The 57,671-nt window shown below is 40.7% G+C and carries 59 protein-coding genes and 1 pseudogene (2 of these 60 cut by a window edge); 11 read left to right on the top strand and 49 right to left on the bottom strand.

Annotated features, from left to right (window positions below):
- The 3 genes in view from P6N53_RS05360 to P6N53_RS05350 are tightly spaced (at most 26 nt apart) and all read right to left on the bottom strand, a layout consistent with a single transcriptional unit that may run on beyond the window.
- A protein-coding gene (locus P6N53_RS05360; RefSeq protein ID WP_304541724.1) for an ABC transporter ATP-binding protein crosses the window boundary here: on the bottom strand, positions 1-1,181 show its 5' portion. The gene continues 688 nt to the left of window position 1, outside the view; only the first 1,181 of its 1,869 coding nucleotides appear in the window; its start codon is at positions 1,179-1,181; its stop codon lies off the left edge, out of view.
- Positions 1,178-2,908, bottom strand: a complete 1,731-nt coding sequence (locus P6N53_RS05355) for an ABC transporter ATP-binding protein (protein WP_304541723.1) — start codon at positions 2,906-2,908, stop codon at positions 1,178-1,180. Before P6N53_RS05355 ends, P6N53_RS05360 begins: the two co-directional genes overlap by 4 nt.
- A 26-nt stretch (positions 2,909-2,934) precedes the next feature.
- Positions 2,935-3,393 carry a MarR family winged helix-turn-helix transcriptional regulator gene (locus P6N53_RS05350; RefSeq protein WP_304541722.1) on the bottom strand — a complete coding sequence of 153 codons (459 nt, stop codon included), beginning with the start codon at positions 3,391-3,393 and terminating at the stop codon, positions 2,935-2,937.
- Between the two features lie 222 nt (positions 3,394-3,615).
- Here P6N53_RS05350 and P6N53_RS05345 point away from each other — a divergent pair, with 222 nt between their 5' ends.
- The 4 genes from P6N53_RS05345 to P6N53_RS05330 all read left to right on the top strand — a co-directional run bounded on the left by P6N53_RS05345 (position 3,616) and on the right by P6N53_RS05330 (position 5,757).
- Positions 3,616-4,050 (top strand): MarR family transcriptional regulator, encoded by a 435-nt coding sequence (locus P6N53_RS05345; RefSeq protein WP_304541721.1) that lies wholly within the window; start codon positions 3,616-3,618, stop codon positions 4,048-4,050.
- A 42-nt stretch (positions 4,051-4,092) separates the two neighbouring features.
- Complete coding sequence (locus tag P6N53_RS05340) at positions 4,093-4,404, top strand: transcriptional regulator (protein ID WP_304541720.1); 312 nt, start codon at positions 4,093-4,095, stop codon at positions 4,402-4,404.
- 194 nt (positions 4,405-4,598) lie between these two features.
- Positions 4,599-5,357 (top strand): DUF2087 domain-containing protein, encoded by a 759-nt coding sequence (locus P6N53_RS05335; protein WP_304541718.1) that lies wholly within the window; start codon positions 4,599-4,601, stop codon positions 5,355-5,357.
- A gap of 37 nt (positions 5,358-5,394) precedes the next feature.
- The gene (locus P6N53_RS05330; RefSeq protein WP_304541717.1) at positions 5,395-5,757 is read left to right on the top strand and encodes a GIY-YIG nuclease family protein; all 363 of its coding nucleotides are present in this window, start codon (positions 5,395-5,397) and stop codon (positions 5,755-5,757) included.
- A gap of 57 nt (positions 5,758-5,814) precedes the next feature.
- On the opposite strand, the gene P6N53_RS05325 is transcribed toward P6N53_RS05330, so the two are convergent.
- Both P6N53_RS05325 and thiM read right to left on the bottom strand, forming a co-directional pair.
- Positions 5,815-7,992 carry a malate synthase G gene (locus P6N53_RS05325; protein ID WP_304541716.1) on the bottom strand — a complete coding sequence of 726 codons (2,178 nt, stop codon included), beginning with the start codon at positions 7,990-7,992 and terminating at the stop codon, positions 5,815-5,817.
- Between the two features lie 28 nt (positions 7,993-8,020).
- Positions 8,021-8,812: a hydroxyethylthiazole kinase gene (thiM, locus tag P6N53_RS05320; RefSeq protein WP_304541714.1), complete on the bottom strand. Its 792-nt coding sequence runs from the start codon at positions 8,810-8,812 to the stop codon at positions 8,021-8,023.
- Positions 8,813-8,982: 170 nt separating this feature from the next.
- Here thiM and P6N53_RS05315 point away from each other — a divergent pair, with 170 nt between their 5' ends.
- The gene (locus tag P6N53_RS05315) at positions 8,983-9,123 is read left to right on the top strand and encodes a DUF4177 domain-containing protein (RefSeq protein ID WP_304541713.1); all 141 of its coding nucleotides are present in this window, start codon (positions 8,983-8,985) and stop codon (positions 9,121-9,123) included.
- 45 nt (positions 9,124-9,168) lie between these two features.
- Here the strand turns inward: P6N53_RS05315 and P6N53_RS05310 are convergent, their stop codons facing one another.
- On the bottom strand, positions 9,169-9,666 hold the full coding sequence (locus tag P6N53_RS05310) for a peroxiredoxin (RefSeq protein ID WP_304541712.1): 498 nt from the start codon (positions 9,664-9,666) through the stop codon (positions 9,169-9,171).
- Between the two features lie 257 nt (positions 9,667-9,923).
- Here P6N53_RS05310 and P6N53_RS05305 point away from each other — a divergent pair, with 257 nt between their 5' ends.
- Complete coding sequence (locus tag P6N53_RS05305) at positions 9,924-11,756, top strand: UbiD family decarboxylase (protein WP_304541711.1); 1,833 nt, start codon at positions 9,924-9,926, stop codon at positions 11,754-11,756.
- 109 nt (positions 11,757-11,865) lie between these two features.
- Positions 11,866-13,263 carry an FMN-binding glutamate synthase family protein gene (locus P6N53_RS05300; RefSeq protein WP_304541710.1) on the top strand — a complete coding sequence of 466 codons (1,398 nt, stop codon included), beginning with the start codon at positions 11,866-11,868 and terminating at the stop codon, positions 13,261-13,263.
- Between the two features lie 28 nt (positions 13,264-13,291).
- On the opposite strand, the gene P6N53_RS05295 is transcribed toward P6N53_RS05300, so the two are convergent.
- The 34 genes from P6N53_RS05295 to P6N53_RS05130 all read right to left on the bottom strand — a co-directional run bounded on the left by P6N53_RS05295 (position 13,292) and on the right by P6N53_RS05130 (position 46,465).
- The gene (locus tag P6N53_RS05295; protein ID WP_304541709.1) at positions 13,292-13,531 is read right to left on the bottom strand and encodes a hypothetical protein; all 240 of its coding nucleotides are present in this window, start codon (positions 13,529-13,531) and stop codon (positions 13,292-13,294) included.
- Complete coding sequence (locus P6N53_RS05290; protein ID WP_304541708.1) at positions 13,528-14,742, bottom strand: Ger(x)C family spore germination protein; 1,215 nt, start codon at positions 14,740-14,742, stop codon at positions 13,528-13,530. The genes P6N53_RS05295 and P6N53_RS05290 overlap by 4 nt, the downstream gene beginning before the upstream one ends.
- On the bottom strand, positions 14,739-16,373 hold the full coding sequence (locus P6N53_RS05285; RefSeq protein ID WP_304541707.1) for a spore germination protein: 1,635 nt from the start codon (positions 16,371-16,373) through the stop codon (positions 14,739-14,741). Before P6N53_RS05285 ends, P6N53_RS05290 begins: the two co-directional genes overlap by 4 nt.
- The gene (locus P6N53_RS05280; protein ID WP_304541738.1) at positions 16,366-17,454 is read right to left on the bottom strand and encodes a GerAB/ArcD/ProY family transporter; all 1,089 of its coding nucleotides are present in this window, start codon (positions 17,452-17,454) and stop codon (positions 16,366-16,368) included. The genes P6N53_RS05285 and P6N53_RS05280 overlap by 8 nt, the downstream gene beginning before the upstream one ends.
- A 19-nt stretch (positions 17,455-17,473) precedes the next feature.
- On the bottom strand, positions 17,474-18,553 hold the full coding sequence (locus tag P6N53_RS05275) for a GerAB/ArcD/ProY family transporter (RefSeq protein WP_304541706.1): 1,080 nt from the start codon (positions 18,551-18,553) through the stop codon (positions 17,474-17,476).
- Positions 18,554-18,651: 98 nt separating this feature from the next.
- Positions 18,652-19,311: an ABC-2 transporter permease gene (locus P6N53_RS05270; protein WP_304541705.1), complete on the bottom strand. Its 660-nt coding sequence runs from the start codon at positions 19,309-19,311 to the stop codon at positions 18,652-18,654.
- A gap of 3 nt (positions 19,312-19,314) precedes the next feature.
- Entirely contained in the window at positions 19,315-20,175 is an 861-nt protein-coding gene (locus tag P6N53_RS05265; protein ID WP_304541703.1) for an ABC transporter ATP-binding protein, read from the bottom strand.
- 3 nt (positions 20,176-20,178) lie between these two features.
- Positions 20,179-20,553: a GntR family transcriptional regulator gene (locus tag P6N53_RS05260; RefSeq protein ID WP_304541702.1), complete on the bottom strand. Its 375-nt coding sequence runs from the start codon at positions 20,551-20,553 to the stop codon at positions 20,179-20,181.
- A gap of 130 nt (positions 20,554-20,683) precedes the next feature.
- Complete coding sequence (locus tag P6N53_RS05255; protein WP_304541701.1) at positions 20,684-21,880, bottom strand: methyl-accepting chemotaxis protein; 1,197 nt, start codon at positions 21,878-21,880, stop codon at positions 20,684-20,686.
- Between the two features lie 76 nt (positions 21,881-21,956).
- A complete protein-coding gene (locus P6N53_RS05250; RefSeq protein WP_304541700.1) occupies positions 21,957-22,352 on the bottom strand; it encodes a response regulator in 396 nt (131 codons plus the stop codon).
- A 129-nt stretch (positions 22,353-22,481) separates the two neighbouring features.
- The gene (locus tag P6N53_RS05245) at positions 22,482-23,063 is read right to left on the bottom strand and encodes a TetR/AcrR family transcriptional regulator (RefSeq protein ID WP_304541699.1); all 582 of its coding nucleotides are present in this window, start codon (positions 23,061-23,063) and stop codon (positions 22,482-22,484) included.
- 16 nt (positions 23,064-23,079) lie between these two features.
- Positions 23,080-23,637 carry an RNA polymerase sigma factor gene (locus tag P6N53_RS05240; RefSeq protein WP_304541697.1) on the bottom strand — a complete coding sequence of 186 codons (558 nt, stop codon included), beginning with the start codon at positions 23,635-23,637 and terminating at the stop codon, positions 23,080-23,082.
- 197 nt (positions 23,638-23,834) lie between these two features.
- Complete coding sequence (locus P6N53_RS05235) at positions 23,835-25,967, bottom strand: YcdB/YcdC domain-containing protein (RefSeq protein ID WP_304541695.1); 2,133 nt, start codon at positions 25,965-25,967, stop codon at positions 23,835-23,837.
- A 254-nt stretch (positions 25,968-26,221) separates the two neighbouring features.
- On the bottom strand, positions 26,222-27,406 hold the full coding sequence (locus P6N53_RS05230; RefSeq protein ID WP_304541694.1) for a tungsten cofactor oxidoreductase radical SAM maturase: 1,185 nt from the start codon (positions 27,404-27,406) through the stop codon (positions 26,222-26,224).
- Positions 27,407-27,615: 209 nt separating this feature from the next.
- Positions 27,616-28,293 carry a manganese catalase family protein gene (locus P6N53_RS05225; RefSeq protein ID WP_304541693.1) on the bottom strand — a complete coding sequence of 226 codons (678 nt, stop codon included), beginning with the start codon at positions 28,291-28,293 and terminating at the stop codon, positions 27,616-27,618.
- Positions 28,294-28,391: 98 nt separating this feature from the next.
- Positions 28,392-29,291 (bottom strand): LysR family transcriptional regulator, encoded by a 900-nt coding sequence (locus P6N53_RS05220; RefSeq protein ID WP_304541692.1) that lies wholly within the window; start codon positions 29,289-29,291, stop codon positions 28,392-28,394.
- A 186-nt stretch (positions 29,292-29,477) separates the two neighbouring features.
- A complete protein-coding gene (locus tag P6N53_RS05215; protein WP_304541691.1) occupies positions 29,478-31,418 on the bottom strand; it encodes a methyl-accepting chemotaxis protein in 1,941 nt (646 codons plus the stop codon).
- Between the two features lie 266 nt (positions 31,419-31,684).
- Positions 31,685-32,578, bottom strand: a complete 894-nt coding sequence (locus P6N53_RS05210; protein ID WP_304541690.1) for a DMT family transporter — start codon at positions 32,576-32,578, stop codon at positions 31,685-31,687.
- Positions 32,579-32,609: 31 nt separating this feature from the next.
- Positions 32,610-32,783: a hypothetical protein gene (locus P6N53_RS05205; protein ID WP_304541689.1), complete on the bottom strand. Its 174-nt coding sequence runs from the start codon at positions 32,781-32,783 to the stop codon at positions 32,610-32,612.
- 201 nt (positions 32,784-32,984) lie between these two features.
- Positions 32,985-34,154, bottom strand: coding sequence for an MFS transporter (locus tag P6N53_RS05200; RefSeq protein WP_304541688.1), 1,170 nt, complete (start codon positions 34,152-34,154; stop codon positions 32,985-32,987).
- Positions 34,155-34,185: 31 nt separating this feature from the next.
- Positions 34,186-34,416, bottom strand: coding sequence for a hypothetical protein (locus P6N53_RS05195; protein ID WP_304541687.1), 231 nt, complete (start codon positions 34,414-34,416; stop codon positions 34,186-34,188).
- A gap of 202 nt (positions 34,417-34,618) precedes the next feature.
- Complete coding sequence (locus tag P6N53_RS05190; protein WP_304541686.1) at positions 34,619-35,047, bottom strand: MarR family winged helix-turn-helix transcriptional regulator; 429 nt, start codon at positions 35,045-35,047, stop codon at positions 34,619-34,621.
- Between the two features lie 94 nt (positions 35,048-35,141).
- The gene (locus P6N53_RS05185) at positions 35,142-35,576 is read right to left on the bottom strand and encodes a hypothetical protein (RefSeq protein WP_304541685.1); all 435 of its coding nucleotides are present in this window, start codon (positions 35,574-35,576) and stop codon (positions 35,142-35,144) included.
- Between the two features lie 109 nt (positions 35,577-35,685).
- A complete protein-coding gene (gene lipA / locus P6N53_RS05180; protein WP_304541684.1) occupies positions 35,686-36,540 on the bottom strand; it encodes a lipoyl synthase in 855 nt (284 codons plus the stop codon).
- Positions 36,533-37,228 (bottom strand): lipoyl(octanoyl) transferase LipB, encoded by a 696-nt coding sequence (gene lipB / locus P6N53_RS05175; RefSeq protein ID WP_304541683.1) that lies wholly within the window; start codon positions 37,226-37,228, stop codon positions 36,533-36,535. Before lipB ends, lipA begins: the two co-directional genes overlap by 8 nt.
- A 36-nt stretch (positions 37,229-37,264) precedes the next feature.
- Positions 37,265-38,641 (bottom strand): dihydrolipoyl dehydrogenase, encoded by a 1,377-nt coding sequence (gene lpdA, locus P6N53_RS05170; protein ID WP_304541682.1) that lies wholly within the window; start codon positions 38,639-38,641, stop codon positions 37,265-37,267.
- A gap of 94 nt (positions 38,642-38,735) precedes the next feature.
- Positions 38,736-39,587 carry a thioredoxin domain-containing protein gene (locus P6N53_RS05165; protein ID WP_304541681.1) on the bottom strand — a complete coding sequence of 284 codons (852 nt, stop codon included), beginning with the start codon at positions 39,585-39,587 and terminating at the stop codon, positions 38,736-38,738.
- 34 nt (positions 39,588-39,621) lie between these two features.
- Entirely contained in the window at positions 39,622-40,020 is a 399-nt protein-coding gene (gcvH, locus tag P6N53_RS05160) for a glycine cleavage system protein GcvH (protein WP_304541680.1), read from the bottom strand.
- Between the two features lie 278 nt (positions 40,021-40,298).
- The gene (locus P6N53_RS05155) at positions 40,299-40,523 is read right to left on the bottom strand and encodes a hypothetical protein (RefSeq protein WP_304541679.1); all 225 of its coding nucleotides are present in this window, start codon (positions 40,521-40,523) and stop codon (positions 40,299-40,301) included.
- Positions 40,524-40,726: 203 nt separating this feature from the next.
- Positions 40,727-41,041, bottom strand: a complete 315-nt coding sequence (locus P6N53_RS05150; RefSeq protein WP_304541678.1) for a thioredoxin family protein — start codon at positions 41,039-41,041, stop codon at positions 40,727-40,729.
- Positions 41,042-41,057: 16 nt separating this feature from the next.
- Complete coding sequence (locus P6N53_RS05145; protein WP_304541677.1) at positions 41,058-41,975, bottom strand: NAD(P)/FAD-dependent oxidoreductase; 918 nt, start codon at positions 41,973-41,975, stop codon at positions 41,058-41,060.
- A 189-nt stretch (positions 41,976-42,164) separates the two neighbouring features.
- Positions 42,165-44,030 carry an aryl-sulfate sulfotransferase gene (locus P6N53_RS05140; RefSeq protein ID WP_304541676.1) on the bottom strand — a complete coding sequence of 622 codons (1,866 nt, stop codon included), beginning with the start codon at positions 44,028-44,030 and terminating at the stop codon, positions 42,165-42,167.
- 31 nt (positions 44,031-44,061) lie between these two features.
- Positions 44,062-45,543 (bottom strand): SLC13 family permease, encoded by a 1,482-nt coding sequence (locus tag P6N53_RS05135; RefSeq protein WP_304541675.1) that lies wholly within the window; start codon positions 45,541-45,543, stop codon positions 44,062-44,064.
- 271 nt (positions 45,544-45,814) lie between these two features.
- On the bottom strand, positions 45,815-46,465 hold the full coding sequence (locus tag P6N53_RS05130) for a Crp/Fnr family transcriptional regulator (protein WP_304541674.1): 651 nt from the start codon (positions 46,463-46,465) through the stop codon (positions 45,815-45,817).
- A gap of 313 nt (positions 46,466-46,778) precedes the next feature.
- On the opposite strand from P6N53_RS05130, the gene arsD reads away from it, so the two are divergent.
- Genes arsD through P6N53_RS05115 form a run of 3 tightly spaced genes read left to right on the top strand, consistent with a single transcriptional unit; the run spans position 46,779 to position 48,870 of the window.
- Complete coding sequence (gene arsD / locus P6N53_RS05125; RefSeq protein WP_304541673.1) at positions 46,779-47,087, top strand: arsenite efflux transporter metallochaperone ArsD; 309 nt, start codon at positions 46,779-46,781, stop codon at positions 47,085-47,087.
- A 12-nt stretch (positions 47,088-47,099) separates the two neighbouring features.
- Complete coding sequence (locus P6N53_RS05120; protein ID WP_304541672.1) at positions 47,100-47,984, top strand: ArsA family ATPase; 885 nt, start codon at positions 47,100-47,102, stop codon at positions 47,982-47,984.
- Positions 47,929-48,870, top strand: coding sequence for an ArsA family ATPase (locus P6N53_RS05115; protein WP_304541671.1), 942 nt, complete (start codon positions 47,929-47,931; stop codon positions 48,868-48,870). Before P6N53_RS05120 ends, P6N53_RS05115 begins: the two co-directional genes overlap by 56 nt.
- Before the next feature lie 138 nt (positions 48,871-49,008).
- Here the strand turns inward: P6N53_RS05115 and P6N53_RS05110 are convergent, their stop codons facing one another.
- The 8 genes and pseudogenes from P6N53_RS05110 to P6N53_RS05075 form a co-directional block, all read right to left on the bottom strand.
- Positions 49,009-49,824 (bottom strand): sugar phosphate isomerase/epimerase family protein, encoded by an 816-nt coding sequence (locus P6N53_RS05110; protein WP_304541670.1) that lies wholly within the window; start codon positions 49,822-49,824, stop codon positions 49,009-49,011.
- Between the two features lie 11 nt (positions 49,825-49,835).
- On the bottom strand, positions 49,836-50,639 hold the full coding sequence (locus P6N53_RS05105; RefSeq protein WP_304541669.1) for a carbohydrate ABC transporter permease: 804 nt from the start codon (positions 50,637-50,639) through the stop codon (positions 49,836-49,838).
- A 10-nt stretch (positions 50,640-50,649) separates the two neighbouring features.
- A complete protein-coding gene (locus P6N53_RS05100; protein WP_304541668.1) occupies positions 50,650-51,543 on the bottom strand; it encodes a carbohydrate ABC transporter permease in 894 nt (297 codons plus the stop codon).
- A gap of 20 nt (positions 51,544-51,563) precedes the next feature.
- Positions 51,564-52,874: an ABC transporter substrate-binding protein gene (locus tag P6N53_RS05095; RefSeq protein WP_304541667.1), complete on the bottom strand. Its 1,311-nt coding sequence runs from the start codon at positions 52,872-52,874 to the stop codon at positions 51,564-51,566.
- A complete protein-coding gene (locus P6N53_RS05090; protein ID WP_304541665.1) occupies positions 52,865-54,004 on the bottom strand; it encodes an ABC transporter ATP-binding protein in 1,140 nt (379 codons plus the stop codon). The genes P6N53_RS05095 and P6N53_RS05090 overlap by 10 nt, the downstream gene beginning before the upstream one ends.
- Before the next feature lie 24 nt (positions 54,005-54,028).
- Entirely contained in the window at positions 54,029-54,595 is a 567-nt protein-coding gene (locus tag P6N53_RS05085; protein WP_304541664.1) for a glycerol-3-phosphate responsive antiterminator, read from the bottom strand.
- A complete protein-coding gene (locus P6N53_RS05080; RefSeq protein ID WP_304541663.1) occupies positions 54,579-55,397 on the bottom strand; it encodes an HAD-IIA family hydrolase in 819 nt (272 codons plus the stop codon). The genes P6N53_RS05085 and P6N53_RS05080 overlap by 17 nt, the downstream gene beginning before the upstream one ends.
- A 652-nt stretch (positions 55,398-56,049) precedes the next feature.
- Positions 56,050-56,352: pseudogene (locus tag P6N53_RS05075) on the bottom strand (DMT family transporter); the annotation flags it as partial.
- Positions 56,353-56,600: 248 nt separating this feature from the next.
- Here P6N53_RS05075 and P6N53_RS05070 point away from each other — a divergent pair.
- Positions 56,601-57,143, top strand: a complete 543-nt coding sequence (locus tag P6N53_RS05070) for a hypothetical protein (RefSeq protein ID WP_304541660.1) — start codon at positions 56,601-56,603, stop codon at positions 57,141-57,143.
- A gap of 77 nt (positions 57,144-57,220) precedes the next feature.
- Here P6N53_RS05070 and P6N53_RS05065 read toward each other — a convergent pair whose 3' ends face one another.
- On the bottom strand, positions 57,221-57,671 hold the 3' portion of the coding sequence (locus P6N53_RS05065; protein WP_304541659.1) for a helix-turn-helix domain-containing protein. 131 nt of this gene lie beyond the right edge of the window; 451 of the gene's 582 nt are visible here — the last part of the coding sequence; the start codon falls outside the window, past its right edge — the gene reads right to left on this strand; it ends in the stop codon at positions 57,221-57,223.

The raw sequence follows: 57,671 nt of genomic DNA, 5'->3' as shown, positions 1-57,671 counted from the left end.
AGGATCTCATCTTCTTTATAACCAAATTTAACCTTCTCAAAGGCAACCTCTCCCTTGGGTGCTTTTATTTGTACCTTGCTTGGCTCATCAATTTCTTCTTGCTCATCAATAATTTCAAAAACACGCTCAGCAGATGCAATGGTGGATTGGATCACGTTGGCAATGTTAGCCACCTGGGTAATTGGCTGGGAAAATTGTCTGGTATATTGAATAAAGGCTTGAACATCTCCAATTTCAATAGCCCTTCTTGTAACCATTACCCCTCCCATGACACAAACTACTACATAGCCGATATTATTAATAAAGTTCATCAAGGGCATGATGATGCCGGATATAAACTGGGCCTTCCAACCTGAGTTATACAGTTTTTCATTAATCTCCTTGAATTGCTGTACAGATTTATCTTCATGCCCAAAGGCCTTAATTACCTGGTGGCCTGTATACATTTCCTCAACGTGGCCATTAAGCTCTCCTAATGCCCCTTGCTGTCCCATAAAATATTTTTGAGAACGGGAGGCAATGAACATGGTGACAATAAAACTCAGGGGTAGCGTAACAATCAAGACAAGGGTAATTACCGGGCTAATAGTTAACATCATCACAGTTATACCCACAAGGGTAACCACAGAGGTAGTAATTTGCACTAAACTCTGCTGTAAGGTTGTGCTGATATTATCTACATCGTTAATAGCCCTGCTCAGGATTTCACCATGTTTTTGGGCGTCAAAGTATTTAAGGGGCAGCCGGGAAAGCTTGCTATTTATTTCCTTACGCAGGTTATAGACAGTTTTCTGGGCAACTCCTGCCATAATATATTGCTGAATATAGCTAAAGAGAGAGCTAAATAGATAAAGGAATACTAAAGTTATTAGTATTTGAGTAATGAAATCAAAGTCAACCCTAGCCCCTGGTATCCCCTGGGCTTTCAGCATAATGCCTTCAAAAAGTTTGGTGGTAGCCTGACCCAGTATTTTGGGGCTAAAAATATTAAAGACGGTACTAAGGACAGCGGCTAAAAAAACAGCTAAAAACTGATATTTATATGGTTTAAGGTACATCGACAGCCTTTTGAGTGTTCCCTTAAAATCCTTTGCCTTTTGGCCGGGTAAGGTTACCTGAGGGCCAAACCCATGTCCCAAAGCCCCTCCACCAAGCCGCTGCTTTCTATCTTTTCTACTCAAGCGATCTCCTCCTCTGAAATCTGCGAGAAGACAATCTCCCTGTATACCTCACAGTTTTCCATCAACTCCTGGTGCTTACCCTTCCCCACAATTCTACCCTGATTTAGTACAATAATTTGATCTGCATCCCTTACATTGCTTACTCTCTGGGCAACAACCAGCACACTGGAATTAATGATCTCTTTTCTTAGAGCGTCCCGCAATCTTGCATCGGTTTTATAATCAAGGGCGGAGAAACTATCGTCAAAGATATAGATTTCTGGTTTTCTCACCAAGGCCCGGGCGATGGATAAACGCTGTTTCTGACCACCAGAAATATTTGTTCCCCCCTGGGAGATCATGGAGTCATAACCATCCTTCATACCATCAATAAATTCTGATGCCTGTGCCACTTGAGCTGCCTGCTTTATTTCTTCATCCAGGGCAGCTTCATTCCCATAACGAATATTGTCCGAGATGGTACCTGTAAACAGCACTGACTTTTGTGGTACAATCCCAATTTTAGCCCGTAAACTTTCCTGGGACATCTCCCTTATATCTACGCCATTAACTTGGATACTGCCGCTGTCAACATCATAGAATCTAGGAATAAGGTTAACCAATGTGGTTTTTCCAGAGCCTGTCCCACCGATAATTGCCGTGATTTCACCTGGTTTGGTGGTGAAGGTAATGTTTGCAAGGGCAGGTTCTTCTGCCCCTGGATAGCTAAAGGCAACATCTTTAAACTCTACATAGCCTTTTGGGGAAGATACCTGTTCAATAACATAAACTGGATCCTTTATGGATGAAGTCAAATCCAGTACCTCATTAATCCTAGCAGCAGATACCGAGGCCCTGGGAATCATCACAAACATCATGGAAACCATCAATAGTGAGAATAAAATCTGCATGGCGTATTGAAGAAAGGCCATTAAAGCGCCCACCTGCATGTTTCCGTTATCTATTCGTATACTACCGAACCAAATAATAGCTATGGTTGAAAAGTTAAGTACCAACATCATCAGCGGCATCATAGATGCCATAATCCTATTTACCCTTATGGCTGTATTTGTAAGCTCCTGGTTTGCTTCATTAAATCTTTTGCTTTCATAATCGGTTCTGTTAAAGGAGCGAATCACCCTAATGCCAATAAGTCCCTCTCGCAAAACTAAATTTAATTTATCAAGTTTAAGCTGCATGGCCTTAAATAAAGGTATCCCCTTGGAGGCAACCACAAATATAGCCACAGCAAGAAAGGGAATAACCACCACCAAAACTAATGAAAGCTGTGCATCCATGGATACAGCCATGATGATTCCGCCAATGCATAACATGGGAGCCATGATCATCAGCCGCAGCATCATACCAAGGACATGTTGGATTTGTGTAATATCATTTGTTGTCCTGGTAATAAGGGATGCTGTCCCCAGCTTATCAAACTCCTGTAAAGAAAAATTTTCAACATGGGTAAAGACTCTGGCACGAAGATTCTGGCCAAAGCCCGCTGATACCCTGGATGAAAAAAAGTTTGCTACTATGGAACAAAATGTACCCAAGGCGGTAACTAATAGCATTAGAGTACCAATTTTGATAATGTATTGTGTATCTCCCTTTACAATCCCTATATCAACAATATCCGACATTAAAGTAGGTAAATATAAATCGGAAAGAGATTGTAAAAAAATAAGAACCAACACAAGGGCAATATGAAATTTATAGGGTTTAAGTAACCTCAGCAGCTTTATCACTTTTTTATCATCTCCATCTAGTGGCCTTAAATGATCCTATTATCCTGCTCTTTAAAGTAGGTAAAAACCTTAGATAATAAATCCGCCAATTGATTGCTTTGCTCTTCTCCTAAATATTCAACTAAACCATTAAAGGAGGTATAAAAAGCATTCTCAGCCCTCTCGGTAATCTTCTCCCCCTGGCTTGTGAGCTTAATCCGCACTGCCCGTCTATCCGTCTGATCAATATTTCTCTCCACCAATCCCTTGGCTTCTAGGCTCTTTATTAATTGAGTAATAGTTGGAGCAGTTACCTTCAGATACTTACTAATGTCTGATACCTTCATTTCCGATGCATGGGATTTACTTCCTTGTTTTATGCAAAATAATACCTTAATCTCACTATACCTGCATCCATCAATGGTATTTTGATGCCAATCTGCTTTTTTGAACTGCATAAATGAGTTAAATAGTTTTTCTCCTGTAGAACCCGCCTTTAAGACCATTGTTCCACCCCAATCTTTTGAGCTAATTTACTATTGTTAGTAATAAAATTAATTAGGTAGCCTAATTATATTCCTGTCCTTTACAATGTTCAATTTTTGTTTTTTTCCACTTTTAACTTTTATTGTTACCCTTACAAAATAGTTAATTATATTAATTATTAATTGACATAAGTATATATCCTTGTTTATAATCACATTAATAAATTTCAAGGAGATAAAAAATTGGTAGATAAGAAAAAAATTGTCATTGAAATTGATAATTTATATGAAAAAATTACAATTGAGAACAATTGCCAGGTCAAAGAATTGTTGCATCATACTATAACTCCTAGCCAGTTTGTATTACTAAAACTAATTAGTACTAATGAGAACTGCAAGGCTGCAGACATAGCCCATATACTGGGTATATCGCCAGCCGCCACCACAACGATTTTAGACCGCCTTTATAAAAATGATTGGATTGAGCGGGTAAGAAGTGAAAAGGATCGGCGAATCGTTTGGCTTAAACTAACCCAAAAGGGCTTCAAGGTACTAGATGAAATAGACACCAAAAGATTAGAGCTGCTGTTTGACCGTTTTAAAAACCTGTCAGAAGAAGAATTAAATATGATTAAAGGGGCCTATCAGATGGTTTTAAGATCCTTGAAAAATAATTAAATTTAGATATTTAAAAATTAAGATTAAGGAGTGGATGGAGAGATGGAAGTTGTTTTGAATGTCCTGAGTTTATTGTTTATTTTTATGATTGTGAGAAGCGTATTCCGGTTATTTGAGCTATCCCGGATCAAAAAGGCCACCCAAGCAAGGGAAGAAGAGCTTAAGCAAATTAAAATAGAAGAACCAGCAGAAAAGGAAGTAGCAGAAAAGGAAGTAGTAGAAATGGTCCAAGACAACATATGTGGCTGTGCTATCCCTAGGAATAAGGCCTATATTTTAAGTAAAGACGATAAAGAACATTATTTTTGCAGTTGGGACTGCAGGCAAAAATTTATTGACAGTTATCAAGCTTGAGTAAAAACCCTGTGTATATTGGCACAGGGTTTTTTTATACTCTAAAACAGCCCATTGTATCTGATTATTATCCAGACGTTTTTTGCTGTCGTCTAGTTATATCGTAGATACTTTTAAAATTGGCTTGACTTTTTACAAACATAATAATATTATATCTATGAGCTCAGTAGATAATTATAAGAGGTGTTTACAAAATGAATAATATTTCCGAACTGTTTTGGCAAGCCTCCCTTCAGGACATTAAAAAGGGTTTCCTACAGCAGGCTGATGAATTTATTTGTCTCATTTGCGGGAGAAGTTTTTTAGATGGTGTAATTTATCCAAGTGACGGCCAATTATACGAAGCTAAAAAAATTATCCATATCCACGTCCAGCAGGAGCATAAGTCTACATTTCACTTTCTCCTTAATCTGGATAAAAAATTAACAGGTCTAACGGACCACCAGAAAACAATACTTGAACTTTTCTTTGATGGCAATGGTGATAATGAGGTAGCTAAAGCAATTGGCAGCAATAGCACCTCCACCATTCGCAATCATCGCTTCAGCCTGCGGGAAAAGCAGAAGCAAGCAAAAATATTCCTGGCCATTATGGAATTGCTAGGTGAGAGGGTTCCAAAAAAGAGTTCCTTCATTGAAATCCCGAGGAACACCAAGATGGTAGATGACCGTTTTGCTATCACCGAGGAAGACAGCAAAAAAATATTAGGGGCTTATTTTAAACAAGGACTCCATGGTCCCCTTGAACTATATCCACTGAAGGAGAAAAAGAGGGTTGTAATATTAAGGCATCTTATAAAAAGCTTTGATGTTGATAAGACCTATGCTGAAAAAGAAGTTAATGAGATTTTAAAAAAATACTATAGCGACTATGTCTTACTCCGTCGTAATTTAATAGATTATGGGTTTATGGAGCGAACCCAAGACGGTAGTTTGTATTGGGTTAAATTGTAGATGTAACCCTAAATAATAAAAAAGGAAGTTGAATATTTTGAGCAATAGAAGAGAACTTATATTAAACTATAAGCAAAGTACCCGTCCCATGGGAGTATATCAAATAAAGAATCAGAAAACAGGTAAAATTTTTATTGGTGGCAGTCTGAATCTGCCAGGCAGTTTTAATAGCCACCGTTTTCAACTAAATTACAGGGTTCATCGAAATATTAAATTGCAGGAAGATTGGCATTTATTTGGTCAGGATGCCTTCACCTTTGATATTCTAGAGACTATTAACCCTGAGGAAATAGCAAAGGAACAATGGCGGGATGCAGTTTCAAAACTGGAGGAAGAGTGGCTGGCAAAACTTAGCCCTTATAATAATAAGGGCTACAACAAGCAAAAGATAAAAAGATGACTATCCTCTGCACAGCAAGGCCCCTAATATCCTAGGACATTAGGGGCCTATCTCTAACTAGCATTGTGTGACAAATTTGGCCTTCGCCTCTGCACGCCTGCGGTGCAAAATTGGCTCAGTATAGCCATTTGGCTGCTCCCGGCCTTTGAATACAAGGTCACATGCAGCTTGGAAGGCCACAGAATTATTATAGTCTTTAGACATGGGGCGGTAGAAAGGATCACCTGCATTTTGCTCATCCACCACCTTGGCCATTCTTTTCAATGTCTCTAATACCTGTTCCTCGGTACAAATACCATGATACAGCCAATTGGCCATATGCTGGCTGGAAATTCGCAACGTAGCCCTGTCCTCCATGAGCCCTACATTATTTATATCTGGCACCTTTGAGCAGCCGATACCCTGCTCCACCCAGCGAACTACATAGCCTAATATACTCTGGGCATTGTTATCCAATTCCTGCTGGATTTCCTCACTGCTCCATTTAGGGTCATTAGTCACAGGTATCTGTAAGATATCATCCAAGGAAGCCTGGAATTTCCCTGACAGTTTTTTCTGAACCTCGGGTACATTAATTTGATGGTAATGCAATGAATGTAAGGTGGCTGCGGTTGGTGAAGGTACCCAGGCCGTGTTGGCCCCGGCTAATAGCTGGCCGGCCTTTTGCTTAACCATATCATCCATGCGATCCGGCATGGCCCACATTCCTTTCCCTATCTGGGCCTTCCCTTGCATACCACATGCTAAGCCCACATCCACATTCCACTGTTCATAAGCTTGCAGCCACTTGGAGTTTTTCATTTCGTTCTTACGAATCATGGGTCCTGCTTCCATAGAAGTATGTATTTCATCCCCGGTGCGATCCAAAAATCCAGTGTTGATGAAAACAACCCTTTCCTTAACTTTACTAATGCAGGACTTCAAATTCAAGGTTGTCCGGCGTTCTTCATCCATAACACCGATTTTTATAGTATTCCTGGCCAGTTCCAGCATGTCTTCAATCCGCGCAAAAAGTTTATCAGCAAAGGCCACTTCCTCTGAGCCGTGCATTTTGGGCTTAACTATGTATATGGAGCCTTGCCGAGAATTTTTATACTTGCTGTTACCTAAAAGATCATGTTTGGCAATTAGGCTTGTAAAAACACCGTCTAAAATTCCTTCCGGCACTTCCTTGCCATCCTGATCCAGCACAGCGTTTATGGTCATTAGATGTCCAACATTCCTAACCAATAGGAGGGAACGTCCGGCTAGCTTGATTTCCCCTCCAGCAGGAGAGTTATAACTGCGATCTGGGCTGAGTTCCCTGACGATCCCTTGGTCACCCTTTTTGAAGGTAGCTTTTAGGTCTCCCTTGATTAGCCCCAACCAATTACGATAAACCAGCACCTTATCATCTGCATCTACGGCTGTTACCGAATCTTCACAATCAACAATGGTGGTTAGGGCAGCTTCCATTAGTATGTCCTTTACCCCAGCCTTATCATCTCTACCGATCGAGTGGTTTCTGTCAATTTGAACTTCAAAGTGGAGCCCATTATTTTGGAATAATATAGCCGTAGGCGCTTCCGGCTGCCCCAGATAGCCCACAAATTTTGAATTATCCTTAAGCTCAGTGATTTCACCGTTTCCAAGTTTAGCCTTTAGTTTTGCCCCTGAGATGATATACTGAATCACCTCTTTATGGGACTGCTCCATTAAGGGTACTGTCTGATTTAAAAAATCCCTTGCAAAGGCTATTACCCTTTCCCCTCGAACAGGATCATATCCCTTCCCGCACTCAGCCCCCTCATAACTAATGGCATCGGTTCCATAAAGGGCATCATAAAGACTACCCCACCTGGCATTGGCAGCGTTGATGGCATAACGGGCATTTGTCGCAGGAACCACCAATTGGGGACCAGCTTGTGCTGCAACTTCACTGTCTACCCTTTGGGTGGTAATTGTAAAATCTCCCACTTCAGGTTCTAGATAACCGATGCCCTTTAAAAACTCTTTGTACTCTGTAAAATCAAAGTTTCCCTGGTTTTTCTTGTGCCAGGTGTCTATTTGGCCCTGCAGCTCGTCCCTACGGGCTAATAAATTTTTATTTTGCAGGGTCAGGTCGCTAATCAATAATTCTAAATCAGACCAAAACTTTTCCCTGTCCAGGCCACTGCCAGGAAGAACTTCTAAATTAACAAAGTCAAAAAGGACCTGGGATACTTGAATTTTGCCGGTCTTTATATAGTTTTCCAAATCATCACTGCCCCTCTGCATTTTCCATTTAATTACTCATGATTTGTTTGAACTCCTCAAATTTAAGACTATGTAAGGCATCCAGGAAATTCACTGCAAAGGAACCAGGACCCTGACTATTGGCAGCTGCCTTTTCAGCAGCAGCCCCATAATAGGCTAAAGCCGCTAGAACTCCCAGGGCTTTGTCCTCTGAAACAGCCATAAAGGCCCCAGCTAAGGAACTTAGGGCACAGCCTGTCCCTGTGACCAGCTGAAGAAGTGCATGCCCGGACTTATTAGAAAAGGTCCTTTGACCATCGGTCACATAATCAACCGTCCCTGTGGCTGCTATCAAAATTCCCCTTTGCTTAGCTAAATTAGTAATATTCTCTATATTAATCTCACTACCTACACTATCAACACCCTTTGTCTGTCCTGAAATGCCTGCTAAGAAGCTGATTTCCCCATAATTACCCCTTACTAAATCTAGTTTAACCTGATTGATAATGTCACTAGCAGTCTGATTTCGATAAGAGGTGGCACCAATTCCTACCGGATCAAAAACAACCAGCTTATGCTCCTCATTCGCTGCTTTACCTGCCTTTAAAAAGTATTCCACTTGTCTTGGGTGTAGCGTACCCATATTTAGAACTAATACATCTACAATTTTAGATAGTTCCAGGGCCTCTTGCTCTCCCTCTGACATAAGGGGCGACGCCCCTACAGCTAAAAGTACGTTGGCTGTAAAATTTGTTACTACAGTGTTTGTTAGATTACAAACCAGGGGGTTCCTGCTCTTAACCTCCTGCCGAATAGACCATAAACTATCATAAGCATACATGAAAAAACACCTCTTATTTTTTAGACTTAATCTTCACTAGCGGAGCAATATCCATTACTTTATCTTAATCATATGTTTTATATTTTATCAGATTATCAAAGGAAGTTTCTGATAAATTATAGAATCAATAATACTAATGCTATAAATTATCAGATCACAGGGAGGATATCATGAGATTTGAATATAAATGTGTGCTGATTTTGGGTACAGGGGGACGTACAACTAGAATACTCAATGAATACGGACAGCAAGGGTGGGAGCTTGTTACGGTAGTTTGGGCATGGCATTATTTTAAAAAACCTGTAAGATAAAATCAAAAGACCACCTGCTGTAAAAAAGCAGGTGGCTTTGGATAATTATTGTAAAGACTTGAGTATGTCAAATAACTCCTGATTATTGGGCTTTTTCTCGATTGGGTGTACATCGATAAAACGAATGATTCCCTCTTTATCAACAATGAATAATGCCCTTTCTGCAATTCCTGGAAAAGGATCTCCCTCACGAAGTATTCCGTATTGCTTGGTAACCTCGCCATGGGGGTAAAAATCAGCACAAAGGGGATAGCTTATTCCGCCAATGGACTTTTGCCATGCTTCATGACTTGGTATGCTGTCAACGCTTATACCCAGAACCTGGGTATTTAACTCTTCAAAACGAGATAAGTCCTGCTCGTATGAAGGTAATTGCAATCCTCAAACTGGAGTCCAATTAAGGGGATAAAAAGCAATAAATACATTTTTCTTGCCGTGGAAATCACTAAGCTTAACAGTGCGTTCACCGTGCGCCTTAAGGGTGAAGTCGGGGGCCCTATCTCCCACCTTTAGGGTTTTTGTTTGAGTGGCACCCTGGGGCATTGTTTTTCCTCCCTACTATTTCAATTTGGCATCTAACCATAGAAATAGTTTTTACTCCACTAGATTACTTATACATAAACCTTATAAAAAACAATCTCTTGTTATAAGATAGGCCTATTCTTCAGAATTCCATATACTATGGCCCTTGTTCAGCAACTTTTTCGAATAACCAATGGGGTCCATTCCATTTTTTATTTGTACTATGATAAGATATGATGGGATATATTACTGACCACTGTCTTAAGGAGAATTTGTTGATGATATATAAAAGTATGAAAGAGTGTATTATTGATCTTGAAAGGCACGGTCATCTTGTAAGAATAAAGGAAGAAGTAGATCCGAATCTGGAGATGGCCGAGATTCATCGTCGTGTCTATCAGAGGGGAGGTCCTGCCATTCTCTATGAGAGGGTGAAGGGCAGTCCCTTCCCCGCTGTCTCAAATATATTCGGCACCCTGGAGCGGGCTCGCTTCATCTTCAGGAATACCCTGGACAAGGTTATGAAGCTTATGCAGGTGCCGGCCAACCCCATGGCAATCATCCGGCGTCCCTGGGAATATGCAGGTCTATCAATGACTGGTTTAACGGCCCTACCTAAAAAAGTTGGTTCTGGCCCGGTACTTCATGGACAAACAACTATCAGCCAACTGCCCCAGGTAAAATGCTGGCCCCAAGATGGTGGGCCCTTTATCCTTCTCCCCCAGGTCTATTCTGAAGATCCCCTCAGACCTGGCATCATGCATTCTAACCTTGGAATGTACAGGGTTCAACTATCGGGTAACCAGTATATTAAAGATAAAGAGATTGGCCTGCATTACCAAATCAGACGGGACATTGGACTTCATCATGCTAATGCCCTTAAAAAAGGGGAGCCCCTTAAAGTCAGTATCTTTGTTGGCGGACCCCCAAGTCATACTCTGGCTGCAATTATGCCCCTGCCGGAAGCTATACCGGAGGCGGTATTTGCCGGTCTCCTGGCAGGGCGTCGATTTAGATACACCTATCGTAATGGCTATGCCCTTTCAACAGACGCGGATTTTTGCATTATTGGCACTGTTACTCCTGGAAAAACAAAGCCGGAAGGACCCTTCGGTGACCATCTGGGCTACTATTCCCTCCACCATGAATTCCCTTACCTCAATGTGGAGCAGGTATATCATCGCAAGGATGCCATTTGGCCCTTTACTGTGGTAGGAAGACCGCCCCAGGAGGATACAGTATTTGGAAAACTGATCCACGAGATTGTAGACCCAGTGGTTCCTACTTCAATCCCCGGCGTAGAAGCTCTCCATGCCGTAGACGCGTCCGGTGTGCACCCTCTTCTGTTAGCCATTGGCAGAGAGCAGTTCATTCCCTATGCACCCAGAGAACCCCGGGAAATACTTACTTTAGCTAATTCTATCCTGGGCTTTGGACACTGCTCCCTAGCTAAATACCTATTTATTGCTGCCAAAGAGGATCATCCTGGTTTGGACGTATACGATATTCAAGCATATTTCAGCCATGTGCTGGAAAGGGTAGATTGGCGCCGAGACTTACACTTCCAAACCATGACCACCATAGACACCCTGGATTACTCAGGCACCGGCTTCAACCGGGGCTCTAAACTTGTAATAGCTGCTGCTGGAGAACCGAAACGCAGTTTGGCTAAAAGTCTTAGCAGCGATTTAAAACTGCCGGACGGCTTTGCTAGGCCGGCTTTAGCACTACCCGGTGTAGTGGTGATAAGTGCACCTCCATACATAGACACTAAAACAGGAGAGAAGGATGCCCAAGAGTTGGCAAACCATTTAGCTAAAACAGATTATCCAGAGGATATCGCTCTAATTGTACTCACCGAAGACAGCGAATTTGCAGCCCGGCATATAAACAATTTCCTCTGGGTCACCTTTACCCGATCTAATCCCTCCCATGATGTATATGGAGTGAATAGCTTTACAGAGTATAAGCACTGGGGTTGTATGGGACCCCTAATAATAGATGCACGTCTAAAACCCCACCATGCACCGCCTCTAATTGAATCCCCTGAAGTAACCAGTAAGGTAGACAGGCTGTGTGCCAAAGGCGGTAGCCTGCACGGAATCTTATAAAAAAATTATCAAGGTATAGAGTCGTCTAACGCTCTATACCTCTTTTTATTTTTAATTAATAATTAACCATGACTGGATTCATACTAGCTTTATGGGGAGGTGAATCTACATGAATGATCAAGATAACCTAATATCAAAGTTTGCACTAATCACAGCTTCCGCTCTGGGTGGAATATATCTCACCAGAAAAGTCATTGACTATACGGCAGACTGGATTACCTATAACATTACCACGGACAAATATGAAAAGAACCTTTGGATGCTTGCCACATCAATACAAAGATATGGTATTAATAAACTTGTACAAACCGAATTGAGGTCAAAAACCGATAGTTTCATTGAGAGACCCATTGGTGGACCCAATAGCTATAATTATTTAGATAAAATTATGTTTAACATAGCCCAGCTACACAAGTTACCAACTAAGAGGGAAACCAATATTGACACCAATGTAGTAATTGGGCCCAAGGCGAAAAAACCCCTAAAGCTTAAAATTCCCATTTTAGTTGCCGGTATGTCCTATGGACTTGCCCTTACTGAGGCCTACAAAATAGCCTTTGCCAAGGGAGCCAGTGCTGTCGGAACATCTACCAATACCGGCCTCGGCCCTTGGCTGGAAAAGGAAAGACAGGCTGCTAAGCATTTAATCCTACAGTACTCCCGTATCAGTTGGAATAAAAAGATTAAATATTTAAAGCAAAGTGATGCCATCGAGATACAGTTCGGCCAGGGAGCAAATGCAGGCGCCGGTAAAACCCTTAAGGCAGAAAATATGAATGAAAAGCTCCGTAGCAGGCTTGGGCTGCAAAGGGGCCAGGATGCGGTAATACACAACAGGTTAGAAGGTATAGAATCGGAGCAAGATTTAAAGGCCCTCATAGGCAAATTAAGAGAGGTAACAAATGGCGTACCCATAGGAGTAAAAATAGGTGCCGGTAAATATCTGGAAGATGATTTAAGGATAATTGTCCAGGCAGGAGCGGATTTCGTAAGTGTTGACGGGGCTGAAGCAGGAACTCACGGCTCCTTACCCACCTTGGAGGATGATTTTGGAGTTCCAACAGCCATTGCCGCAGCCAGGGCAGGAAATTTCTGGGAGCACAATAACTTAAAGGGCAGGGTAAGCCTTTTAGTTGGCGGGGGAATCTCCACCCCTGGTGACTGTCTTAAAATCATGGCCCTTGGTGCAGATGCAGTTTATTTAGGGACAGCCATTCTCTATGCCACCACCCATACCCAGGTTTTAAAAGTAGTTCCCTTTGAACCTCCTACCCAGTTAGCCTGGCAAGAGGGTAAGTACAGTGGAAAGTTTGATATCAATAAAGGTGCTAAAAGTCTGGCCAGATTCCTACGGTCCACTGTCTATGAAATGGAAGAGGCGGTTAAAGCATTGGGAAAGAGCTCCGTAGGAGAAGTTTCTAAGGAAGATATTTTCTCCCTGGATAAGGATATGGCGGAACTTTCGGGCATTGCTTTTGCTTTTAGCGGGCAAACAAAATCCAACTAAATTAACTGGGGATACAGCCCAAGTTAATTTAGTTGCCTAAAAATCCTTCTAATAATTTTGTCATAGGTTTAAATATCGCCTCCACCAGATCAGTGGGGTTGGGAACTTCCAGATTAAGCACATAACCATAACTGTAAAAGATACCAACTCCCATTATTGATAGATAGGCAATCATCTCCTTCCAATTTTTTCTTTTAAGCAAAGGACTAATTTGAAGGTAGATTACTCCCGAAAAAAACAATGTAAGCAACACCACCGAGCCTGTCATTTATCATCTTCCCCTTTGACCTTCTCTGCAGGTTTATTGATAAGTCCAATACGACTTATCTTGGAATCAACCTCCACATTCACAGCTAGGTCGGGATAATAGCTATACCAATCACCCTTGATTTCCCTCCACAAACCTGGATTTCTTGCATGAATAATTCTGCCAAAGCCAAAAATGTCTGAGTTGTATTGTCTGGCCTTATCCAAGGCCATAAACACTTCCCTCTTCACTTCCTCCCCCTGTAAATACTCTATCAGCTTTATAACCTCAGGCTTGCTGAAATCCAATTTTGCCTGACTTTCCCCTATATTGGACTCTACCCTAATCTTAATGTTTATTTGAATACTACCCTCCTGCACTTCAGATTTAACCTGAGAACCGGCATTAATAATTTCTAGGGATATTAATTGACCATCTTCCTCAAAGGTAATAATCCCTCCATCAACCCGGTTCTTAACCCATAAAAGCCCCCTGCTTTCCTGCTCATTAAGCCATCCTACCATCTTACCATTTTTGAACACGGCAGTATCGGCAATGCGCATGTCTGCTGTGCGGGGCCTCTGGGGTGAGGCAGTAGCTGCAGGATTCATCTCCTTAGGTATGTTTTCTAACATTACACCTGCAGTAAAGGGCTCATTGCCTGGCTCTGAAAACATTTCTATAAAATCTCCCATGCGGTTGGGGGCATAAAAGGAACTCTTATCAAGATGCTCAATAATGCCTCCTAGGAATTGTCCCTTACTGGTTTTTATTGGTAAATCACCTTTAATAATCTCGTCAAGTTCACCTTTTTTAGCAACAAGCAACCAGGTGCTCCGGCGAACTTCCTCATTCCTTTCAAAAAAATCAATTACTGGCTCAACCCCCTTAGTTGTGGCCAACTCTTCGGAAAAAATAATTACCTGGGTATGGGCAAAAAATAATCTATAGGCGGCCTCCATGGAAAGTCTGCTAATGGCGTCGAATATTGTTCTGCCACTTCCTGTGTGAACGTGAAAAGGTGGTTCTCCACCCCCCCCCATTCCGTCTCCTCCTGCAGTAACGCCCCTCACATTTACCTCGGCACAGATTATTTTAACCTTATCATCTCCATCCTGATCAATCCCCACAGCCATAACTAACCCCAATCTTTCAGGCTCTGTGAGATCCCAACAGCCTTGAACAAATATACCTGCAAGCAGAAACAGCACTATCACTGCTTTCTTCATCATTTCTCACCTCCACTCCCTGGAGGGTGCGGCTTTTGCATAGCAGCCATGCGCTGAGAATTGCTGGTAAGCTGAGAAGGGCGTTTGGTTTGTGACCATTTGGGTGCCCTTATAAAGGTATCTTTAAAATCACTGGGCTTAAAGGGTGATATTGGTGACATATAGGGCACTCCGAAACTCCTTAATGAAAACAAATGCAGCAGTATAATTATCAATCCTGTCATAACTCCATACAAACCGAGAAAGGCTGCTAAAAACATTAAGGGAAATCTCAGGGTTCTTACTGCTAAGGAAATATTATATTGAGGTATTGTAAAGTTAGCAATACCAGTCACTGCCACCACAATAACCATCAGCGGCGAAACCAGGGATGCCTGAACGGCGGCCTGCCCTATAACCAAGGCTCCTACAATACTTACTGCCTGGCCAACCGGCCTAGGCAAACGCACCCCCGCCTCCCTAAGCAGTTCAAAGGCAAACTCCATCAGCAGTGCCTCCAAAAAGGCTGGCAGCGGTACACCTAGACGGGCGGCCATTATGCTAACCAGCAGTTGGGTAGGTATCATTTCCTGATGATAGTTCGTAATTGCTATGTATGCTGCCGGGAGCAAAAGTGCCATAACAAAGGCCATGTATCTTATAACCCTTACTAAGGTAGCAAAGGTATATCTATTATAGTGATCCTCGGCAGCTTGCAGTAAAGAAAATAACTCTCCCGGCGCTATTAGAACCATAGGGGTATTATCGGTAATGATTATTACCCTGCCCTCCAAGATTGCGGCAACTGCACGGTCGGGTCTTTCGGTAATACCTACCTGGGGGAAGGGCGAGTAAGGGTCATCCTGTATCAATTCCTCAATATATCCACTCTCAAGCAAGCCATCAATCTCGATCTTGCTTAAGCGATCCTGGACTTCTTTTACCAATTCAGGTGAACAAACACCCTTAATATAAGCTACACATACTTTCGTTCTGGTTACACTGCCAATTTTCATTGATTCAAAAACCAGATTGGGGCTTAAAACCCTTCGTCTGATTAAGGAAATATTGATGCTTAGAGACTCAATAAAGGAATCCCTTGGCCCTCTGACAACTGGCTCAGAATCTGGTTCTGCAATATCTCTACTTTTGTAACCCTTAGAGCTTATTAATAGACCTTGCTCCATGCCCTCAACTAATACTAAAATTTCCCCAATTAATAAACCATCCATTAGTTCCTTAAAATTATTTATTTCCTTTAATTCTGCCCGGGTAATAAGATTTCCTACGCGCAATTGCCTCGCAATTTCCGGACCAGTGTGAAGTCCCGAGCTATATGCTTCAAGTACCATGGGCCTGATAATATGTTGATCTAAAATGGCGGGATCAATTAAATTATCAAAATACAGTACTACTGCCGGTACTATTTCACTTCTGCCCAGACTAATCCTTCTAGTAACCAGGTCAATATTTGCTCCAACAATCCCTTTAACCAATTCAAGATTTTTTTCAACAGACTTGGTAAAGGTTATTTGATTTAATTCGTCTTCCGAATAAACCTTTGCTGAATCCTGCCTATTATCTTGGCTCAGCTTACCCTCGGGCAAGGATTTTCCTCTTCTTTTTTTCCCGAGTCTTTTAAGATAGCTAATCATCCTTTGCCCTCCCCTCTGCCTTAAGATTTACAAAAACTAGCAGTAGACTGGTTAGGAAAAAGTTTACAAAATTTATAGACACTGGAAATACCTGGCTGGAGAACTCTATAAGTTCTGCTATATTACCCCAGGACACAAGGGCTAAGCTTGTTAGCAATACAGCTCCGGGTATTATCAGTAGCCTATAGGACGAAATATTAAACAATTGGGCAAAGGCCAGGGTACCTGCGAAAAAAAAGGTAGCCAATTTAAAGATCATTCCTGCAACCCACACAGCCATAAATAAAACATCAACCCTTTCAAGGGCCTGAAGAGTTTCAAACCTTACATTACGGGCCATGGAAAAAGTAGGAATCACCATTCTAGAAGCTGATTCAGCCCCAAAAAGACCAATCACCCCCACAGTTATTAGCAGCATACATAAAAATACCGCTGCTACAGCACAAACAGTAATATGGGTAGCCTTCTTCTTATCTGCCAAAAAAGGTGCTAACATCAATATTACTGCACATTCCCCAAACCAGCTTCCCGGTGAAAGGGAGCCAAGAATAATCTTTTCTGGGGCTGTGGCAAGTATTGGCTTAAAATTTTCAAAATCAATATTGAACCAGACAAATAAAACAATTACTGAGATGCTTGCCAGAAAAAAAATGGTAATCACCGCATTTGTCCGACAAAGGGTTTCAAGCCCTAAATATAGTGCATAGGAGGCAATCATGACTAATATTATGAGATGTACCCATAGGGGAGTTTTAGTCATATAGCCGGTGGTCATTACCTCTGCGAACTGCCTTAACACATAGTACCCTACATAGTAAAAATAAAAGGAATAGATAAACCCTACTAATTTGCCCACATAGGGACCTAATAATCTTGGGGCATACTCAATTACAGTTTGGGAGGGAAATTTCATTGCCAAGCTTGAAGAAACCACAGCCACCAATAGTCCAAAAACAAGGGCTAAAATCAATGAAGCCCAGCCATCCGGCCCAGCACTTTGGGCCGTTATTGACGGAACAAACAAAATAGCCGTAGGTAGTATTAACATAATAATGTAAGCAGTGGCCTGCCAGGAGGAAATACGAATATGTGAACTAATTCTAAACTCCCCCCCTAGGCTGCTTTTTCAAAATTGCTACCAGGAGAAGAAGTGCCGGGATAAAAAGCTCAAAGGTCATAGCCATTCCAGGCCAAGTATTTGTTAAAAATTCCATGGTTCCGCTTAGTTCCACAAAAAGTATAATAGGCAGCACTGTAAATACTAGTGCTACTGGAAAGATGAAGGTATTACCCTGTCCATTGGTTAACTTTTTTACCGTTATAACCACAATGTAAAAAAGAATAATAATTTTAAAGAGGGTTGCCGAATACCAAAAGGTCATGATCAAGGAATCCAGTCCCCTAATCCCCCCAACCTCAAACATTCGAATAATCTCAAATATGGGAAAGGTTATATTGGCAGCCTGTTGTGGTCCAAAGTAGGCAATAGAAAGGGAACCCAATAATAGGATCAAGGCTACAAACCATATTGAAAGTACCATTGTTCTTCCTATTTTCTTTATATTTTGTATATGATGGGAAAGAAACAGAAGGATCATACTTTCCCCTAACCATCCCGTGACCCTTAGTGAACCCTGATATATGGGAATAAAGCCTTGATCAAAAATAGGTAGAAAACGACTCATCTCTAAATCACCATAAACAACAAATATTAGTATTACCCTAACGAAAATGCCTATGGGGAATGCCGCCTCAATAACCCTGGCAACCACCTCAATACCAAGAAATACAGCATAAGCTGCAGCTATGGTCTGTAATAGTGCAAGAATGATTTCCGGTGTCTGCATAAAGAATACGGTTTTGCTTATTTGATTTATTTCCCCTATTATTGCGGCTGATATATAGATTAGAAAAAGTAAATAAAGTACCGTAAGTAAATTGCCCAGGTATGGCCCAAGCAAAATCCTTGCATATTCCGGGAAAAACTTGCCGGGGAACCTTTGGACCAACCTGGCTTGAATTAGCACTATTACACTGGCAAATATGGCAGCTAATATAACAGAAAGCCAGGAATCACGGCCGGCAAGAATTGCTGTCATTGTGGGTAATAATATATCGGCAGTGGAGGAAATAAAGATGATTACAATAAATGCAAACTGCCGATTCGATATAGTTTTCATATATCACCATCACAGTCCAATATTATGGTTATCTTTACCCGAAGTGGTATTTATATTCAAAAACAAAAAGGCCGGTATTGGTATTACCGACCTTTTTGTTATAAGTCTTTATTCTTATAGATTTTTATAGATAGAATAAGGGATGCCGTCAGCATACATATTATTAGTCCAATTACTAAAATTAAAATCTGCCCATCTGTATAGGTCTGAAAATAACTCTTTATACCCTGGGCCCAGGCCGCTTCCCGATTCACAAATAAATAATTCACAACACTGGTTATGCCAAAGAAAAAACTAAAAAACAAAAGAAAATTTAAAATCCTGGACTTCTGATAACCAAATTTAAAGAAGCAGGGCAGATAGATACAATTTATAATGCATATGGACAATAAACCTCCTATAAAGCCTTCCAGTGATACTGGAGAATACTTTATTGGTAAACCAGTTAGATAAATAACAGTTGTTGTCAATACATAAGCAATAGTTCCCATAACAACATAAACAAAAATTGAAATATACTTTGCTATGACGATACTTGTTCTTTTTAAGGGTAGACTATTAAGCATAAGGTCAGACCTGTTTTTTTCATCATAGGCACAGGAGGTCATAACTAACATATAGGTTAGTGCAGTTATAGCCGTTGCATACATAACAAATCCAGTACCTTGCATGGCAATAATAAAGAAAATAACATAGGCAATACTTAGGGCTATTATCTTTTTCTGAATTAACAGGTCTTTTAATATCAAATAATACATATCTTAATACCCCCTTGTATAATAAAGCAGGATATCTTCTAGAGTTGGCTTTTCAACCAAAACTTTATGCTTCTCAAATACTTTACTTGCCTTTTGTCGATCCTTTACTAATCCTTCAAAGCCATACTGATGCTCCTTAATGCCAATAAAATTATTTCTAACTTCTTTATCCAATAAATCCTTGCCCCCCTTAACCATACCATGGTAGTCCAAAAGTTCATCCTTAGGTGTACTGAAGATAATTTCCCCTTCATTGATAAGGGTAATATAATCTGCTATTTTATCTAAATCAGAAGTAATATGGGTAGAAAGAAATATACCTTTATTCTCATCTTGAATTAAATAGGTTAGTATCTCCAGCAATTCATTTCTAACAACCGGATCTAACCCGGAGGTTGGCTCATCCATGATCAGAAGGTCAGCCTGGTGGGAAAGTGCTATGGCTAAGGAAAATTTCATCTTCATTCCTTTGGATAAGTCTTTGATTTTCTTTTTACGGGGCAAATTAAAATCTACTAAATATTTAGCAAAGGTGTGTTCATCCCAATTCCTATAAAAGGGGGCAACAATCTTCTTCATCTCCTGGATGTTTAGCTCTTCATAGTAATGATTTTCGTCAAAAACAAAACCAATTCTATCTTTAATAGCAAGCTCCTTCTGAATGTTATCCATTCCGAAGAGTTTAATTTCTCCACTATCCCTTTTTATCAAATTTAAGATTAGCTTTATGGTTGTGCTCTTTCCGGCACCGTTAGGACCAATAAAGCCCATGATATATCCCCTGGGCATAGTAAAACTAATATCCTTCAGGCCAAATCCCGGATATTTTTTGCAAAGATTTTTCACTTCTAGAATAGGCTCCACTTTTTACTCCTCCTCATAAAGCAGACTGAGCATTTCCTGTAATTGCCCGAGGGATATCTGAATAGATTTTGCTGCAGTCACTGCTTCAACAAGTTTCTCTTCGACAACCTTAATTCTTTTTTCATGCAGCAGCTCTTTGTTTTCAGCAGCGACATAGGACCCTTTGCCTGGAACAGTTACAATAAACCCTTCCTTTTCTAATTCATCATAGGCACGCTTGGTAGTAATCACACTAATCTGTAGTTCCTTGGCCAAATTTCTAATGGAAGGTAAAGGTTCCGCTTCCCTAAGTTCACCCTTCATTATTAACTCTTTAATTTGAGAAGTGATTTGCTCATAAATTGGTTGATTGGATGAGTTGGCTATGACAATCTTCATTCAATTAACATCCCCTCTAGCCACCGAACTTACTGTCTATATACAATATATACAGTTATAACAGTTTTGTCAACCTCAAAAGCAAAAAACCCCCGAATGGAGGTTTTTAGATAGTACTTACTCAATAATACTACTTGTCCTTAAACTCTTCATATAATTTGATAAAGACCCCCAGCAAATCCACCGATGCGTTAATAAGGGCCTGGGCATTTTCCGATGTACAGCCCTGGGATAACTTTTCTGCTGCAATATGAACCCTTTGGTGCGGCTCATCTACCTCTGTAAATGCTTTAATATGACTGTATTCTTTCCTATTTGCTTCATACCATTTGCCAAAATTACATTCGGTGTAGCTTGCAACCCTATTGCCTTGCCCCGCTTCATTCATAACCTTTCTTAAAAAATTGGCATGGTCTACTAAGCGGGCAGCTAAAACCGTGCCCATGGATTGACTGTCGGATATTACCAAGGCAGGCGTCAATACTTTGCAAAGATTATCGGCCTCATGCCTTAATAATTTACCTATGGTTTCTGTATTCTTTGATATGTTTTCAGCCACTGCAGATAGATTTTCTGCTACCGCTGTCTGTTGTTGGGCTGCACTGGATATAGCCTCCAGCATTCCCGCACATTCATCTACTTGCCGCGAGCCTTTCCTTATGGTATCAGCTACCTCTTCAGAACTATCTATATACTGAGTAAAGGAATCCTTGACACTACTAACATTTTGACCAGTAACATTGGCCTTCTCATTCATTTCAGTAGCTATTTGAGCTACGTTGCCCACCGCGCCCTTAGTCTTGTCTGCTAATTTCCTTACCTCATCGGCCACCACGGCAAAGCCACGTCCCTGTTCCCCTGCCCTTGCTGCCTCGATTGCAGCATTTAAGGCCAATAGATTAGTCTGGTCAGCAATGTCGGATATGGATTGACTAATGTCATTGATAAAAACAATCTGGCTACTCAATTGGTTGGCATTGCTAACCATTTCATTAAGGGTTAGATTTGTTTCGCCCTGCAGCTTAGCTAGAAATTCAATCTTTTTGACATTATCCTCTGAGCTGGTGGCAGTTTCCTGCATATGGGAATTAATTTCTTGAATGGAGGATGAGACTTCTTCTGTTGTGGCGGCCATTTCTTCACTCATGGAGGCCAACTCAGATGTATTGTGTGTGATTTCTTGAACGGCCAGCATTGCTCTAAAGGAAATTAATTCTGTATGGGTTAGTGAGAAGATGTTCAATGCATTACTAAAATCAGCATAACTTTGAAAGCTTTTTGACGTTATCCCCACCTTTTTAGAAGAAGAAAAAAATTTAGGTAACATTTCTTGCTGCTCCTCCCGTTATTCATATCATCCAAAGTAAAATTACGGTATATCACACCTCCTAAAAAAATTATAATCAGTCTACCATTCCCAGGTTCCTTAATACTTCGATAAACTTTTCTGGATTAATAGGTTTCTCCGCATAGGCATCACAGCCAATATCAAAGGCCCTTTGTACAATTTGTGTTTCTGCCAGGGCCGTAGTCATGACAATCTTAGCCCGCCCTTCCAAGGGAAATCCTTTTTGATTTTCTAAATCCCTAATTGCCTTTAGCACCTTTACCCCGTCTACCTTGGGCATAATAATATCAAGGCATATTAAATCATAGGGTTTCTCATCCTTCACAGCGATAAGATAGGCATCTAATGCTTCAAGTCCATCAACTACAAGATCACACTCACCATATCGTGAAAGGAGCTTAAACAAAAACTCTCTACTTACAAAATCATCCTCGGCGATCAACATCCTCATTATAGAGTCCCCCTGGTTGTTAAATAATCGCTGGCCATTGGTAGCTCTATCTTTATAATTAACTAGTTTTTCGGAAACAAGTCCTTTCTCTTTAGGGTAAATACAAAATCTATAGTAATAAGGACATCACTAAAAAGCTTGGAGTATTGTTTCAAGGGTTGAGACAACCCTCTCTCTTAAAGGAAAGTTGCGGTTATTTATTCTCCATTTCAAAACTAGGGTGCTATATGACCCATAGATTATTTCAGAGAGGCTTTCACTATTAACATATGCGGCTATCTCTCCTGCCCCCTGGGCTTTATCAAGCATATCTTTGATAAAACCTATTCGATTATTAAATATTTCCTTAACTTTACCTTCTAATTGAGGATCATATCGTAAAACATCATAGGATTGATCAATTGCTGTTATCGCTGGGTAATTTTCATAGTAGGTAGCAAAAGATTTCATAAAAAAAACTATTGCTGCAGAGGGGCTCATCTTTTTTATTTTAGTTGATTGAATAATATCCTCATCATATTGAGAAAAATGGTCCAACACCGCTAAAAGCAATTCATTTTTGTTCTTAAAATGTTTAAATAATGCACCTTCGGACATTCCCTGTCTTTTAGAGATCTCTCTGGTTGACAATCCTTGTATCCCTAATTCATCTATTATTTCAACAGCAGTAATGATAATACTAAGTTTTCGATGTATTAATACTGATGTCATACTATCCCCCAGACTTCTAACAGGTCTCTGCCAATTTTTTTCTCAAAATGTTCCTAGCACTGTTGAGTCTAGATTTGACGGTACCGATGGAACAGCCCTCTAGTCTAGAAATCTCTAAATATGTAAAACCCAGATACTCTCGAAGTAAAATCACTTTTCTTTGTTGCTCCGATAAGGTTTCGACTTTTTTTAGGATGCATTTTGCTGATTCTTTAATGATTGCTTTCTCATCTGGTAACGGAAGTCTACAGATGCATCTGTCTAAGAAATAATTATTTTCTGCCATATATTCAATTGATAAAGGTATTTTCTTTCTTTGCTTTTTCCTCAATTCATCTAGACAAGCATTTTTAGCAATATTCAAAACCCAATACTTGATACTAGCTTCTTTCTTTATTAAAGAAAGATTATTATAAATTTTTATCCACACTTCCTGAGAAAGATCCTCTGCATCGTGTGGATTCTTCAGATAACGCAAGGCCAGGGAGTACACTTGATTCTGATATAAGAGCACAATTCCATGAAAGATATCTTTTTCTATGTGATTATGTTGGTTGATTAAATAGATATTCATTACTTATACAACCTCCCTCGCCCCTTATTCGGTAAGTAATCGTTCGCTTACCCATATGCTGATTATCTATGGAATATTTACCAATGTCAATATTCTATTTATTTATGGAAATTATTACATTTTTCGACAATTAAGTAATAGAAAAACCACCCTTGGTTCAATTTGCATTGAAGGGTGGTTTCTTCCATTATAACACTTTAAAAATATCGCTGCTGACTTATCCTTGGAGCTACCCTTGTTACAACGGTGGCCAGTTCTGCCCAGCTAACTTGTTGCTGGGGATTGAATAAACCGTCCTTATCACCTACAAAGATACCCATGGCATTGGCTATGGCAATATGATTTCTATAGGGGTGATCCATTGGTATGTCACTGAAGGGAACCTCTATTTTTAGAGGTAAATTGGCCATTTCTTTATAGCCGACACAATGAACCAGCCAAACGGCTAATTGCTCCCTAGTTAAAGAATCTTCCGGTCTTAAATCTCCCTGATTTTCAATAATGCCCATATCCACTGCCCGCTTGAAGATTTGAATATCCTTATCATTGGGCTGTACATCATTGAAATTGAGATTTTGAATGCCTTCATTATAGTAACGGCTTAGGGAAGTCAAAATTCGCAAGGAATCCCGGCGATTAATTTTATTGTCCGGATCAAAATCCTTTACCGGCAGTTGTCCGTTTTCGGCTAATATTCTGAGAGGTCCCTGTGCCCAGTGATTTTCAAAGGGTGCGAGATTATCATTAACATTTTCCCTGGATAATAGCTTGCCGTTAACAGCATCAATACCACTACCAAAATTATTGTAATTATAGACTAGTTGTGCATTCCCCGTTGGTCGGTAATTTTTATCCCGGGTATAGGTATAACTAAGCTCAAAGGACTGATTTTCCCTAAAAAGCTTATCCGCCTCATCAGGACTAATGATACTGTCTAGCTTGGGAATGCTTACCGGCAAGGCCCTAGAATGAAAATTCACTAGTTTTCCGCTATAACGGTCAATCCCAACATAGATGGAGCTCCAATCACAGGGAACACCATTATAGAGGCGTACAAAGCTAAATGTATAAGGCTCTGATTCATTAATTTGATTATTGCTTTCTTGTAAAATTACCGGATATGTTATCCCCAGTTCTTTCTGTACAAATTTCTCCGCAGTATTTCGGGCCTGTTCATAGCTTATGGCATTCTCCGACTTGCCAATGCTTCCTCTAGGCCAAATATTAAATTGACCAATTCTCCCGGAACTACTATCAATGGATATGCTAACATCCCTATCCGCAGAAGATATTTCGCCATCACTTGCTTCTATACGATAGCTCCAATAATCTATGCGATATCCTGGTCCAGATTCACTGCCACCACCTGAACGCACTACTTTACCTGTGTATCCAAGCTTTTTAAAAAATTCTTCGGCAATACTTTGTCCCTTTTCAATGGTTAATGTCTGACTACTTTGGGATTCCGCAGTTATTGCCCTACCCCCAATTTCGGGGACGAAGGTTTGCTTATAAAGCTTTGCTTCTGAAAATTCCTTGCTGCTACCATTATAGTCAACGGGTTTTCCTGTCACAGCATCAAAGAAGTAGGTATTACTATTAATTTTGTACACTAACTTTGCGGTCTGATTAACATTATTATTAGATTCATTAATATATGTAGGATACAAACCCAGCTTATCTGCCACTAAATTGGTTAATTCCTCTGGCTTGATTAGCTTATCACCGGGAGCAGGAAAGGTTACGTTATTATTCCAGTTAAAATTAAAATTAGTTATTTTTGCGGAAATGCCATCAACAGCAACGGTTATTCCATCCTCACGTACAGGTATCCCGTTAACTACACGGGACCAATGGAAATTATACCCTAAATTCAGACCTGAACCCAGGTAGTAATTGGATGAGTTATTCTCATTAAGTTTGAGCTGGCTAATAACCCCTGGCTGCACTTTTCTAATAAAATTATAAGCAATTTCTTGGGCCTGTTCACGGTCAATCACCTGCTGGCCACCCGTATTCTCTTCCTGGTCATGACAATAATAACTAATTAATGACCCATTAGATGCATTTAACTCAATGCTAAAGTGCATATAACGACCATTGCTTAGGGGTCTATCTGCCCTTAAATACCAAATCCCTACACCCCTGTAATCATCCTCCTGGTAATCTGCCACCAGTTGATAATCCTTGACGATATCTGGCAGCAACTTTCTAGCTGCCTCAATGGCCTCCTGCTGATTGGCAATACGCGGTTCTGAGGCTAATGCTGTTCCGTTGAACATCAAAACCAGCAATATCCCCATAACTAGAGAAAAAAGCTTTTTATACATGACAAATCCCCCCTTGACTTAAATTTACTAAATATATATGACTGTGTAATTATGATTTCGTAACAGCTTTAGGCAAATTTTTCCTAAAATTATGCCTTTAACATAATTAGTCATAAACAAGTATTACCCTCTCTACTATTTCAAGAGGGGCTAGCATCTAATGAACGATGCTAGCCCCAGCGCTGCCTTGACTAAAATTTGATTTAATTGTTATTCTACAATTAATCAAAAACTCCTGCCATATTTTTGACCATTTAGGGACAGGCGATAAGCCTGCGGGACCAAAGACACTCTGCACAGGAAGGATTGTTTCCCCAGCAGTCGGATTCGTTAGTGTCGGTGTAGGAACAGCCGTCTAAGTACTTGCAATCACTGCAGGAGGGAAACCTAAACTCCTTAAGTTTATTTCTGAAGTTTACATAGGCAGGGTCAATCCATATATCCCCCAAGGTGCTTTCATTGACATTTCCCAGGTAGAAGGGTAAGATCTCCTTTTTGCGTCCGTAAATAAAGCAGTGGTATGAATGCATCAGGGCATAACAGGGAGCCACTTCTCCCCGGAAGGTTATGGTTGCAGCCTTATCCTCTACAAACTTACACTGACGATCTGTGCGTATCTTCATGTATGGCATCTGCGCCAGCAAATCAACTAAAATGGTATCTTTACCATGATTGATCAAGGTATCATCCAGGTCATATAGTATTTCATCCTTCATTTCTTCATTATAAGGAAGAACATTTGTAACTATAACTTTACGGGCCTTTAAATCAAGGGATAGGCGAATAAGCTTAGTCAACTTGTGAAAATTTTTCTTCATGGCCACAAACTCAATACCAAGCTCCGGCAGCTTGCTTTGCGCTGCTTCTTTAATGCTGTTGAGGGCCCTAATGTTAGCTACGACCGGGGAAATATCAGTCTGACGTATCTCATTGTATTCTTCCTCGTCCGGTCCATCCAAGGATATAAATATACCATCTAAGGGCAATTTAACCAGCTTTTCAATATTCTCGGCATTCAGAAATGAGCCGTTGGTAATCATTTCAATACGAAGGCCTTGGTCCTTTACGGCCTTCAGCATATCAAAAATCCGAGGGTGACTCATTGGTTCACCAAAACCGCCAAAATGTACACACTCTAAATTTGGCAGTTCCTTTAATTGTTGCAGGAGCTTCTCGAAGGTAGCCCACTCCATCATACCCATCTCGTCCTGCCAGGAATTACGGATACAAGTGGTGCAGCTAAAGTTGCATAGGGTTGTAACTTCAATATAAATTTTCTTTAAATCACGGCGCAGGGGAATAATTTTATAGCCTTCTTCCGTTGGCAATAACAGAGCTTCGGTAGCACTTTGATCTGCGGGCAGCAATAAATTTTCATTCATTTTTATTATACTTCCACCAGTCAAATTTTCCTTGGATTGAATGTTAATCTTTTTCATGGATGTCCTCCCCTACGTCTGCTAAATAAATATTTAAGAATATTATAACATTTTAGTACTTATTATTTCAATTAACTAAATGTTACGAATAAGCTTCAAAAGTGCAATTGTTCACATTCCCTAAGGTAAAGCAAGTATTTATAATTTTAATACGTTAAAAGGCCAGCATCATTTCTGAATGCTGGCCTTTTATTAGATCTAATATTTACTTAATGTCCGTTTGGATTCTGAAATGCCGGGTGATGGGGATTAGAGACGCTAAAGTGGTTTGTCCCGGGCCTAGATAAATTAAAGTACAAACGGGCGTCTGAGTCTACACCCCAATCCTTGTTCGAACCTGTGTTTTGAACCTTGTTAAGGGCTTGGCGGAACAGGGTATTGTGTGCTTCCTCACGGTTCAACAAAAAGTCGATGGTATGACGTACATATCTATCATTGATTTGTCGGTATAAATACTCATAAACAACTTTAGCCCTTTGTTCAGCTGCAATGTTTGAAAGAATATCAGCAGCCAGATCCCCTGTTACATTTACATAAGCTGCTGTCCAAGGAAAACCTGAGGCATTAACCAGCATAGGGGAAAGACCCGACAGTACCTGACTTTCAACATGTCCCGCTTGAACAGTGGAACCTGCCACATCATGCCCATTAAGAAGATTTATGGTAGTTGCCACCATTTCCATATGGCTCAGTTCCTCGGCACCAATATCCAAAAATAAGTCTTTTATCTCCGGGTCCTTAATTCTGAAGCTTTGGGAGATGTACTGCATGGCAGCCTTCAACTCTCCCTGGGGACCTCCTAACTGTTCCGATAATAGTGCGGCATAGGTTGGATTTGGCCTTTCTACCCTTACATTCTCCAATAATCTTTTATCATGTAAAAACATCTTTGTTCTTCCTCCTTTCATTATGATTTAACATCTCCAAGAAAGGGGGATTATATAAAACTATTATTAAAGATTGACTTATATTATTAGACTATCTATTAATTAACATCACAACAGGTAGATTTAATTCCCTTTATCAATTCTTTTTCTACCATAGAGAGATGGTGACGGCTTGACCATATTATATCGATTGTAATATCTAAGGAAACATCACTAATAGGAATTACTACCAGCTCATTAAACTTAGCGTATTCTTCGGCCATAAAATTAGGTATAAAGGAGACACAATCCCTGTGTAACAAAATTTTCTCCAGCATCTCTAGATTATCTACCCTAAACAGCACATTAATATCTCCATATTTCTTTAATAGACTGGATATTCCACAGTTGGTAACATATTCTGTATTATATAACACAACGGGCTGGGCCAGAGCTTCTTCTAATGTTAGTGTTTCTTTATTAGCAATGGAATTGTTCTTGCCTGTAATTAATACTAGCTCATCCACGAAAAGATCCCTGAGGTTAATGTCCTTCGCCTGCAAAAGCTCCTCTGACTTCAGAATTATACCAAAGTCAGCCTTACCCGATTGAATATCCCTCAATATGTTGTTTGACTCACCTACTTTTATGAAAATATCTACCTTTGGATGGTTGTATTTAAAATTTGTAAGTACCTCAGGCATGATGGTTAGATTAACACCAGGTTCCACGGCCATTGAAATATTGCCCTTCAGCTCCATGTTATTAATTTTTGCGATCTGCTTTATTTCTTCAACACTTTCAATAATATCCTTTGCCTTTTCAATAATGGTTTCTCCAATCTCTGTTGGATAGACTCCTTGATTTGTCCTTTTTAACAATAGGACTCCTAGCTCATCCTCTAATTTGCTAATGGAGGCACTAAGAGCAGGTTGTGAAATATGCGCCCGCTCTGCTGCCAGTGATATTGTCTTAGATCGATATATCTCAACAAGATAATATAGTTGTTCTAAACGCATTCCATCACCTCAATTTTTCTTGGCTTATATTTTTAAACAGTATACTATATACCTAAAATCAGGGGTAGAGTAAGTTGTTCTTTTATTCATTTAGCTGCAAACTTTAACCTATTCAATTTCGTACATTATTATTCCAAATAACTGATAAAACCTCCTGACTTGCCAGGAGGTTTTATCATATATCTATTATAGAGTGAATTTTTCCACCAATTTATTTAGGTTATTTGCCATCAAATTAAGTTGTTCATTGGCAGCAGATATTTCTTCCATGGCAGCGGTTTGTTCCTCGGCGGTTGCCGAAACGTTTTGTATCCCAGCTGCAACTTGTTCAGAGGCAGCTGCAACACTGTGAATTTGTTTTACCAGTGCTTCGATAGAAGTTGTAATACCTTTAAAACTATTGCCTACTTCCTCAACCACCAAAACTCCCTCACTAACTTGTCTCCGTCCCTCCAACATTGCTGCAACAGCCTTTTCGGACCCTAACTGTACCCCACCGATTAATTCAGTGATATCCTTTGCAGCACTGGCAGATTGTTCAGCCAGCTTCCTAACTTCTTCAGCCACTACTGCAAAGCCACGTCCCTGGTCCCCTGCACGGGCTGCTTCGATGGCAGCATTAAGGGCAAGCAGGTTAGTCTGTTCTGCAATACTGGTGATTAAGTCTACAAATTTGTTGACATGGGTTAAAGTCTTAGCCAATTCTTCTACTACATTTGTAGCATCATTATTTGAATGGGAAATCGAATCCATTTGAGCAGTAATTCTTTCTACACCTTTAAAGCCTTGTTCCGCTTCTTTGGAAACCTGGTCTGACAAATTAGCCGCTTGACTTACATTTGTTGCTACTTGATCAATAGTTATTGCAATCTCACTAACCGTGGCTGCGGTGGCAGAGGATCCTTCCGATGTTTGTTGTGATTGCTCTGCCAACTGCTTGGCTGACTTGGTTAAATCCGCCGAGGAACCATACAACCCCTCTATTACCTCTTTCAGGTTATCCCTCATTTTGTTTAGGGAATCAATTAAGACGCCATTTTCATTATTTTCTTTAATCTTAATTGACTCTACCTTTAGATTGCCGTTAGCAATTTCCTGGGCAAACTCTGCCGATGCAGTTATTGGTTTTGTAATTTTGTTGGAAAGCACTACAGCGATTATTGATATAAGTATTATAATTATTACAAACAAACCTACAAACTTTATGGCCATGCCTGTAAACTTTTCCATCAAATCTGACTTTTCCACAATAGAGATAAATTTCCAGCCAGTCTCATTGGATGTGTAAGTATTTACATAACAATCCTTTCCGTCAATTTTAGTTTCAAAATCCCCCGAATCCATTGTAAGAGCAGTAGTTAATTTTTCGTTGTTAAGTTCATTTATTTCTTTCCCATTCATTTCCGGTTTTTTGGGATGGGCAATAATTGTTCCATCACCATCTGTTAATATTATGTATCCCGTTTTTTCTATCTTGATATCCTTAATCATATTTGTGATGCTTTCTAAACTTACATCTAAACCCTGAACTCCGATAACTTGTCCGGCATTATCAGTAATAGTTGTAACTGTGCTTACCAAAAACACGTTGTCTGCCGGAAAATGATAGGGCTTTGTTCTCGCTACCTGTCCTACATTTTCCATACCAGTTTTAAAAAAAAGCTTGCCCCTGGGATCATATTGGCTCATTATTTTACCATCTGGCCATTGGGTGTAGCCTCCATGAATTGTTGCCAAATATACGTAGGCAGTCTTAGGATGTGATTCTGCAAAATTAGCATAGAAATCATAAATATTTTTCTCCACCCCACTGCTTAATGAAGGTGTCATTTGGATAAGACCATCTGGCCCTCCTTCTACATCCATATATGCTGTTACCGAGGTATCCGCACTTTTAACTGTGTCACTCATTGACAGAAATAGACAGTTTTCATTTATGCCTTGAAAGAATATATTGATGGCGTTATTAACCTGTTCAATTTGTTCGTCAGTACTTTTAATGAACTCCTGTTTAACAATACTAGAAGCGTATTGCCCAAAATAAAGACTCGATATAATTGTAGGAATCAATGCTACGCTTAATAAGAGGACTAATAACCTGTTTTTAATTGAAAAAAAGTTTTTCATGGTTGATAATACCCCTTCCTACTGCCATAAACTTTTAATTTTTACCAAGTTAGGCTGTCTATGGATCATTCGACATATTATGACATTTTCCTGCAAAAGAAACCAAAAGCCCCTTTTTTGGACTTTTGGTTTCTTTTGTTTCATCAGTAAGTTACTTCATTCACTTTTAATTTAGATTATAAAAACCACTAGCTTTGTTGTAAAATACATTGTGCTTATACCCGGTATAAGTGATAATTTTCCATATGCAAATTAATTTCAAGAATCTACCTATTGGTTAGGATCGCCTGTTTTGCTGGCGGCTTTCTAGCTTGCAGGATTATCACTCCTGATATAATGAAAAACGCCCCAAATAACTGCAATACCGTAAGTCTTTCCCCTAATATCAAAAAGGCCAACATAATTGTTATGGCAGGTTCTATTGTACTAACTATAGCCGATTTGCTAGCCCCTAAAATGGCTATTCCCCTCAGGTAAAAAACAGCCGGAATTACAGAGCATAATACTGCTGTTCCTAGCCCCACCAACCAGGCAGATAGATCTAAGCTGCTTGTAATTAAACCCATGGGAGGATAAACTAAGGCAGTTGCTATACTGCACACCACCATAACGTAAATAGAAATAGTTATTGGTTCCAACCGGGAGGTCAAATATTGGCCATTTATAATATATAAAGCATATACTAAGGCCGCACCCAGACCATACATTACACCCTGCCAACTTAGCTGCAGTTGATCATTGACTATATTTACTACCATTAGGCACCCAATAAAGGATAAAACCAACGCAGTAATTTTTCTTAGATCAATTTTCTCCTTTAGAAAAAAGGTGGTTATGATGACAACTATGGTTGGATAAGCATAAAGCATAATGCTGGCCATGGATGCCGCCAAATACTTTATGGCCGATGTATAACAATAGGCACATCCAAAAAATAATAGGCCCTGCACAATCAATCTTGTGAATTGGCCCTTCATACTGGCATAATTATTTCTTACTATAAAAAATCTTATGGCAATCAGAATAATACTGGCAATAAAAAAGCGTAAGGTCAAAAGAATATCAATTGTCATATTAAGTTGATAGCCAATTTTAATAAGTATTGGCAGTGTGGCATAACCAATGGTGGACAAAATTATGAAATAATAGCCATTAAGCAAGCCTATACCCCCAGGATTAATCTAAGTAAACTCAGGAAGCACTGGCATGCTTTACCTTGCTTAATAGATCAATCATTCTCTCCAGTCTTTTACGGTAGTTTTTGACCCTTTGGTTGTTTTTACCGTAATTACTTGACATATCCGTAAGCCGTTGGTTTCCTACCTCTATACGGAGTTCCAAAAGTTGTATGTCTGATGCTCTCATTCTTTATCACCTCTATTTGTTAGGATAGTGCTGCACTTCACATACTAATTATAAATAGACCCAAAGGCGCTTGTAAAATATATAACAATTATAGGGGTATAAAGACTAGCTATATTGCTCTCCCCAAAACAATAAATCAGGCTAGCACAACTTGGTGCTAGCCTGACTCTTATAACAATTTTTATATTGTATTTTTTTTAATCAAGTGGACTGTGTACTTGGCTTAACCGCATCTTGGCGATAGAATACCAGGAACGGAATCAAAGCAATAAAGCTGCAGATTAGATACATATAAGACAATCCCATTTTATTAGAAACCACACCTAACAGCATAGAACCTAACCCTATTCCTAAATCTAGGGCAGTTAAAATTGTTCCGGTTGCAGCCCCCCTACGATATGGTTCAACCCTATTTATGGCCATAGCCTGAATTGTAGGCTGCACTATGCCAAAACCAATGCCCATTGTAACGGCAGATAAAATAAAGAACAAGTAGCCCTTTGCCAAGAAAAGCAAGATAAAGGAAATTGCCATACCTAAAAAACCGATAGCCATAATTCGGTTGGGACCATGGGCATCAAATACCTTACCGGCATAGGGCCTGACTATAAGCAGTGAAATACCATAGATCAGGAAAAATATCCCGGCATTACTTATGCTTAGTTCCTTTGCGTAAAGGGTGATAAAGGATACAATAGCTCCGTAGGTAAAGGTGACAAAGAACATTACCAGTGATAAGGAATAGACCCTTGGTTCAAAAAAGCTATTTAGGGTAAGCTTTGTTTTCTTTTTAACAAGATTATCCTCGGATACCTTGATAGTAAGCACACATACCAGTCCCAATGCCGCTATTACAGAGCCCGCCGTGAACAAGGTATGAAAGCCAAAGCGAGCCAGTATAAAAAGACTCAAAATAGGTCCCACAGCCATAGCCAGTGTATTGGCTAGTCCATAATATCCCATACCCTCTCCCCTTCGGGAAGCAGGGACAATATCACTGGCAATGGTTCCAGCCCCTGTTGTAGCAAAACCCCAGGATAAACCGTGGATGGCCCTTAACATAAACAACATAACCAAACTAGTTACTAAATTATAGGCCAGTGTGGTTAGTACAAAGGCCAACAATGCAAATATTATAATACTCTTTCTACCTACTGTGTCTAACATATAGCCTGATATTGGACGAACCAAAACTGCTGTAATTGTAAGCACTCCCACTATATACCCAACATTGCTCTCATTGCCTTGCAAAACATTGGTTACAAATATGGGCAGTGTAGGAAGCAAAAAATAAAAGCTAGTAAATATAAATAAGTTGGTAAGACATATTAAGATAAAATCCTTTGTCCATAGAGACTGTCCTTGACTCATAAATTGCTCCTTATATTTTGTTAAATACTGATTATCTATAAACATCATATTGTTTTGACCAATAGAATGTCGAAATATGTTCACCTAGCTCAATGGTTTGTTGGTTTCTAACTACATATGTTTGGTTGCTGTCAATAGGGTAATATCTATATCCATCTTTAAATTTCTTAAGTTTATATCCACTTTGTCGAAGGCATTCGGGGTCAAAACAAGCAGCTATGTGGGCATCATAGGAGAATTTATAAACTATAGCACTTACCATAATTCCTCCCCCTTTTCTCTGCTTAAGATAACCTTTTGGCAATTTGATATAATACACTGCCAACTAGTAGGAATAAAACTAATGCCGTCTCGGTCGTAAGCATTTTTCATTACCCCCCCTAAGAAAATTTAAACTACTTCATTTTAGGAACAATGGGTAACGGTCTAATTTGTTGTCAGAACAAGTATTGCCACATAAAAATTTAGCTGTCTAGATTTTCAAACATTTTATTGAGAACTACCTTAAACTCCTCGATTTGTTTTTTATCAAGCCCCCTTGTTGCTTTATCAAGGGCTTCTAATGCTAAAGGGGTCAGTTTACCTTGTAATTCCCTCCCCTCAATAGTAAGAAAAATTAAATACGCCCTACTATCCTCCGGGTTAATTTTCCTTGTTATGAAACCCTTCTTTTCTAGCTTTGACAATATTCTGACTATCGTTGGGAGATCCTTAGAGGTTAGCTCTGCCAACTCCTTTGGGGAGATGACTTCCTTTTCCCATAAACGATTTAAGACTGCCCACTGTTCGGGGGTTACATCATAATCCCTTAAGTGGTGTAATAAATTATTCTTCATCCGTGTATTTGTGCGGTTTAACAGATAACCCAGGCTATTATCCAGTTTAAAAGTCACTTAAATCTCCCTCTAAAATTTTAGTTGTCATGGCAATTATATTACTACTTATTTAATTTTGCAACAATTGTTCTCTCATAAATACCAATTACCTTTATAAAAACGGATGGTTGATATTTGTAACCCACCCACAATACTCCCTGCCTTCTAGGGTGACCTTTACCTGCTCCGTCATCCTTTTAAGCATTAGATACTGACCCGGTTCCGAGAGCCAAGACAGATGATAGTGACCATCTTGGGCTTCGTACCCATAGGGTGAACCCACTATTATTTTTACCACCTCTTTGGTCAACCGATCCTTAAGCTCCAACCGCCCACCAATTAGTACTGGCAGTTCAATCTCCCGGCCTTCATTTATATTAATAATAAGCATTTCCAGGTGGCTGATATATTTGTCCATTAGCTTTTGAATTACCTCCCGTTCGGATGAGGGCTTCGGAAAAAAATCATCCAATATAACAGCTTGAGCTTCTTCGAAGTCAACCAGGTGTTGAATAAGTTTCTGCTTTAACTCCTGCTTAGCACACATCTTGAGCCTCCAAAAAATGTTAAGCTATATAAAACACCCAATGACAACTTTGAACTATAAAACCAGTACTAGTTCATTGCCTTCATTGGGTGCAGTTTTAGTCAGGGTCTTACTTATTAAGGATATCGGCAACCTCCGCTGCATGATAGGAGCTTCTGACCAGCGGGTCGGAGGCCACGTATTTGAAGCCCATTTCATAAGCCACATCCCTATATCTTTTAAATAAATCAGGATGAATATATTCAATCACCGGATGGTGTTTATCCGAGGGGGCCAAATACTGTCCTATGGTCAGCAGGTCACAGCCGGCTAAACGCAAGTCCCTCAGCACAGAAATCACTTCTTCTTCCTGCTCACCCAAGCCCACCATGATACCTGATTTTGTAAAAATACTATTATCAAGTTCCTTGCAGCTTTTAATCAGCTCTAAAGAACGGGCATAACTGGCCCTAGGGCGGACACTAGGATACAGGCGGGGTACCGTTTCGATGTTATGGTTAAGGATATGTGGCTTGGCATTAATGACGGTGGCCAGGGCCTCACCACTGCCCTGGAAATCAGGAACCAACACTTCCACAATGACCTGGGTAGCCCGGAGTTTTTCAATAACTCGGCTAAAGTGATGGGCCCCGCCGTCCGGCAGGTCATCCCTAGTGACAGAGGTAATAACGGCATGTTTAAGACCCAACTCCTCAACGGCCTTAGCCACATTGTCAGGTTCTTTTGGATCAAGGGCTTGGGTTTGTCCCTTGGTTACATTACAAAAGGTGCAGTTTCTTGTGCAAATGCTGCCCAAAATCATAAAGGTAGCGGTTTTGCGGGCGAAACATTCTATAAGATTGGGACAGTTAGCTTCCTGACATACGGTATGAAGGGATAATCTATCCAGCATCTCCTTAACCTCATGGGTTTTTTCAGCACCCTGTAGCTTTACCCTTAGCCATTCAGGTTTCCTTTTATTCATGGTTTTGTACCCCCAAAATCCCTTGTAGCTTTTGTAGGTTGATGAGTTTAGGCTTGCAGTTGAACACCAGGCAAAAGTGCTCAGCTACCTGCCTATAGGTCTTTTCAATATCCACAGGTTGACCCAGTATTTTTTGCAGTGAAGTAACACCCCTATCTGTAATACCGCAGGGATTAATCCACCGAAAATGATTTAGGTCGGTATTTACGTTAAAGGCAAAGCCATGCATAGTTACCCAGCGTTTTACCGAGCAGCCAATGGCAGCAATCTTCTCGCCCCCCACCCAAACACCGGTATATTTACTATCTCGGCCTGCAGTTAGAGAATACTCCTGCCTTAATAACTGAATAAAGATTTCCTCCAATTTATCAACATAAACCCGAACACTTTTGCCATGGCCATTCAAATTCAAAATTGGGTAGCCCACTATTTGTCCAGGACCGTGGTAGGTAACATCCCCACCCCGGTTTATTTTATAAATACATACTCCTTGGCGAGCAAGCTCAGCTTCTGGCATAAGAATGTTGGCAAAATTTTCCCTGGTGCCCAGGGTCAAGGTAGGTGGATGCTGTAAGAGCAGCATGATGTCGGGTACTTTATTTTGCTGCCGCAGCAGTAAAAGTCGCTTCTGGATATCCAATGCTTCCAAGTAATCTGTCTCATCCAACATAGCAACTAACAGCTCCATCAGTATCACCTCTACATCCGCCAATTTCAGCAAACCTTAGCCGTGAATACTTAGACCATGCACATTCTCCGCAGCCTCCAGAATGGCTTCCGCCAAAGTTGGATGGGCATGAATTGTACCCGCTAAATCCTTAGACGTTAAACCCTTTTTAACTGCCAGGGTAGCTTCGGCAATCAAGTCTGACGCATGGGGGCCAATGATGTGGACGCCTAATACCACATCTGTTTCCGAATTGGTCACAATCTTTACAAAGCCTTCTCCCTCACCCATGCTGAGGGCTTTTCCATTGGCCATAAAATTAAATTTTCCCGTTTTTACCTGTATGCCAGTTTCTTTGGCCTGCTGTTCTGTCATACCTACCGAGGCCACCTCAGGACTGGTAAAAATACAACTGGGCACTCCAGTATAATCTTGATGTAAATCCTTACCCATAATATTTTCAGCAGCTACAATACCTTGGGCTGAAGCCACATGGGCCAGCTGGTATTTCATCACCACATCACCTACGGCATAAATGCTCCTAATGTTGGTTTCCATTCGATCATTTACCAATATCTGGCCCCTATGGCCCAATTCAACACCTACAGCCTCTAAGCCGAGATTTTCTGTATTTAAGGTTCGTCCAATGGAGATTAAAGCCTTTTCTGCTGTAAGAACATCTCCATTCTCCAGTTCAGCTTGAATACTGCCTTCAGCCTCGATTATCTTCTTTATAGTCACATTGGTTTTGATATTGACTTTTTTCTTCTTAAATATGGTTTGCATTCGACGGGAAATATCTTTATCCTGTAAAGACAAGATACTTGGTGCAGCCTCCACCATAGTTATTTCCGTTCCCATACTACCATAAATATGGGCAAATTCACAGCCTATAACACCGGCGCCAATGATTAGCATACTTTTAGGCACCTCGCTTAGTTGCAGGGCCTCTTCACTGCTTATAATGGTAGTGCCATTATAACCCAGGGATTCTATTAAAGCAGGCCTGGAGCCGGTGGCAATAATAATATTATCACACTGTAATTCTTGGGTCTCCCCATTATTCTCCACTTCCACAATACCTGGCAGCTTAATCCTAGCTGCTCCCGCAAATAAATCCACTTTGTTTTTATTTAAGAGAAAGTTAATGCCCCCCACCAACTTCTCCACCACTTCGGATTTTCTGGCCTGAACCTTCGAGAAGTTGATTTTTGGGGCAACCACTTCGATGCCAAAGTCCGCTGCTTCCTGCACGGACTTAAGTTTCTCTACCGCAGCAATCAAGGCTTTGGTGGGAATGCAGCCTCTGTTTAGACATGTACCGCCCAGCTTATCCTTTTCTACCACTGCTACCCTACCACCCAATTGAGCTATCCTAATGGCTGCAACATAGCCACCTGGACCGCCGCCAATAACAACTGCATTGTATGTCATATATTTAACCTCCCCAATTGTTTATAGGAATGGGGGGCTTACGCCCCCCATCTAACCTTTCTGCTGCCCTTCTGCTTCATACCGGGCCACATATCTACGCCTTTTCAATTTCTACAAAAACCTGATGCCTTCTGGCTGCTGTGCGGTAAGGCAGCAATGCATCCGCCGCCATAGCCTCTATCCCTTTAAAACGCTCATCCTTACATTCCTTAGGCCTAAACACTTTAACTAAATAGGGCATTTTCATACTGCCCGCTGCCTCTGCTATGAATTTTGCTGTGTCTGCAACTTCCTTGGTGCTTAGATAGCTAACTTCCCCTTCCCTCCTGAACACAGGGATAATGGTAGTCTGGAATTTGTATTCCGGGAAGCTAGTCACCAGGGAAATGGACCTCTCAATCTCTGCAAGGTCTACTTCCTGCTCCAAAATTTGGCTGTACATTTCCCTGGGACCCAGCACATTCATAATCACTACATCCGCCAGTCCCTCCGCCTGGATTTGCTCAAGAATTGCAGCATTTTGACCATTTGTGTCCATTTGGAGCTTCATATTATTGCCCTTTTTGATATAACGTAGCACCTCTAAAAATTCATTAGCATACTGGGGATTGCCGCCGGAAACATGGATGCCATCCACCCATTCTTTGTGCAGCACACCAACACTAAAGAATCCGTCCAATTTACTGCCCGAGTACAGATAAGCCACCGAAGCTCCGATACCTTGCCTAATCACCCTTCCATCGGTTAGCAAAGGGAACTCTACTCCGTCAGGTCCACGAAAAATGGCTTTACGGTTGGTACTATAAAATTTCTGAAAAGCATCCTTGCCCTCAGCCTTCATATCCTGCTCGATGAAGTCGATGCCTCGTTCCCTCATTAGCTCTTTAACTATTTTGCAACGGGTACAGCCAGTGGCTGTATAGATAGTAAAGCCCACCCATTTCATCTCCTTCCCCTATGATAAAGCTGTTTAGACAACATTATTGAATCTGCCTGAGGTAATCGTCCCTTGAAAGCAATCCCTTTATTTCCTCAGGATCGCTTGGCTTAACCACTATCATCCAACCCCTTCCGTAGGGGTCCTGGTTTACATTTTGTGGATTTTCTTCTAAATCACCATTCACCTCAAGAATTTTTCCCCCAAGGGGCATATAAAGGGCAGATACGGTTTTTGCAGATTCGGCCTGGCCAAATTCATCGTTTTTATCAAAGGATTCACCCTCATTGGGTAATTCTACAAAGATAATATCCCCTAAACTATCCTGGGCAAAATCCGAGATACCAACCCTAACCACATCTCCCTCAACCCTTGCCCAGGTGTGTTCATGGAAGTAGTAAATATCCGTTGGAAAATTCAATTCGGTAATGACCTTTGTCATGATAAACACCCTTTCTGTACTTTGAGAAAGTTTTCACTGTATTCTTGTTATAAGATTAACATAGTCCTATAACCGGGAGCGGTAGTTTGCACTACGTGGGCACAAGAATTTTTAAGAGTCCAGACCACAGAACAAACCTAGCCCCCAGGCAAAGAAAACTTGGCTTCCGAACAAGCCTTTAGCCATCTTTCTGATACACAAAAAAACTGAGATGAATTTTATATATCATCTCAGCTCAGGTTCCAATTACTGCCTTGGTTATTATCCATTAAGCTAAGCTAGTAAGTAACAATCCTTCGATAGACCCCTAACTTGTTGGCAGCAGTTACTCTTTTTGGTTGTACCGGGGATTTATCGAATTCTAAATCTCCATTTATCATTTTTAGCTCCCGGATTTTTCGCCGGTAATTTTTAACCCGGGATGAATCATAGCCATGTTCCTCGGTCAAGTCCATTAAACGCATTTTGGCTATCTCTTGCCTTAATTGAATTATCTCCTTCATTTTTTGTCCTCCGTATATATAAAATTTAAATATTATTCTTTTACTATCATATTTTCTTGCTTTGTAATTATTTTAATAATTATTGCTTTCTCCGTCAGTAGCCTAAGCTACACATTTAGCGGTTTTTTTGCAAGGTCCTGTAGAAATGCGCTGGCAGGGTTGCCAGCGCTTGTCATAATGCCTCAATTAAATTTAGCCAAAATTTACCCACCATTAATCATTTGGATAATTTTGGGTTTCTGTTGCAAACCTTTAACCCTAGTTAGCTCTTGTCCCTTATCAAAAACAATCATCGTTGGATAGCCTTCTACTCCGTACTTTTCTACAGCTTCTTTGTTTGCATCATAATCCAGCATCACGATTTCTACACCTTCAATATCTTTGGCCACATCCTTTAATACGAAGCTTAGCATTTTGCAAGGTCCGCAGGTCTTTGAATAAAAATCCACTAACAGCCTTCCTCCGCTGATCAACTGTTCTAATTCTGCCCCACTTATCTCTTTAACTGTAACAGCCATGTTAGGACCATCCTTTTTAGTTTAGTTTTTCAATATATTTTGCAACCGACTGGGCAGCTATGGCTCCATCACTGCAAGCAGTTATGACCTGTCTCAAGTGCTTGCTAATAATATCACCCGCCCCGTAAATACCTGGCACACTAGTTGCCATATAGGCATCAGTTTCAATGTAGCCATAGTCATTTAAGATTCCCAATTCCTTAAAGGCTTCTGCTGTTGGTTTTAATCCAATGTATTCAAAGGCCCCATCTGCAAAAATAGTAATCTCCCCTGGGGTTTTTGTGGATCTTGCCTTTAATCCTTCAAATTTATCCGAGCCCAGAAACTCCAATATATCGTAATACTCGTAGACTCTAACATTTGCCAATGCCTTTAGCTTATCACAGGCCGACGGATCAGCAGTTAAATTAAATAAAGTAACAACGGTGACCTCTTGAGCCAGACCTGCTAAATAGATAGCCTCCTCAACGGCTGAGTTACCCCCACCAATAACGATTACCTTTTTACCCCTATAATGGGGACCGTCACAAATGGCACACCAGCTAATACTAGTTCCGGCAAAATTTATTTCTCCAGGCACCCCGAGCATTCTTGGCTTTGTTCCGGTTGCGATAATGACAGCCTTTGCTGTAAAGGACAGCCCCTCTTCACAAATTAGTTCTTTAAGGTTGCCTTCTGCTCTAATGGAAGTTACTGTCCCATAATCAAAGTTAACACCAAGCTCCAGGGTATGCTCAAACATTTTAATTGCTAGCTCCGCACCGTTAATTGTTCCCATGCCGGTATAGTTTTGAATTTCAAAGGTATTGACAATCTGACCCCCTGGGGCCAGCTTGTCTAGAAGCAGCACCTTCAAATTTGCCCTTGCTGCATAAATGGCCGCTGTCATTCCAGCGGGACCAGCACCTATAATTGCCACATCATATTGAGCCATTTCATCGCCTCCACAATTTCCCACTGTAAAACAAAGTAAATTCTTATACTAATTTTATCAAAAAGATAAAGTAATCGTGATAACATACACTAACACTTATCAACTTTAGTCTCTAATCTTAAAAAAGATCTCAGAAAGGCACTAAAGATAAATCTCTCCTTAGTGCCTTTCCTTACTAAATATAATTTTTTAGAGATTAACAGTTACCCCTGTTTCATATTTCTTATCATCGATGATTAAAGAAATTTTAAATTCACCGACTAGCTTTTCTTTACTAATGGGGAATTCAACAGCCCGCTCATCACTTTCCTGGAAGGTGCCCACGCACATGGCTAGGAATGGTCGTTTAGTTGTAGGTATAAAATAACTGTGGGTTGTTTCTCCTTCCAACTGCAGCAAGACCATCTGGCCCTTCTCAAAGGTTGCTTTGAGTATTAGCCTATCTTCTTCTTGACCCAGCTTGACATTATACTGTTCTGGAACCATCCCACCTGCCTCTGCAGGGGGAATAGTTGTGAACTCCTCGGTAACACCTAAAGTACCTAATAACTCACCTTTTCCCAGACTTAATACATCCTCGGCACAATATAGTTTTAATTTTTCTGCTCGATAGAAGTTGGCCGGCAGATGCATTTCATACATTAATACATTATCTCTTAATTCCACTGTGATGGAATTTAGCACTACCTTTTTCTCATCTTCACCCCTAAATTGTACCGGGGGCTTATTGCAGGTCTCACCCTCGAACGTTCCTATGCCACCAGAGTGTACCAGGTAATGGCCTTCCCCATAATACTCCACATTGCAGATGTATGTGGAAAAGAACTCTGCTCCCCTTTCCTTGCCATACTGCCATACTTGTTGAATTTCCATTTTACCTGTATCAATTCTATATCTTACTCCCCGGGAGAAATTATCCTTTGCGGGCAAGTATTTTTCTTTAACCTTAGCCCTCCAGTGACCATTGTCGAAGGCCATAATGTCACCGTCCGGCAATACAACACAGGCGTGCTGTTCATACTGCCAATCAAAATCACCCTCACCCACCGGCTTAAAGAAGTATTTATCCACTAATTCCTGGGGCCAGCCTTCCGGGTCTCCAATAATCCAATTCAAGGCTCCGGTTTCATAGTCCAGGTTGATAATGGCATCCTGATGTCGTCCAGATAGTGTTAAGGAGTTGGTCCTTTTATCATACCAAACAGCGTTGTTGTGGAACCAGTCATGACCGTCCTGACTGCCGGAGCCGCCTACATTTGTAGGCAGAACCTTTTGATAATCCCAAGTCTTTAATATCTGCCCGGTTTGGCGATCAACAAGTACCAGCATATCCTCCACTGTACCCCTGGGCAGATCCTGGGTTAGGATTAACAGGTTGCCATCTTCCATTTCAAATTGGTCATGATGGTACCCACCTGGCAAACGATATTCTTTATAGATCTTTCCGATGATGCCCATTTCATAGATGCCGGTTGTATGGTAAGGAGGCATTAGTAAACGATGTGTGCCAATGAGCAAACGACCATTCTTTACTCTCTTTAAATCAAAGGCAAAGTTTAGTGTACCGTACCAGCGGACATCTCCACGATAATCATAGCCTGCAGTAAATGCATCTGAGGTTGGAGTAACAAACATAATGTTATCCTGGAAATATTCGGCAGTGGTTGTGAGTTGAGTAGGAAGCTTTACTTTATCTGGTGCTTGCTCTGTTTGAATAGTAACAACCCTACTCTCCCCATTACCTAAGACCAGTTCGATCCTATTAATCCAACCTGGATAAAGCCCATAGATGGGAATCATATGTTCGGTTGCTTCAGCAAAGCTGAAGCTAATATCCCCGGCCTCTTCCTTTCCTTTAACAACTATGGAAACTGTGGTCGGTTCCGCTGTTTTAAACATTAGCAAAGCTGTTAAAGGAGCAATTAGGTAGGGATTTAGTTTTACATAGGGGTTCTCAAAAGTATGGTCACCCTTTTGATATTCTGCCAAAAATGCTTGCTCCGCCTGGTACTGCTGGGTAATCATGTGGTCAAACTGCTTAAATTTTACAGTCATCTCCATCCTCCTTAATTTTATAGTTAGTTAGCTAGTAGATCAGGTTTGCTAAAGGCATACCGATTAATAAATATAAAAAGAAGGAACTAATTACAATGATGCCGCCATACTTTAATACGTCCTTTGGATCCACCCATTCTTTATTGCCAATCAAAATAGCTGCATAGGGAGAGGCTGCCGGTGTCAAAATGGCCATATGCAAGGCAAAAATTACCGCTGTAGTAATTGCCACGGGATTGGCGCCATTTTGTGAAGCAAAGGTATAAATAATGGGCATTAGGAGTACACCCATGACACCGTTGTTGGCAATATTTGTAATAGTCATTGAGAACAATAGCAGGATTGTAGCAAAAACTATAGGAGAGCGATCCCCCAATAAGGGGTTTAACGCTTGGATAGTAAACTCTTTAATGCCGGTCCCCTCTCCAGTTAACGCCCCGGAGATAACCATAGCCATACATACCAAAAAGTAAACATCCCAGGTAACATAACGACCAATAATCTCCTTGAAATCAATAACTGGTTTATTATCCACTTTAATTGAGCACAGTCCTACAATGAAGAAAAGTACTACTCCCACTGGACCGATTTTATCTATGAAAGCAATAACCCCAATTGTTTTTGGTAAAATACTTGGTAATAAAATTAAAATCAGGTAGCCAAATAAACATCCAAACAAGATTTTTTGCTGCAGAGTCATTGGAGGCAGCTTGTCCTGTTCGAATCGTTCGGTATTAATATTAGCAATTTTACTCATATCAGGTCTAAAAACAAACTTGATTAACAGGCTGTAAATTACAATACCTAGAGAACACATAACAAAGCCAAAGACCATGTAAGGCAGGTAATCCAACTGGGTTTTTGTTACCTTTTCAAAGGAACCAACTATCATTAAGGCTGAGCCGGTAAATGGTTTTGCCGCTTGGCCAGAGATAGCCCCAAACATAGTACCAACCACCATTATGGCTGTGTACTTATCTCCTTTTTTATATCCTACGTCCTTTAACACATTGTAAAGAATAGACCACATTAATAGCAAAGCAGGTAGAATGTTTGCTGACAGAGCAGCTAATACATAAGCAGTATAGATAAAAATAAAACTAAATATTACCGGACGACCGTTAATCATTTTTCTTGTCAAAAACCATCTGCTAATGTATTGAGTAACACCTGCATGTTGTATTGCACCAAATAGAATCATTGCAAAAAGCACCAGTACAGGAACAGTGTCTCCAAAGGATGACATTAGCACTTCTTTTAAACTGGCATATTCAGTTATACTTAAAGCAACAATACCTAGCAAACTGGGCCATAGTATAGAAACAAACGACCATAAGTAAATCAAACCAATAAACACACCAAGAACCTGCATACCAACTGGTGTAATAGGCTCAAAGGGCGCCAGGGAACCAAAGCCGAACATAAATAAAAGACCGATTACACAGTGAATATAATATAAAGTATTATTTGGTGGTGCTGTTTGTGCAACGCTTGCACTAATGGTTTTATTCACTAATTAATTCACTCCTCTTCAACTAAGGTGGAAATAACCGAAAAACCACTATTTTTATAACTTTAACTACATATAAGCCTAATAAATCTCCCCCTTTTCATTTGCATTTTGTGTGTTTTTTTACAAGGTTATAATATCAGCTTTATCATTAAATAAAAGATAACATAGACTAACACTTCAGTAAGTTTTTGATATTTAGATGACATTATTTTGGTACTATACCGGACAAGGAAAATAAAAAAGCTACAGGTTAATAACCCATAGCTTTTAGCTAATAGTCTATAGTTTTTTCTGCCCTGGCATAACTTGTTAATAGTTTTTCATTAAGAATTATAATACCTTGCTTGTCTTTATCAATAATGCCTTCCTCTTTGAGGGCTTTTAATATCTTGGCCACAGTTACCTTATGGATACCTAAAAAGCGGCCTATTGTTGTGTAATTGCTGTAGTCCTTATTTACTATAAGTTTGCCCTGTCTAAGTTGCGCATTCTTCAACAACTGCTCACAAAGGCGGTTTGCCACCTTCCCCTCCTGTCTGGCTTGAAAGGAACCAGCAAGTTCCCTTAACTCATACATGGCTAATGTTATTAATTGATTTAAAAGTTCTGGCTTGTCTTTTATATAATGAAGAAAATTTTTCTTAGGTATTCTATAGCATTTGCAAGTGGTATCTGCAATAAAATTGTTCGAACTAATACCATTGCTATAGATAATCAAAACACCCAGGGTAGATTGGACAAAATTTTCCGATGATTTTTTAACACCAAAGACAATTTCATCACCTTTTTCCGTAATGGTTGACCGATGACAAGTGCCGCTCATTAAATAGTACAAATACTGAATTTCTTCCCCTTGCCTTATAATATATTCACCTTTCTTAAATTCGCAGAGAACAACACCAGGCTGTTTAAGCAAATCCATGCTGGCTCCCCTTTCTCTAGGCAATGAAGAATCATATTAACTAAATTGTTTTAAATATTCTCCAATCATTTTAAATTCCCTTGAACAATTATTCTATTTATATATATATTATAACCTAATTTTTAGCAACTTGCTTTGCTTCACTGCCAAGGAATCTTTTTGCTTAAAGCACATTAAAATTGTCCTTGATTTATATTATAATATTGTAATATAATTAATTTGCGGAACCTCTTACCCGAATTATACAATTTGATAAGGGGCAAAATAAAAATCCGGGCTAGTAAAAAACAAACAAAATTGGAGGTGCTATTTTATGAAAATTGAATTTTACGAGCCACCCATGTGTTGCCCCACCGGCATTTGTGGCCCGAGTGTGGATGAGAAACTGGTCAAACTGGTTGAAAATATAGATACTCTTAAAAAGAAATATACTGGTTTAGAAATTGAGCGCTATATGATGACTCAGCAGCCTTCAAAGTTCAAGGAAAATGATAGCGTTTATAAATTAGTAAAAGAGCAGGGTAAAGACGTACTTCCAATCGCAACATTCAACGGTGAGGTAATTAAGACAGGTGGCTATCCCACTCTAGATGAGATGGAAAAGATAATCCAGAAAAGCTAGGAGATGAATTTAATGAAAACAAAATATATATTCTTTTCAGGTAAAGGTGGTGTAGGAAAAACTTCTATGGCATCCACAACAGGTGTTTATTATGCTGATCAAGGTAAAAAAACACTTATTGTGACAACAGATCCCGCCGCTAATCTATCGGATGTTTTTGAGCAAGAAATTGGACATCAGGTTACAAAAATAACCGGGATAGATGGCCTGTTTGCCATGGAGATTGATCCGGACAAGGCCACCGCCGAATATAAGGAGAAGTCTTTAGCTCCGCTAAGGGATTTATTTGATGAAGAAATGATCGGGATTGCTGATGAACAATTAAGCGGTCCCTGTACCGAGGAAATGGCCTCCTTTGATAAGTTTATTGATTTTATGGATAAGGATGAATTTGATATTATCATCTTTGACACTGCCCCAACTGGTCATACCATAAGGCTGTTGGAACTGCCCGTTGATTGGAGTAAACATATTGAGGAAAGCTCTAAGGGTAGTGGGCAAACCTGTATGGGTCCAGTGGCCCTCATTCAAGACAGCAAGAAAAAGTATGATGAGGCGGTGGCAAAATTAAAGGACACTAGCCAAACAGACTTTATATTTGTCATGCAGCCTGAGCAAACCTCCCTGGATGAGACCATCAGATCATCAAAGGAACTTAGGCAAATTGGAATCGAGACATCGACAATAATTGTTAATGGTTTTATCCCCGAGGAAGAAGCGGTCAACCCCTTCTTTAAATCAAGGTATGACATGCAGCAGGGCTATCTGGGCAAAGCAAGGGCTGCCTTTAAAGGCTTGCCAATCAAAACAATGAAGTTATTTGATTCTGAGCTTAAGGGAATTGATATGTTTAGAAGATCTGCCAGTAAATTATTTTCAGGAAGTGATCAAAATTAATACTATCGGCAAACTAATTTATCCCAACAAGGGACAAAGAAAAAATATCTTTTATTCAGGCAAGGGTGGTGTCGGCAAGACCTCATTAGCCTGCATTACTGCCATCCAGACAGCTAAAAGGGGCTTTAAAACCCTTCTTATGACCACAGATCCCGCTGCTCATATTGGCAATGTCCTGGATAGACCAGTAACCGAGGAAATCACTAAAATTGATGGGCTAGAAAATTTATATGCAGTAAAGATAGAGCAGAAAAAGGCAACGGAAGAATATAAAAATAAGGTATTGGAAGATGCCAGAATAAATTTCGATGAGAACACCGTTAGGACAATGGAGGAAGAATTGAATTCCCCCTGCACCGAAGAAATGGCTTCATTTCAAAAATTTATAGAATACGCCAGCCTAGAGGACTATGAGGTAATTGTCTTTGATACGGCACCCACCGGGCATACCTTACGGCTTTTGGAATTGCCTATGGACTGGAGCAAACAGATCCAGCTAAAGGCCGGCTTAACTACAGAAATTAGTGAGGCTGACAAAAGGCAAAAGGAGCAGTTTGACAAGGTAATACAAATGATGAAGGACGAAAATTCCACCACCTTTGCCTTTGTCATGTACCCGGAAAAAACCCCTATTATAGAAGCCTACAGGGCTTCTGAGGAATTGGGTACCGTGGGAATTAAGACCCAATTGGTTGTGGCAAACTTAATAATTCCTGAGGAACAGGCTATAACACCTTTCTTTAGAAAAAGAAGGGAAATGCAAGAGAAATACCTTAATGAAATAAAGGATAGTTTTCCATCGGCACAAATGCTTAAGGTTCCCATGTTTGAAAGGGAAATCAAAGGCTTAGACATGCTGCAAAGGGTATCCGATACAATATTCTAATGTAAAGTCTCTTTGCACCCCCTAGGGTGCAATTTTTTTAAATTGACATCAAGGGACTTCCATGTAAATTGCCTAAAAAAAAATGCCCCGCCATAGGCGAAGCTGAATAATGGGGAGGGTTATCTATATAAAAGCACTTTAAGTGCTGCCATACAGGCCTTGCAGGTTTTCCAAACTTGCACGGCTTTCTTCTATACTGCGGGTTTCCAGCACAATATTGCCTGTAAAACTAGCCCTTTTCAGTGCTGCTATTATTTGTTTATAGGGTACACTGCCCGCACCCACAGGATTGTGCTCATCCCTTTCACCATTATTATCCGAAACATGAACCCCCACCAGTTCAGGAAGTATCCTTTCAAAAACCTCGAAGCAATAACTGAAGTTAACCATGTGGGCATGGCCGAAATCAAATACTAGTCCCAGCCTGGAAGATTTAATTTGTTCCAATGCATACAGCAGCTCATCAACCTGCCAGCCAAATAGGTTAGGGTAAGGAGGAACATTTTCTAGGGCTATAATGGTTTTATTGCCCTTGCTCCTATCTAAAAGCTCCTGCAAAAAGCAGACAAGTCTTGTCCTCCCTTCGAAAAAATCCTTTGAAGTATCACCTTCCACCTCACCAGGATGCAAAACCATATATTTGCAAGATATCTGCTCGGCAATATCCAGGCTTTGAAGTAGTACTTTTAGTGTCTCCTTTTGAACTGCCGGGGAATTACTGATGGGGTTAATTTGTTCTATGGGGGCATGCAACGTCCAATTAATCCCTTCTGACAACCCAAATTCCCTTAAGGCTATTATTCTTTTGTCAGGCCAGTTTAATAGTTCCCGATGCCGCTGTTCCAATAAAATTTCTATGGACCTCCACCCCTCCCTGATTAAAGATGGAAGTGCAGCTTGAAGGGGCTGCTCATAGAGAGCATATGAGGAAATGGAAAAGTCTCTGTTATTCATAAGCTTCACACCTACTTAATACCAGAATGCATAAAACTATTCATAAATTGACGCTGAAAGAGAAGAAAGGCAAGTAATAAAGGGAAAACAACCATAAGGGTTGCTGCCGAAACCTCTATCCATTGGGCTCCCGTTTCAAAGGATTGGGCAAAAATAGCCAACCCCACTGTCAATGGACGGTTTTCCACTGAATTGGTAACAATCAGGGGCCATAGGAAATTATTCCAGTGATAACTAACGGAAACTAGCCCAAAGGCAATATATGTTGGGCGGGCCAAGGGGATGTAAATTTTCCATAGGGTCTGCCACCAACTGCAGCCCTCCATTTTAGCGGCTTCCTCCAATTCGTAGGGTACTGTCTTAAAGGTTTGCCTAAGAAGAAATATTCCAAAGGCAGAGGCAAAGTAGGGCATCATTATGCCCAGCTTTGTATCAAGCAGTGAAAGATCACTTAATACATTGTAATTGGGAAAAATCAAGATGTCAGCAGGCACCATTATCTGTACAAGAAACAGCATAAAGATAACATCCTTGCCTATAAACTCCATCCTGGCAAAGGCATAGGCTGCCAGGGTGGTGGTCACAAGCTGTACTGCGAGAATTCCCAAAACCAGAATAAAGGTGTTTAGATAATATGTTGCAAAGGGAGCTGAATCCCATACCTTGCTGAAATTGGCTAGAGTATAGCTAAAACTTAGCTTGGCCGACAAAACACTCTCACGGGTCTGAAAGGCTGACCATACGGCCCAAACAAGGGGAATCAGCCAAAGGATTCCCAGGGCCAAGATGCCCCCGCGGCTTATATTACCCAGCATGATTCCCCTCCTAGTTGTAGTGTATTTTTTTATCCAGACTGAAGAACTGTACTGCTGCCAAAACCAGAAGTATAAATATTAACAAAATAGTCAAGGTTGAGGCCATACCCTTATCCCAGAAGGTAAAGGCCGTTTCATATATGTAGTACAATAATAGATTACTGGCGTTTTCCGGACCACCTCTGGTCATTATAAATAGGTGATCCACCAGCTTGAAGGAATTGGTCACAGCAATGATCATGACAAATAAGGTTGTAGGCATCAACAGCGGGAAAGTAATTTTCCAGAATACAGTCCACCGGGAAGCACCGTCAAGCTCTGCCGATTCATAGAGCTCCTGGGAAATACTTTGCAGACCGGCTAGATAAAAAATCATAAAATACCCGGCCTCTTTCCATATAATCATGACAATCATGGCCCACATGACAAGCTCCTGACTTCCCAGCCAGTTTAAGCCCTGCATGCCAAAACACTTGAGCAGCCGGCTCATTAATCCGTATTCCGGCGTGTAAATAAACAGCCATATATTGGCCACTGCAATCATGGGAATGATGGTGGGATAAAAGAAAGCTGTGCGCAAAAAGCTTTTCTCCCGGATTGACTTATTGGCAAAGAGGGCCATTATTATGGCTAAGGCCATGCTTGTTGGTACTGTGCCCAGGGCAAACCAAAGGTTATTAGTCAATACTTTCTGTAAGACATGGTCGTCCATCATTTCCCTATAGTTGTTTATCCCGGTGAAGAGGGGGTCCGGGGTTCCCAGACCCGCCTGAAAAAAGCTAAGGTAAAAGGTTTGCATCACGGGATAAAAGGTGAACAGCAGGAGAAATATGAACGAGGGAAGGAGGAATAACCAGGCATATATATTCACTTTGAACTGCTCAAGGAATTTTCCCTTATTCATTTTTCGCTTCCTAACATTGTTTACTTGTTAAAGGGGGCCAGCACCTTGTCGGCTTCCTCCTGGGCTTTTTTCAGAGCCTCCGCCGGCTGCGCTGTACCGGTTATGGCAGCCTGAATGTTGTCACCGATAGTCTTGTAGATTTTACCATTGTGGTGGGTGGAAAGTTCTGCAGATGCATATTCTAACTGATCCCGGGCAACCGCTGCGTAGGGGAAGTCAGCAACGTACCCTTTCATGAGGTCAGTTTCATAGGCAGACTTGCGGGTAGCAACATAGCCTGTATCAATACTCCACTGGGCAGCCCTTTCCGGCTCGGTCATCCACCGGATAAACTTCCAGGCAGCTTCCTGTTTATCTTCGGAGATTCCTTTAAATACATAGAAGTTGCCGCCGCCAGTGGGGCTGGCATAATTTTTCTTGGCAGGCAGGAAGGCCACTCCAAAATCAAACTTGGCATTATTCTTAACGTTGGTCAAATTGCCGGTGGTGTGATACATCATGGCAGTTTTACCCTCCAGGAAATCTGAAGGAACAGTAGCCCACTCAAGTACACCTTCAGGCATGGATTTATGCTTTTGGGCCAAATCCACCCATAACTCCAGGGCCTCAATGTTTTCTGGTGTATCAAAGAATACCTTCTTGCCATCATTGGACATTAGGTTTTTACCGTTTTGTAAGGCGAAGGCTTGGAAGATCCAGTATTGGTAGCCGGTGGTGGGGATTTCAACACCATAACGGCCAGCCTTAGTGAGCTTCTTTGAGTACTCAACCAATTCATCCCAGTTTTTGGGCGGCTGTTCAGGATCTAGGCCAACCTCCCGGAAAGCATCCTTGTTATAGTATAAAACGATGGTACTGCGCTGGAAGGGTATACTCCAGGTCTTGCCCCCGGTTTGGGAATTCATCATAAAGGCCGGATAAAAGTCGTTGATATATTCTCTGCCTCCATCCTTAGCAATAAGATCATCCAGGGGTATAATGGCATCCATATCCAGCATGGTATAAAGTTCCGTGGATAGGAGCACAGCCACATCCGGTGGATTGTTACTCTGTACTCCAGCCTGTACCTTTACATTGGTATCGGCATAGCTGCCTGTATAAACTGGTTTCACAGTAATATTGGGGTTTTCTTTAGTAAACTCGCTGGCCATCCCTTCAATTACCTTGGTTAAAGGACCACCAACGGCTATGGGGTAATAAAATGTAAGTTCTACCTGCTTTTCTTCATCCCCTTTAGCTGCATTTCCGGCAGAGTCGCCTCCATTGGAGCAGCCTGTAAAAATAAGCATAGAGATTAGGCACAGGCTAACAAGCTTTAATACTAACCGCATAACTTTTCCTCCTTCATCATTGTCCTTTCATTAACGGTAATTAATTTACCCGTACTCTGCTCAAAGAGCAGTATATTTTCGAAACGGAAACCTATCTCAAGGGAATCTCCCACCTTAAACTGCCACTGGCCCATCCATTTAGCCCGCCATCTTTGCCCGGCCAGGTTAAAGCCCACCAGAGTTTCTGAACCAAGGAGTTCTGTTTCCTCCACGCTAACTGTAAAACACTGTAAATCCGAGACTGAATTATCCGGGCTATACCTTTCCAGAAACTCCGGCCTGATCCCTAAAACCAAGGGGGTATTAGGGGCAATGTTCCTTTGGTCCACTGGCAAAAAGAGGCTCTGAATCCCGTTTTTCAGCCTAACACCCCATTGATTGCCTCGCCTCTCCCATACCCCCGATGCAGTATTGATGGTGGGAGAACCAATAAACTCAGCTACAAAGAGATTTTCAGGCCGGTTGTAAACATCCAGGGGTCTGCCTATTTGCTGAACTCTACCCTCCTTTAGAATCAACATCCTGTCTCCCATGGTCATAGCCTCAACCTGGTCGTGGGTTACATAAATCATGGTGATGCCAAGGTCCTGCTGTAGTTTTTTTAGCTCTGTTCTCATTTGTCCCCTCAATTGAGCATCAAGATTGGAAAGGGGCTCGTCCATGAGGCAAATGGGATGCTGACTTACAATGGCCCTTCCCAGGGCAACCCTTTGCCTCTGTCCACCGGACAATTGGCGGGGCTTACGCTTAAGGAGTTCTCCAATGCCCAGCATTTCCACCGCCTTGGTAAGTCTCCTTTGGCACTCAGGCTTTGCAATCCTACGAACCTGCAGCCCAAAAAGGATATTTTCCTCTACCGTTAAATGGGGATATAGGGCGTAGTTTTGGAATACCATGGAGATGCTGCGCTTGCTTGGGGGAACATGGTTCATGGGCTGTCCGGAAATAAGCACTAAACCTGAACTAATTGTTTCCAATCCTGCTATCATTCTAAGGGTGGTTGATTTGCCACAACCCGAGGGACCAAGCAGCACGTAGAATTCCCCGTCTTGTATTTCTGCATTGATATCATAGACCACTTGCTGCTGCCCATATAGTTTAGAAACCTGCTGCAGCTCTACCTTGGCCAAAAAATCTCCTCCTCCTTAAATTCGTCATTGATAATTCCATAGGTTTTGGTCACACATTGATACAGCGCAGGCACCTGCCCTAAGGGCAACCTCTATTTCTGCTTTGTTTTTAATTAAGCCTCCAGCGATAATGGGTATAGGAAGTTGTTCCTTTAGTTCAGAAATGGCTCTGGGGATTAGGCCTGGCATTACTTCAACTACATCGGGATTGATCTGTCTCAAATTATTTACACCCTGCTCCATGGCATTGGTGTCAATAAGGAATAATCGCTGCACTGTAAGAAGGCCCTCATTTTTAGCTGCTTTTACAAGATGCCCTTTGGTAGAAATTATTCCGTTGGGTCTTACTTGCTGGGCTAAGTATTTAATTCCAGCAGGATCGTTGCTTAAACCGGCAATAAAATCGGTATGTAAAAAGACTCCCTTTCCACAGCCTCTGATCCTTTCAACATATTGGTTTATGGTGAGCAGATCGCCGGTCAGCAGAAATACAATCGGCACTTTACTCTTACAGGCCTGCTGGATATCCCCGGCATTGCGAACAGCAGCAATGACCCGGCTTTGCCCCAGGCAGTTAAACCAGTTTTGCATTTCTGAATACACCTCCCTTACCGATTAATTCACCCATGTTGTATAGTATGTAATCGGGAAAAATAGCCTTTTGTTTTACGTCATCATAATTACTAACCCCAGTTAATACCAGGGCGGTCTTTATTCCACTCTCTAAACCCAGTAAAATATCTGTTTCTAACCGATCACCGACCATCAAGCACCTTTCCCTCGGTCTGCCAATTATGTCTAAGGCTTTTTGTGCGTAATACCTAGATGGTTTTCCAATGACAGCGTGGGTCTTAACGGAGCTTGCCACCTCAAGGGCTTTTACCAGGGCCCAGGTGTCTGGTATTACATCATCCTGAACTGGACAATTGGGATCGGGGTTAGTTGCCACAAGCATGGCCCCCTGGCGTAAGGCCTGAACACCCCGATGGAGCTTCTCATAATTAAAACCCCGATCTAACCCCACCAGGAGGTGGGTTGCTAATTTTGGATTGTGGGTGGTCCTTATATCAAATCCCTCCAACTCATCGGCCAGTGCCTTTTCTCCCACCAGCATAACTGTGGCATCGGGGTAACATTCACTGAAATAGAGTCCTGACATATAGGCGGACGTAATTATTTCATTTAGCGGCACCGTCAGCCCAAATCTTTCTAACCGCCTTTGACAATCCCGCCGAGTTTGAACCGAAGTGTTTGTCAAAAATGCTATGTCCTTGCCTATTCGCCGCAGATACTCTATAGTCGACTGCACATGGGGAAGTAAGCTATCGCCAATAAAAACTGTGCCGTCAAGATCAAAAAGGTAAGCTTCAAAAAGGTCTCCATTGACTGTCATGCTAGTCTCCTTACGTCAAAAAATGACAAAAACCCTCATGCACAGTTAAAAGTGCCCTTACTACCAAGGGTATACTTTTATCACTGTACACAGGGTTTTCTCATATTCTCATACCCTCACAGCAAAGCATTGTTTTATTTACCCATATAATACTAGACCATTGTTAAACCAGCATTACAATTACATTTTTTTCTTGTAAGGGATAGATTAATAAAAGAATCGCCTGTTTTATATCCCAGGCGATTCTTTACCTTTGGTCAAGTCAATGGAATTTATTTGTTCAAATATACTACCCCATCAGTTCTTGTGATCTGAAAGTTTAAGTTGTCCTTTATATTTAAAACCGCGAACTCTTGATTATGGTCTTTACTTCTAAAACTAATACCATATCCGTTGTTTTCCGGATAACCATACAAATAACAAACTACCTTTCCATTCTTTAAAAAACTATCTGATTCATTCCTTCACTAACCGTTTCGCTTATATTATCCCATTTGTACCCTACCGCAGCAAATATTTTCTCTTTAGATACCTTTGTTATATTTTATCCAGTAGCATACACCATTGCCTATACTTCTCTTGATTAATTGTTTGTTTGAAAAGAGCTTTCGTTGCTATTATGAACCGAATTTTCCTTAGTAGCGGACTCCCCATGTCCCGGCCCATAAAGGTTTAATACTATGACTCCCACTATAATTAAGGTAATTCCTGTGATGCTGGCAAAATTGACCTTTTCCTTCCAAATTAAAATAGAAATGATGACAGTGGCTACTGTCCCTAAACCTGACCAGATGGCATATGCCATGTTTAATGGTATTGTCTTAAGTGATAAAGACAAAAAGAAGAAAGCTACAGTAAAGCTTACCAGCAACCCCAGCGTAGGAAACAACTTAGAAAACCCCTCCGATGCTTTAAGTAGAGAAGTCCCAATAAGTTCGCTTACAATTGCAAGCATTAAGTATAAATAGGCCACTATTAATTATCCCTCCATATTAAGCTAAGCAAATTTGCTCAGGCCGAGCGAGCGGCTTCTTGTAAGAATTCTTTATACCGGGGACTCATTCCTTTTATTGCGGGTTTAATTCTTTCATATGAACCAAAAATACCTTTTCAGCATAATATTAATATGGAATAAAGTTCCAATGTTTTAATGTGTTTAAGTGATAAGCCACTTCCTAATTGATGTAGTAAGGAGGTACAGTAATGTCAGATATTGCTAACCATCCCCTTCTCATAGAAGGTAAAATAAACAACAGCTTTAGTCATAAAGATACTATTATGGCAAGACAGACGCCCTGGGGGGCCATTGAAAATGGCGGTTTTGAAAATCCAACATTATATCCCTGGTATGGCACAGGTAGGCTGTATACTGATGCAGCCTTTGTAGGGAGACAATATTGCTTCCTTTACACTGATAGTTATATTGCTCAATATACCCTTCCTTTAGATACTAGCAGAGATTATAGACTAAATTTTTATATGGCTAGATTTACAGAAAACACTAGCGGTTCTGTTTATCTAAACTTTTCAGCAGATATTAATTATGAAGCTTTAATTCCTATGACTGAGATTCCCTTTTATAGGTATCGTCAGGTTATTTTCACTATTCCAGTTAGTCGATTAACCTTCTCAGATACTCCTCCCTATGGTGTTATCTTTATTGGCATAAGAAATTTTGGATATGCCGGGGTAGACCAGGTTTTTCTGAATCCAATAATTTCTATAGATCCACCAATTCGTGAATAATTAGGTGTAATATAACAAACAACCCCTTATCTGTGAAAAAACCCTCTTCTCCAGAGGGTTTTTTCAGCGAGCCATCACTAATGATATAAGGCTATAGTTAAATAAGCTTCATTATCATCAAAGCAAAATTTATAAATATTTAATTCAACGGGTAATCTTTTACCGTCTTTAGTGACATGAACCCACCCTACAATTAGCTTATTGCATTGGTTCACCACATCAATATTTTTAGATAGCTTGCTTAAATAAACTCTTTCACAAAGCATCCTAGGGTCCAGGTTAAGAAATTCCTCCCTACTATACCCTAAAATACGCAATACAGCATTGTTGACTTCCATAAACCTCGGGTTACCTTCCGAGTCATAATTCGATAGGTACATAGGTATATCAGACATTAAAAAAAAATTGTCTACTGTATGTGTGTGTTCATCTAAAGGGTTCCTTTTCCCCGTAAAACCAAGTAGATATGCTGGTGTACAATTAAGGCTTTTAGCTAAAGCATTAATAATATCAAGACTTGGTGAACGG

It is taken from the genome of Desulforamulus aquiferis (genome assembly GCF_030577015.1).
Lineage (GTDB): Bacteria > Bacillota > Desulfotomaculia > Desulfotomaculales > Desulfotomaculaceae > Desulfotomaculum > Desulfotomaculum aquiferis.
This window is presented reverse-complemented; position numbering and strand designations above follow the sequence as displayed.

Coding starts and splice junctions, on each gene's coding strand:
- P6N53_RS05350 (WP_304541722.1), bottom strand. CDS start 3,393: ATGGTCTTAAAGGCGGGTTCTACAGGAGAAAAACTATTTAACTCATTT.
- P6N53_RS05340 (WP_304541720.1), top strand. CDS start 4,093: ATGGAAGTTGTTTTGAATGTCCTGAGTTTATTGTTTATTTTTATGATT.
- P6N53_RS05335 (WP_304541718.1), top strand. CDS start 4,599: ATGAATAATATTTCCGAACTGTTTTGGCAAGCCTCCCTTCAGGACATT.
- thiM (WP_304541714.1), bottom strand. CDS start 8,812: ATGTATGCTTATGATAGTTTATGGTCTATTCGGCAGGAGGTTAAGAGC.
- P6N53_RS05315 (WP_304541713.1), top strand. CDS start 8,983: ATGAGATTTGAATATAAATGTGTGCTGATTTTGGGTACAGGGGGACGT.
- P6N53_RS05305 (WP_304541711.1), top strand. CDS start 9,924: ATGATATATAAAAGTATGAAAGAGTGTATTATTGATCTTGAAAGGCAC.
- P6N53_RS05300 (WP_304541710.1), top strand. CDS start 11,866: ATGAATGATCAAGATAACCTAATATCAAAGTTTGCACTAATCACAGCT.
- P6N53_RS05295 (WP_304541709.1), bottom strand. CDS start 13,531: ATGACAGGCTCGGTGGTGTTGCTTACATTGTTTTTTTCGGGAGTAATC.
- P6N53_RS05290 (WP_304541708.1), bottom strand. CDS start 14,742: ATGATGAAGAAAGCAGTGATAGTGCTGTTTCTGCTTGCAGGTATATTT.
- P6N53_RS05285 (WP_304541707.1), bottom strand. CDS start 16,373: ATGATTAGCTATCTTAAAAGACTCGGGAAAAAAAGAAGAGGAAAATCC.
- P6N53_RS05275 (WP_304541706.1), bottom strand. CDS start 18,553: ATGAAAACTATATCGAATCGGCAGTTTGCATTTATTGTAATCATCTTT.
- P6N53_RS05270 (WP_304541705.1), bottom strand. CDS start 19,311: ATGTATTATTTGATATTAAAAGACCTGTTAATTCAGAAAAAGATAATA.
- P6N53_RS05260 (WP_304541702.1), bottom strand. CDS start 20,553: ATGAAGATTGTCATAGCCAACTCATCCAATCAACCAATTTATGAGCAA.
- P6N53_RS05255 (WP_304541701.1), bottom strand. CDS start 21,880: ATGTTACCTAAATTTTTTTCTTCTTCTAAAAAGGTGGGGATAACGTCA.
- P6N53_RS05250 (WP_304541700.1), bottom strand. CDS start 22,352: ATGAGGATGTTGATCGCCGAGGATGATTTTGTAAGTAGAGAGTTTTTG.
- P6N53_RS05245 (WP_304541699.1), bottom strand. CDS start 23,063: ATGACATCAGTATTAATACATCGAAAACTTAGTATTATCATTACTGCT.
- P6N53_RS05240 (WP_304541697.1), bottom strand. CDS start 23,637: ATGAATATCTATTTAATCAACCAACATAATCACATAGAAAAAGATATC.
- P6N53_RS05235 (WP_304541695.1), bottom strand. CDS start 25,967: ATGTATAAAAAGCTTTTTTCTCTAGTTATGGGGATATTGCTGGTTTTG.
- P6N53_RS05230 (WP_304541694.1), bottom strand. CDS start 27,406: ATGAAAAAGATTAACATTCAATCCAAGGAAAATTTGACTGGTGGAAGT.
- P6N53_RS05225 (WP_304541693.1), bottom strand. CDS start 28,293: ATGTTTTTACATGATAAAAGATTATTGGAGAATGTAAGGGTAGAAAGG.
- P6N53_RS05220 (WP_304541692.1), bottom strand. CDS start 29,291: ATGCGTTTAGAACAACTATATTATCTTGTTGAGATATATCGATCTAAG.
- P6N53_RS05215 (WP_304541691.1), bottom strand. CDS start 31,418: ATGAAAAACTTTTTTTCAATTAAAAACAGGTTATTAGTCCTCTTATTA.
- P6N53_RS05205 (WP_304541689.1), bottom strand. CDS start 32,783: ATGAGAGCATCAGACATACAACTTTTGGAACTCCGTATAGAGGTAGGA.
- P6N53_RS05200 (WP_304541688.1), bottom strand. CDS start 34,154: ATGAGTCAAGGACAGTCTCTATGGACAAAGGATTTTATCTTAATATGT.
- P6N53_RS05195 (WP_304541687.1), bottom strand. CDS start 34,416: ATGGTAAGTGCTATAGTTTATAAATTCTCCTATGATGCCCACATAGCT.
- P6N53_RS05185 (WP_304541685.1), bottom strand. CDS start 35,576: ATGTGTGCTAAGCAGGAGTTAAAGCAGAAACTTATTCAACACCTGGTT.
- lipA (WP_304541684.1), bottom strand. CDS start 36,540: ATGAATAAAAGGAAACCTGAATGGCTAAGGGTAAAGCTACAGGGTGCT.
- lipB (WP_304541683.1), bottom strand. CDS start 37,228: ATGGAGCTGTTAGTTGCTATGTTGGATGAGACAGATTACTTGGAAGCA.
- lpdA (WP_304541682.1), bottom strand. CDS start 38,641: ATGACATACAATGCAGTTGTTATTGGCGGCGGTCCAGGTGGCTATGTT.
- P6N53_RS05165 (WP_304541681.1), bottom strand. CDS start 39,587: ATGAAATGGGTGGGCTTTACTATCTATACAGCCACTGGCTGTACCCGT.
- gcvH (WP_304541680.1), bottom strand. CDS start 40,020: ATGACAAAGGTCATTACCGAATTGAATTTTCCAACGGATATTTACTAC.
- P6N53_RS05155 (WP_304541679.1), bottom strand. CDS start 40,523: ATGAAGGAGATAATTCAATTAAGGCAAGAGATAGCCAAAATGCGTTTA.
- P6N53_RS05150 (WP_304541678.1), bottom strand. CDS start 41,041: ATGGCTGTTACAGTTAAAGAGATAAGTGGGGCAGAATTAGAACAGTTG.
- P6N53_RS05145 (WP_304541677.1), bottom strand. CDS start 41,975: ATGGCTCAATATGATGTGGCAATTATAGGTGCTGGTCCCGCTGGAATG.
- P6N53_RS05140 (WP_304541676.1), bottom strand. CDS start 44,030: ATGACTGTAAAATTTAAGCAGTTTGACCACATGATTACCCAGCAGTAC.
- P6N53_RS05130 (WP_304541674.1), bottom strand. CDS start 46,465: ATGGATTTGCTTAAACAGCCTGGTGTTGTTCTCTGCGAATTTAAGAAA.
- arsD (WP_304541673.1), top strand. CDS start 46,779: ATGAAAATTGAATTTTACGAGCCACCCATGTGTTGCCCCACCGGCATT.
- P6N53_RS05120 (WP_304541672.1), top strand. CDS start 47,100: ATGAAAACAAAATATATATTCTTTTCAGGTAAAGGTGGTGTAGGAAAA.
- P6N53_RS05110 (WP_304541670.1), bottom strand. CDS start 49,824: ATGAATAACAGAGACTTTTCCATTTCCTCATATGCTCTCTATGAGCAG.
- P6N53_RS05105 (WP_304541669.1), bottom strand. CDS start 50,639: ATGCTGGGTAATATAAGCCGCGGGGGCATCTTGGCCCTGGGAATCCTT.
- P6N53_RS05100 (WP_304541668.1), bottom strand. CDS start 51,543: ATGAATAAGGGAAAATTCCTTGAGCAGTTCAAAGTGAATATATATGCC.
- P6N53_RS05095 (WP_304541667.1), bottom strand. CDS start 52,874: ATGCGGTTAGTATTAAAGCTTGTTAGCCTGTGCCTAATCTCTATGCTT.
- P6N53_RS05085 (WP_304541664.1), bottom strand. CDS start 54,595: ATGCAAAACTGGTTTAACTGCCTGGGGCAAAGCCGGGTCATTGCTGCT.
- P6N53_RS05080 (WP_304541663.1), bottom strand. CDS start 55,397: ATGACAGTCAATGGAGACCTTTTTGAAGCTTACCTTTTTGATCTTGAC.
- P6N53_RS05070 (WP_304541660.1), top strand. CDS start 56,601: ATGTCAGATATTGCTAACCATCCCCTTCTCATAGAAGGTAAAATAAAC.